The organism is Desulfotomaculum sp. 1211_IL3151, assembly GCF_036763075.1.
Lineage (GTDB): Bacteria > Bacillota > Desulfotomaculia > Desulfotomaculales > Desulfotomaculaceae > Desulfotomaculum.
The window spans coordinates 115343-173013 of sequence record NZ_JBAIYV010000041.1 but is presented as its reverse complement, the minus strand read 5'-3'; the positions used below and the strand labels follow the sequence as shown (position 1 = coordinate 173013).

Genomic DNA, 57671 nt, shown 5'->3' with positions numbered 1-57671 from the left:
ATTCTGCATAACCACCGTCTATCAGCATGCTGGCGAGGGCTAAGCCCTCATACATTGTTGAACAGGCACCATACAATCCCAGAAAGGGTATCCCTATATTTCTGGCTGTAAAATTTGCGGCAATAATTTGATTTGTTAGGTCGCCGGCCAATAAGTAATCGATCTTTTCAATTTCTAACCCGGACTTATAGATGGCCAACTCAAGGGTTTCTTGAAATATTTTTTGTTCTGCTTTCTCCCACGTACTTTCATTGTAATATAAGTCATCTATCGTTTTATCAAAGGTGTGCCCCAGTGGTCCTTGCGCTTCTTTGGGTCCTGCTATACAGGCTGAAGCAATTATGACTGGTGGGTTCTTAAAAACAACGGTCTGCAGACCAAGTTTTTTAGGCGAAGTGATCCTTTGACACCCCCGTTAAATGGAAAATAGATAGGTTATCAAACCAGCAAGCCATGAACTAAAAATGCCAAAAACAAGAACCGGTCCGGCAATGGTGAATAGCCTTGCTCCTGTGCCAAAAATCATGCCTTCACCTCGATACTCCATGGCTGGGGCAACCATTGAGTTGGCAAAACCAGTAATTGGCACAATCGTTCCTGCCCCTGCATATTTTGCTATTTCATCATAGACACCCAACCCCGTTAAAAAGGCTGCTAAAAAAACTAAGACCGCCGATGTGGCCAGCCCTGCATCCTGTACACCAAGCCCCAATCTGTTAAAGTAATCCGTCATAAGCTGTCCCAGGGTACAAATCAAACCGCCTACCCCGAAGGCCAAAATACTATTTTTAACCACGGTAGGCTTTGGCTTTACCTGCCGTACCAATTCTTTATATGTTTTTTTGTCAAATTTAAAATCTCCTGAGGAAATCATTTAAGTATCATTTCACACCACCTTTTGCTTTTTCTGTCATTTACATTAGGTATTATGTGTTTTTAAATTTCTTTTATGCTTTCAAAATGATAAGTGAAGCACAGGGACGGTTCTCCCGCTTCCTTTAAAGGAAGCGGGAGAACCGTCCCTGTGCTTCTTAGCTGCCTGTTTGCTGCATTAACTCTTTTAGTTTTCTTAAAGCCTGTCTCTCTAAACGGGAAACCTGCACTTGCGAAAGGCCAAGCCGCAGTGCCACTTCGGACTGAGTTTTGTCCTCAAAAAACCTCCATAATAAAATTTGACGATCCCTTTCCGGCAATTCAATTAAAACTTGTTTAATCGCTAATTTTTCCAACCAAGGAGCTTCCCCATCCTCTTCCCCGCTAAGCTGATCCAATATATAAATTGGATCACCATCATCCTGATGCAGCGTTTCATAAATTGATGTTGGCATTTGCGCTGCTTCAAGGGCATTAACAACTTCTTCACGATTAACGCCAAGTTCTTCCGAGATCTCATTGATCGAAGGTTCCCGGCCCAATCTCGCCGTAAGCCGGTCCCTGGTTTGCTGAATTTTGTAGGCCGTTTCCTTGAGGGAACGGCTTACCTTGACGGGACTGTCATCCCTTAGAAAACGTCTGATTTCACCTACAATCATAGGTACAGCATAGGTTGAAAATTTAACATCATAGGTTAAATCAAATTTATCAATGGCCTTCATTAACCCGATACAGCCAATTTGAAACAGATCTTCTAACTCATAACCCCTATTACTAAACCGCTGCACCAAATTAAAAACCAATTTTAAATTACAGTTGACTAATCTCTCCCTCGCTTCACTATTACCAGCCTGTGCCTTTATTAGCAAATCTCTCATTTCCTTGTCACCTAATAGAGGGAAGCGGGGAAGATTCATTTCCAGGAGCCTTGAAGAACTCATCGACATCCCGCCTTTGCTAATTGGCACGGGTCCGGGCCCGGGCACCTCGCAAACCGATTCGCTTAAACATTGTCACAGTGGTGCCTTTTTCAGGCTGGGAATCCACCTGCATACGATCACTAAATGATTGCATAAATACAAAGCCAAGACCCATTCTTTCTGGATCTGTGGAATATGCCGGCTGCATGGCAAGATGGATATCTCGAATACCAATGCCCTCATCGGCTACTTGTATCTCTAATCCTTCTTTATAGATGGTTGCTGTTACACGGACGATTTTATCTGGCTTATTTCGATAGCCATGCAGGATCGCATTGCCTACTGCTTCTGAGACAGCAACCTTTATCTCTTCAAGTTCTGGTAGAGTACAATCCAGTTGTGAAGCAAAGGCAGCAATGGCTACCCTGGCAAAGCCAACATTTTCAGGTATACTGGTAAAATCAATGGAACAGTGATTTAACATCTTCACGATATATCAACTCCTTTACACAATTTTAGCTAGGGCCACCGTTTCATCCGGGTATTCCTCCATTATTTGCACCAGACCTGAAAGCTCTAGTATTCTGTGTACCTGGGGCTGCGCACCAACCAAAATAACTTTTCCCCCACTATTTACTAAGCGCTTATAACGCCCTAGAATTACGCCTAGGCCTGAACTATCGATAAAGGTTACACGGGATAGATTAATTACTAAATTTTTTGCTCTCTTTTCAACTAATTCATTATCTAAAGCTTTACGCAATTTATCAGCCACGCCGAAATCCATTTCCCCTCCCAGACGAACTAACAAGGTGTCCTGTTTTTGTTCAATATCTACTTGCATAACGGTACCTGCCTCCTCTGCATTGGTTATATTTTCCATATTTCTACCTAAATTTAGAATTACCTTCTAATTTTTTCCAAAATGAATGTCGAAAAGCAGCCCATCAGCGGCTGCTTTTCCTATTCTAAAACTATTCCATACTATAAACACGTTCCAGCATATCATTTAAAAGCTTCAGCGGGGAGGCTTTATTAATATCCTGGGCCGCAATCAGATCAACTTTCAATACTTCTTGACCATCCTTATTTAAAACATATTGTCCAATTACCTGCCCTTTATTGATCGGTGCATCGATACTTTCTGGTAATTTAATGTTGCCCTGTATGGTTTTTTCCTGTCCCTTGGGGACTACCATACCCACTGGATCTTTGGTAATAATTTTCACCTGATCCGCTACACCCTTATCGACCTTAATTTCTTTAACAACTTGACCGGCCTCAGCCATGGTTACTGCTTTGTATTTAGCAAAACCATAGTTAAAAATTTTAATGGTTTCTTGGAAGTGGGTTCTTGGCATGGGGCAACCCAATACCACGGATACCAGTCTGAGACCATCTCGCTTAGCTGAAGCAGCTAAACAATAGCTAGCCTCATTGGTCCAACCAGTTTTTCCGGCATCTGCCCCGGCATACCATTTTAAAAGCTTGTTGGTATTCCATAATTTAAAATCGCCACCACGCAAATCGTACTCGTAAATTGCTGAAACTTCCCTAAAAAGCGGGTAACGCAAGCATTCCCTGAGCACTTGGGCCATATCGTAGGCAGAGGTATAATGGTTTTCTACCGGTAGTCCTGTGGGATTCGAAAAATGAGTATTTTTTAAACCCATTTCCTCGGCCTTTCCATTCATCATGGAAACAAATTCTTCTTCAGAGCCCCCAACATATTCAGCCATGGCTACACTGGCATCATTGGCCGAGCCAGTGGCGATCGAAATCAACATTTCCTTTACGCTAAGTTCTTCACCTGGTTCCAAGAAGATTTGTGAGCCACCCATGCTGCAAGCATGTTCGCTGGCGATTACCTTATCTGAGGTTTTAAACTTTCCTTGGGCCTCCGCTTCGCAAATAAGCAACATGGTCATTAGCTTGGTAACACTGGCCATTGGTTTGGCAACATGCATATCTTTATTATATAAAATTTGTCCGGAGCTATAATCCATTAAAACTGCAGTCTCAGCAGCGGTTTCTAGCTGTGCAGCCGGGGCCTTTTCCTTTGCACTACTAGACTCGGCTGCCTGTGGACTTGCAGGCTGAGCCAATGCCGTGCCCACTGCCAATAATAAAACTAACATTAAGGAGATGAATACTGTACCAATATTTTTCACTTTTCTTGTCATAACCTTTCCCCCTATAGTCCTAGTTATTGCTTCTATTATTGTTATCTTTAAATCTTGTAATATGCTGTAAACTATAGAGGGAGTTTATGGAAAAAGAGGTACTTTATGCACCTCCTTTTTGGCCGTGAGCCGTGACCCAGGGCTAAGCTAATCGCTATAGATCTTCTTTGGTTACCTTACCCAGTAAAATATCCTTGGCTTCAACCGGTTCCCTTTGTAAAACATAGGCCTGTCTAAGCATGTCTGCAACTTTGGTAATCTCCTTATTTTCATTAACATGCAATTCAGCGATTACCTCACCTTTGTTTACAAAATCACCAACTTTTTTTCTTAAGACCACACCCACAGCCAGGTCAATCACAGATTCCTTGGTGGCACGGCCAGCTCCCAGCCACATGGCGGCCAGGCCAACCTGTTCCGACTGGATTTCTCTAACATACCCATCGGTCAATGCGGTTACTTGGTGTATATCAGAGGCTTGGGGCAATAGATCAAAATGATCCACTACCTGGGGGTTGCCCCCCTGGGCCTGAACAAATTCTTTTAATTTATTTAAGGCTGCACCACTCTTTAACAGGTCTTCTAATTTCCTGCGGGCGGCCAACTGGTCTTTTTCAATACCTGCTAAACCAAGCATCTCACAGCCCAAACAAATACATATTTCTTTTAAATCAGCCGGACCGTTATCCCGTAGGGTTTCTATGGCCTCTTTTACTTCCAGGGCATTACCTATGGCAAAACCCAAGGGTTGATCCATATCTGTAATCAGGGCCACTGTTTGTCGCCCCAGGCGATGTCCAATTTCAACCATTGTCCTGGCTAAGCTAAAGGCATCTGAGGGGTTTTTCATAAAAGCACCACTGCCCACTTTTACATCCAAGACAATGGCATCTGCACCGGCTGCTATCTTTTTACTCATGACAGAAGCGGCTATGAGGGGAATGCTTTCCACCGTGGCAGTGACATCCCGCAAAGCATAAAGTTTTTTATCCGCCGGTGCCAACTGCCCCGTTTGGGCCACAACAGCCAATTTCAAATTTCTTACTTGTTCCAAAAAGCTTTGATTATCCATTGTTACCTTAAATCCGGGAATCGATTCCAGTTTATCGATGGTACCTCCGGTATGCCCTAAGCCACGGCCGGACATCTTGGCTACCGGTACACCAGCTGCAGCCACTAAGGGACCAACAATCAAGGTCACCTTATCACCGACGCCGCCGGTACTATGTTTGTCCACTTTTATCCCCGGAATCCCCGAAAGGTCTGCCTGGTCCCCGGAACGAGCCATAGAAATAGTTAAATCACCCGTTTCCCGGGGGGAGAAGCCTTGGAAAAATGCAGCCATCAGAAAAGCTGCGGCCTGGTAGTCTGGTATCTTGTCATGGGTATAACCCTGCACGAAGAAGTCAATTTCCTCCGAGCTAAGCTCCAGCCCCCGCCTTTTTTTCAGGATAATGTCAACCATTCTCATGCTCTAATACCTTCTTTCTATTCTCCTTACGATTGCAATATTTCGGGCGCAAAGCTTTTCCCAACATTAAAGGTAATGCCAAAAAGGTCGGCTAAGGTAGCCGCAACATCGCTAAAGGACGACCTTACGCCTAGGTTAACACCACTTTTTATCTGTTTCCCATAGACAATTAAGGGTACATATTCCCTCGTATGATCGGTGCCGGGCGTGGTGGGATCACAGCCGTGATCCGCTGTAAGGATTAATAGATCATCTGGCAGCATGGCTTCCATTATTTCCGGCAGCCTGCGGTCAAAGGCCTCCAATGCCCCGGCATAACCCACCGGGTCATTGCGGTGACCATAAAGGGAATCATATTCTACCAAATTGGCAAAAATAAGTCCTGCCTCTGTATCCTTCATAAAGTTTAAGACTTGATCAATACCATTCATATTATCCTTCGATTTAACAGAATCAGAGATGCCTACTCCTGCAAAAATGTCATATATCTTTCCTACTCCCATTGTCTTAATGCCTGCCTCTTGAAGAAGGGTTAAAATGTTGGGAACCTGAGGAGACACAGCATAATCATGACGATTGGCAGTACGTTTGAAAGAACCAGGGCTTCCCACAAAGGGACGAGCTATCACTCGACCTACTTTATGTTCCCCGTCTAACATTTGCCGGGCAATTTCACAAATTCGATATAATTCTTGTAATGGAATAATCTCCTCATGGGCAGCTATTTGAAAGACACTGTCAGCCGATGTATAAACAATCGGAAGGCCAGTTTCCATATGCTGTTTTCCTAATTCTTCAATTATTTGAGTGCCGGAGGCAACAACATTGCCTAGTATTTTTCGATTAATTCTTTTCTCAAATTCCTCAATGACTTCTCTGGGAAAGCCCTGTGGGTAAGTACGAAAGGGGGTTTCTAGGATGATACCTGCCAATTCCCAGTGTCCTGTGGTAGTATCCTTGCCCATCGATTTTTCGGCCATTTTGCCATAGGCCCCCATTGGATTGGCAATGGCCTCAACGCCCTCTATAGGATGTATGTTGCCAAGCCCCAACCTACCCAAGTTAGGTAAATGGATGCCCTTTACTGCCTTAGCCACATTCGCCAAGGTATTGCTCCCCTGATCCCCGTAATCTCCGGCATCCGGTAATTCTCCTATACCAACACTGTCTAATATAATGAGTGAAACTCTTTTAACCTTCTTTTCCGTCAACTCTATCACCTCTATAAAATTATCAAGCCCTCGGATGAGCTTTGGTATATACCTCTCTAAGTCTTAATTTCGTTAGATGGGTATATATTTGTGTGGTTGATATATCAGCATGGCCAAGCATTTCTTGAACGGCCCTAAGGTCTGCTCCGTTTTCTAATAGGTGTGTGGCAAAGGAGTGTCTTAGGGTATGGGGAGTGATCGTTTTATTTATTTTTCCTTCCTTGGCATACTTTTTGATAATCTTCCAAAAACCTTGACGGGTTAACCGGTTGCCTTGTACATTCACAAAAAGAGCCTGGTGCTCCGGTTTACCCTTTGTTAGTTTGACCCTGGATCTTGCCAGATATTCCCTGATGTAGTTTGCTGCAATTGAACCAAGGGGAATGATTCTTTCCTTAGACCCTTTACCCAAGCACTTTACATAACCCATGTCCAACTCTACATCCCTAATATTTAAAGAGACCATCTCAGATACCCTAATTCCTGTTGCATAGATTAGCTCCAGCATGGCCTTATCTCTTAAACCTGCGGCAGCAGCCAATTGCGGTTGACATAATAGATTTTCCACTTCCTCCGCGGAAAGTACATGGGGTAATCGTTGTGTTAATTTTGGTGATTCAAGATTTACCGTATGATCCTCTGAAATCAACCCCTCTGAAACTAGGAAGCGATAAAAATGTTTTAGTGCTGCTAAATGCCGTGAAATCGTAGCAGGTGCCTTACCATCCTTTTGCAGTTTATAAAGGTGGGATAAAATATGATTTCGATCAGCCTGCTCCAGTGAACGAACACCCTGATTTTTTAAATGTGTTACGTATTGACTGAGGTCTATTCGGTAGGAGGCTAAGGTATTTTGGGCTAGACCCCTTTCAACTGACAGGTAATGAATAAATTCTTCCAACCAGCGTTCCATTTTCCTCCCCCTTAACATAAAAAATAGTCCAACTTGTTTGGACTATTTCAACAGAAACCATTTAATCCCTTTTTATTTTTTACCCTGTAGATGCTTTAACAGTTGTTCTATTATATTTTCCAAACCGTGGTTTTTTTCATCCTCCCCACAAGTATTTGGAACGGGACTGATAACCTTCATCGAATTACCAGTGGGCATTTTCTCTTCAGAATAAACCCCGATCCCCTTCAACATACCTGCCAGTTGAACCAGTAATATCGCCAATATCGTTAAGACCAGAGTAAACCTCATGGCTTTTAAGATTTTTCGTTTAATACCGGCAATGAATACAATCCGCACTTTTCCCCCTCCCGTCTATCCATTGTCAGACGTCAGCCTTCAGCCTTACTTATATATCTAAAAATATGCTTAAAATTGGTTTTTTAGAATCGTTCCTCCTGTCGTCTTGGGTGACAGCCTAAGGATGACAGAACTAGCGGTTTAGACCAAACCATGTTTTCGTATAATTTTTGAAAGTGTCACAAAACTATTTCCTCAGCCATATCCTGGTATAAACACTAGGTTTGGAGGTGCCTTATGAATCAAGATCAATCCCGTTTTTTAGACGCCCAAAGTCCATATACTCTTTTTTTAATTTTAATATTATTAATTTTAGGTACAGAAAAAGACCTGGAAAATCACCTGGAAAATGCACGGAATTTTATTTTGGAAACCAAGCGATCCATCGAAAGTTTTCGGGTGGGTTATGAAACCATGCAAACCAATTTAATGTCCTTTCATGCACAGCTTATGAATTTACAAAAATAATTTAGACCTCCTCGGGGGTCTATTTTTATTTTCTTAGCATATGCAAGGATTACCACGGCATAGGATTTTTAAAGTGGATAAAAATGGTTGGCCTGGGGAGGAACACAACATGCAAAGAGCCAATGTTATTTTATTAATACTTATATTAATGGGCTTTTTTGCGGAATCTGCTCTATTGGCCACCGCCGGCTGTATCCTATTGGTATTAAGATTAAGTAAAATGAATCGATTGATGCTTACTTTAGAAAGAAGGGGCCTGGAAGTTGGTTTAATATTTTTAATGTTATCCGTTTTAGTTCCCCTGGCACACGACAATATAATATATAAAGACTTAGTTATGAAAACCCTTTCCCCCCAAGGACTACTGGCCTTAATCGGCGGTGCCTTGGCAACCCATATGAATGGGGAGGGTTTGAAGTTATTAAAGCTTGATCCCCAGCTTATTTTTGGCATGGTGATGGGATCCATTTTGGGTATCGTTTTTCTCGGTGGCATTCCCATTGGCCCATTAATGGCAGCCGGTCTCACTGCCTTATTCTTAGAGGTTTATTACTGGTTTAAATAATAAGGCCCCGCCTTCTTGTAGTTGGCTGGGGCCTTATTATTCAATAATCATTATTCTGTTATCCGATACCTATTTTTATAATGCCAGGCCAACACTGCCTCCGCAAAGGCTACCATTTTTTTGGTCATACCACCACCGACTTCACCATTGAGGCGGCTGGGTAATTCACCCTTATCTATTTTATCATAATCCGGGATACCCAACTCTGCCGCCATTTCGTTTCTAAATTCTGCTAAGGCTGGTTTTACATAGGGAACGAGTTCTTTGGGGACTAAACCTGAAAAAGCTGTACTTCTAATCAGATCATACGGCACATCTACCCGGGTCAATTCCTTCGACATGTCGTTTCCCTCCTAGAAAGTTTTGCTTTTTTCCTGTACTATCATCCTTAAAAATTTTATACTTTATGATAGTAAAAAAAAATAGCATTCCCTTTGTCATAAAATATTATGCCCCATCAAGGGCAGAGTTATGTCAAGAATATCTTTCCATAAGTTTACATTTTTAAAAAATTTGCTGCGGCCTTAATTAAATCAGGTGTTATAAACGCTTCCACAATTCCTGCAGCAGCAGAAATGCAACAGACCACCAACATCAAGACATGGTAGCCCAGGATACCCGACATCACTGGCAATTTTGAGTTGCCAAATCTCCTAATCAGTAACCAGGAAAAGGACAGTGCCGCCACACTGGCTAAAAAAACGGCTGGTATGAGTAAGATGTTCTGTGGAACAACTGAGGTTAAGGCGAGAATAACCCCTTCTCCCGCCTTTTCTTGGGTCAAAAAGGCTACCGTAAACCCTAATGAATAGCCTCGTGCAAACAAGAGTGCTAGGATAGCCGGAGTACCAATGACAGTTAGGCCAAGGATATAAATAATACCAATAAAGAATAAATTATTAAAAACAGTATTTTTCACAACCTGAGACCGATCTATCATCACATCATTGGCTTTGTTAACAAAATTATCCAGATACTGCGTTAGCTGACCCAAAGTCTCGGTCTGCAAAGCATGGACACCTAACCAACCAAAGGCAACCCCCGTGGCCAAAGCAGCAAATGCCAGCAAATAAATTGGCCAACTATTTTTTAGCGAAGACTTGCATAATTTCTCAAATGACCTAGCCATACCATCACCCCGCCATGTCCATTACTCTTGAGGATTTCTGTACATATTATGCGGGTCTGTCTGGTAAATAGTACTTACTTAAATAAGAAACCTGGCTGCTACGCCAGGGTGACAGGGTTGTTTAACCTCTATTTTGTATTACTTATTTAAAAAGCCATATTCAATAATTTTTTTCATAATATACTCTGCAGCAAGTACATCTTCCATCGAATTACCACTGGCAGCTACGATACAAATACCGGTATTGTGTTTGGCAGCCGCTTCTATGGCCCTCTGGGCCGCAGCTTCTGCCGGAGCGGCTCCTCTTTTTTTCATGGTTCTCGCCACCGTTCCAGTAATAACCTCTGGTGCCCCGGCATTTTGTGCAGCATCAAAGGCAACTCCACCGGTAGCAGTGGCAGCTACCACAACTTTATTCGTTAGACTGCAAATTTTTGCTGTTTCTGCCCCTAGATTAGGAATAATTGAAGTTACCTCAGCCCCCCCCTGGCGAACACCAGTCAGTAAGCGTGCAGCATTGTTCGCCCTCTCCTCATCGCTGCCTACCCTGGGCTCGGTTACCACAACCACACTGCTTGCAGCCTCTAAGGCCAGCCTAGCTGCTCTTCTGCCAATTGCTTCTGGGTCCAGGGGCACCGGCGGCCTCGCTGTATCCGGACTTGCTCCCAGTACTGCCAGGGCACCGGCATCAATGGCTGCTTCTAAGGTTGTAGACATATCAATAATATCCACCACCATAACCACCATCCCCTCCCGGGCAGCCTTTACCGCCCCACTGGCATTGGCACTCAGGGTGAGTAATTTCATAAATAACTCCCTTCAATTCGTCAAATATTCTTACCTGAACCGGGTACATAAAGCCGCTGCCCTTTTCATATACTGTCCCATAATGATAAGGAGGGACAAACATGTCACAACTTTATGTTTACTCGGATCGCATCTATTTTCTTTGCAAGGCCAAGGATTTATGTAAACTAATTCAGGAATATGCCAAGGAATATGGCACGGTGAAGAATTTGATTCGGGCAAAGTTGAATTGAGTGGGCCGTGTGCTAAATGGTTGGTCCTTCCGCTTTTTTGCATGTCTGCTTTAGGGGTCTCATCCCTTGTCAGCCTGGGCGGCAACGAAGGGCTGAGGGCTAACATACACTCCCGCCGCTCCAGCGGCTAGAAAAAACTCTGGATCTTGCTCCACAGAGCGTCCCATGGTCGTCACCTTAAGGCCATATTCCCGTAAAGACTCCAGGGCTGGCTGGGCATCAACAATGGCGATGTCGTGCTTCCGGCTGATATGACTGTCTTCCAGTTGTTTTAGAACCAATTCCATCTTATCTGGTGTCAGCTTCGGCAAGACAACGGTGGACCTGGTTAAAGCAATTTTCCCCAGGGCTGTACGGCTATGGTGGCTGATGCCCAGGTGCCGCTCACGTTTGTCAGCAAAGCTGATTCGGGGGATAGCAATGGGTCTGCCGCCGAGAATATTTACCGCATTAATAATTTCACCCTGTTCAACCCCGGTAAAACCATAGGGTGAGCCACTGCCTACAATTCCTGGTCCCATGGCCACAATGATTATGTCAGCCTTAGCCACTGCTTTACAAGCCAGTAAACCAGTGTAAATATTAATGGCTTCCAAATCTCCGCCAAAGGCATGGCCACAGGTAACGGTTTGATCGATAAGACCTTTGCCTTTAAGCTCTGCCACCAGCTTTGATAAATGGATGGGCAGTGCAGCACCGTCGGTCATCAAGTAGGCAACCCTTAACTTCCCCTGGGCTAGCTTCTTGATAGCTGCTGCCACTGGTGCCAACATGCTATGTAATGTACCAATAATGACAGGTGTTCCTGCCAAGGAATCTGCCTGCCTCATGACCTCAGCATAGGGGCTGTCCGGTTCTTCCACTGCAAGTACCTTGACCTGGCAGGGGCTGTAGCGCAGTTTCATGATATGGCCTTCATGAGAAATATCCCGATCGGTCTGAGACAAGTTTCCCATAACAAAATGAGCACCCCCAGTGCCCAACTTCTTATAAACAGCGGTGGTATTTAATAAAACCTCATCCCCAACCATTACCGGGCCGGTGAGGTTATCATAATTAATTGCCTTTTCCCTATTCCTCTCCACCGACACCAAAAGCTCCGTAATACCAGGTCTACGGGAAATAATATCATCAACCATACCCCTACGGACACGAATCAAAACAAATCCCCCTTCGTTTCGCCTTTCGCTATTTTCTATCGTAAGCACCTGGCCTGGACTTATTCAACAAATGGTGCCCGGTACCATTTGTTGAATAAATCCTATTGCTTTTTATCCAATTTCTTTGCAAGCTCTCGGATATTTATTTTAATCCTCTGAATATCTTGTTCCATTTTATCCAGGCGACTGTGTTCTGGATTCGCCCCGCCACTGCGCCGGACAACCTTGACGATAACTACAACCAGGACCACAAACAGTAAACTTAATACTAAAAAATTAAACAATTGAGCCAGCAGGGTTACATTATATCCCATGCCTTCCATAAAATCACTCCTATTAGCTTTCAGCCTTCGACTCAAGAGAACCGTCCCCTTGAGTCTCCCCCTAGTCTGACCATTTGCCTTTAGCTTTTGTCTTTGACTTAAGGATAACTACTAATGGCTAAAAGCTACTACCTCCTGGGCGGTTTTAATGATTTCTACGACATAGTTGGCGTTTTGGACTAAGTGTTCTTCGGTAATAAATTCTTCTGTGGTGTGTACCTTGGACATGCCAATACCAAGGTTGGCACAGGCTATACCCCGGCCGTTAAAGACGTTGGCATCACTGCCTCCGCCAGTCTGCCCCAGATGAGGTTTTATATCTGCATTTTCAGCAGCCTTGAGGGCAATCCGAACGGGTAAAGAGTCTGCAGCTAAATCGATGTGATCATATTGCTTAATAACCTCAATATCTACATGGGCTTCATAATGAGCCGCTGCTTTGGCAAACTCTTCTTTCATATGCTCAATTTGATCCTTTGCCTTAACAGGGTTTATGCTTCGGGCCTCTCCCTCAATCGTCACCTTTTCCGGTACAATATTGGTGGCCAGCCCACCGGAAATAGAACCTATGTTAGCCGTAGTTTCGTTATCAATACGGCCAAGCTTAAGCTTGGTAATGGCACTGGAGGCGACCACAATGGCATTAATCCCTTGTTCTGGGGCAATCCCCGCATGGGCAGCTTTACCCTTTACCGTTGCTTTAAAACTATACTGGGTAGGAGCCTTAACAATGATTTCTCCTGGGGCACCGCCGCTGTCCAAAACAAAGCCAAGTTTTGACTGGATCAAATCATAGTCCAACCCTTTGGCCCCTACCAACCCCATTTCTTCCGCTATGGTAAAGACTACCTCAATCCCACCATGCCTTAGCTGGTTTTCCTTGACAACCCTGAGGGCCTCTAAGATAGCTACAATCCCTGCTTTATCATCGGAGCCAAGAATGGTGTCACCCGAAGCAATAATCCTGCCATTTTCTCTTCTAGGTTGCACACCCTTGCCTGGTTTAACAGTATCCATATGGGCTGACAATAAAAGAAGTGGTCCCTTTCCCCCATTGGCCGGTAAAGTCCCGATAATATTGCCAGTGGTTTGACCAACCTCAATATAGGAACCAGCATTATCCTCCCGCACCTCAAGCCCTAGGTCTGTAAGTCTAGCCTTTAATAAATCCGCAAGCTGACGCTCTGCACCAGACTCACTATCTACCTGTACTAATTCCAAAAATTCATTAATAACCCGATCTGTATTTACCACTGAGGTCACCTCCAAATTTTACTACCACTGTCAACCAACTTAATACATCATAGAACCAAAGTCAAGAATAAGAGAGGAACAAGGAACCCCTCAACAACTCAGATTTATGATTAATTCCTCCCAAGCTGGTCTAAGAAATTTAACATTTTATTCCTCTCGATAACCTTTGTTAGGCTATACTTTTCGGTAAAAATATGAAAGGCAATGAGAAATAGTAAATAACCTATTTTAAGATTTTCAGGTAAAACCAGCACAGAGGTAATACCGATACTGGCACCCAGAGCATTCGAGCCTGTATCCCCCATCATTGCCCTTGCCTTAAGGTCACTGGGGAGATATGCCAGCAAGGCACCCGCCGTGATAACACCCCACACTAAATGATTTGCCGGCCAACTGGCTAAAAGCAGCATTCCCACTGCCAATAAATAGCCTTTGCCAGCTCTGCCCGGTCTCAGATCCAGTAAATTAATTGCATTAACAGATAGGGCAATAACCAGGGTATTGGTAATAACCTCAAGCCAATGGTTGCTGATATTTACGGCCACTACCAGGGACATGATACCCCCGGTGACCAGCTTAAGGCCACCCGTGGTTAATTCTCCCCGCAGCATTTTTTTCAAGTGACCCTTTAGTCCGCTATCAGCCCGGGAGCCAAAAATATCATCTGTCATGCCAAGTAAAGTCATGGAGCCAAGGACAAACAAATAAAGTAACCCACCAAGCTGGTAGGTATCTTCGTCAAGAAATATTAACACGCCAGTTGGTATAAGAGCACTTAAAAAAAATAAAAGTCCTACCCCAACTGGTATCTGATCCCCCCGAAAATTAGGCCGTACATATCCTGCCTCGGTAATCAATCTTAAGATACTCGTCAGGATCAGCCTGGCAATTATATATGTAATGAGCAAAGAAATAGCAAAATGGAAATATATCTCTTGAGTCATGGTACACCTCGTTTAGCTGTTAGCCATTCGCTTTTAGCTTTCGGGTGATGTCACGATGGTGACAGAGGATTTCTGCTCGAATTATGTCGACCCAAAGCCTAAAAAGTTAACCTTTTATAAGTATATCCAGGTAATGGTATTTTATTTCAGGCCATATTTAATTAGGCACCCGGTGAGAACCCTTGCTACGTGTACAAATTGCTTCCCTCGGTGCATAAAACCCTTTAAATCCCTGCCCGTTTCAGAATGGGACATTTGCGTGGGAACCTCCAAAACCCGAAAGCCGGCCCTGGCCACCTTTATGGTTAGGGCTACTTCAACGCCGTAACCCGAGGCAAAGGGAGTAACTGTTTCCAGTACCTGCCGTGTCATTGCCCTTTGACCGGATAAAGGGGCATTACTCTCCAGGCCAGTAAAGTACCGGATACCAGCGCGCGCCAAATTTTTTACCAGCCCAAACCCACCCTTCTTGCGAGCGCGGGGAAATTGGGCAATGGTCATATCTGCAGAATTATTTAATATAGGTATAATAAGGGCCCTGGCTTCACTGGAACTACTTCCCAGGTCACCATCTAAAAGGGCTACGATATCCCCGGTCACCTTGGTAATCCCTTCGTTTAGTGCACCGCCTTTACCCATATTGGGGGTTAACCTAATTACGGTGGCCCCTGACTGCTCTGCCAAATTTGCAGTTTCATCCGTGGACGCATCATCAACAACAATAATTTCCGATACCTCCGGAATTCTTTGAATCCCTTTTATGGTATCGGAAATTCTTTCACTTTCATTATGGGCTGGGATTACCACTGACACCTTGACCGGACTGGCCACTTCCTACACCTCCAGTTGACTCAAAGGGTGGTAGTAACTGTTTGGCAGTGGGCTTAACCCCGTAATGTCCCGGCTTTCCTGCGATGGCCATAACAAGGGCCAATTGACCTGGAACTGTTTCAACGTTATCCACCGTGCTGATTCTCTTTTTCTGATAAGATTTCATATAGGAAAAGCTTACATTGGTTTCTTCAACTCCAAAGACCGGGAGTTTTTGCTGTAAAAAGTAATCAATCATGGCGTAGTCTAAAATCTCTGTCTTAACCAACATTTGATCCTGACTTCCACCAATGAATATTATCCCATCGATTGGTACACCATAATCCCCGGACAATTTAAGCAAATCGACTTGTGCCAAAGTATTAAGCAAAGCCTGCTTTTCACCTGTTAAGATACCCTTGGCAGTTTCTGTCGATAGGTATTTTACAACTTTCTGATCGTCAATTTCTTTAAGATTAAATTCATTTATTAAACGGTCTTTTCTGCCAGTTAAATCAAAACCATCCATTACCGTTGTGACAGACTGTACCGTTGCGCCGGACATGGTTAGCGTGCTAATTATATCATCCAAGAAGCCATAACTATTGGTCTCAATGATAGCCAAACGCTTACCGGCTAATTTTCCAGCTACTAAGGGTGGTAATACCTGCTTCTCAAATTGTTTTTGGATATTATTATCGATCTCAAGATTATTGGCCCTGGCTTGTACAGCTTCATTTTTTTCTCTTAATTCCTCCAGTTGAACCTCTAAGCGATCCGCCAATTGTTTTTGACGTTCAACAATACCCTCATTCCCCAGTACCGCACTACCTACCAAAATGCCTATGCCCAAAGCAATAAATACAGCCACGAGGGAAGCAATATGGTAGCGATAATCAATCATCAAAGGATTTCCTGCCTCCTAAACTCCAAAGATTAAACGAACATTCAGCACCAGCAGCCTAAATAATTCCCTTGTGGGTGGGGCCATGGCAATGACCACTGTCAATGGAACGAGGCCCGCTAATAATATCTGGCCTACGTACTTCATTTTAACACGGCTTTTGTAAAGCTGACTAACCCCTTTCGCATCAACTAAAATATCTCCGACCTTTAATCGCACCAAAAAGGTACTCGACATGCCTTTACGGCCCTTCTCCAAAAAGTCTAACATATTTGAGTGGGTGCCCACTGCCACAATCAGTTCCGTACCCTTTTCATAGGCCAACATCATGGCAATATCTTCACTGGTTCCCGGAGCGGGAAAAACTTTAGCAGATAACCCAAGGTTATTTATTCTTTCCATGCCCGGTGCCCTGCCATCGGGATAGGCATGTACAACTAGCTCTGATCCACTGCAAAGTGCCTTGTCTGTGGTACTATCCATATCACCTATAATCAAGTCAGGCTTATAGCCAAACTCCAGCAATGCATCCGCCCCACCATCGACACCGATCAATAGGGGGTGAACTTCGTCAATATAGGATTTAATTGCATTTAAGTCTTGTTTATAATTGTGACCCCTAACAACAATCAGGGTGTGCCTGCCTTTAAAGGTGGTATTAACTTCAGGAATAAGTAATCCGCCACAAACAAAGTCCACTTCATTTTTAGCATAGTCCAAAGTATTATGAATAAAACGGGATAAAACCCGATCCATACGGCTTCGGGACTGTTCCATGTGCTCTTTAACTTGTTGGAGATATAAAGATACTCCTTCTGCTAAAATCTGCCCGCCTTGATAAACAATATCCCCCCGAATTTCTAATTCGTCCCCGTCTTGAACTCGTTCCATAATATCTTTCCCTACATTATCAATGATGGGAATACCAGCCTCAAGGAGTGTGATGGGACCTAAGTTAGGGTAATCATCGCTTAATGAAGGTTCGGCGTTTATAACAGCCTTCACCCTTGCAGCAATTAATGAATCCGCAGCTACCTTATCCAAATCATGGTGACAGATAACAGCTATTTCATTGGCATGAATTCTTTTAGCTAAATCCTTTGTTCGTTTATCTACTCTGGCGATTGCTTTAATATTCACTTACACAAATCACCACCTTAACACCTTCATTCTAATGTTATCAAATATTTAAGTCAAGTATATCAACTGGTATTTTATACCATTTATTTTCAATCCCATTCCCCTCTTAATTATTTACGTAAAACCATTGCCCTATCAAGGGGGTATCCATGGGACAAATAACCTATCCCCTTGTCCCACTAAAAAACACCTCTTAAGAGGTGTTTTTTAGCTTTTATCTTTTCTTAACTTACTTTACTCTCTATTCTAAGTTTATCTGCCACCATGGCAATAAACTCGGAATTCGTGGGTTTTCCACGTTCTAGGTTGATGGTGTAGCCGAAGAACTTGGTCATCATCTCAATGTTGCCGCGATCCCAGGCAAGTTCAATGGCATGACGGATGGCCCTTTCCACTCTGCTGGGGGTTGTTTGATACTTTTGGGCAATCATTGGATATAGTTCTTTTGTGACTGCCCCTAAAAGGCCAACCTCATTAATTACACATAATATGGCTTCTCTTAAATAATGATATCCCTTAATGTGAGCGGGCACTCCCATTTCATGAATAATGTTTGTAACCGCAACATCCAAATTACGAGGTTTACTAGGAGAAATATATTGTGCTACCTGCACGCCATCAGCAAGTTGGCGAATTCTAGTTGCCAACACGGCAAAATCAAAAGGTTTTAAAATATAATAATCTGCTCCTAATTCTACGGCCCGGGAAGTAACGCTTTCTTGTCCAAAGGCTGTTAACATAATTACCTTTGGTTTATGAGCAACTAAACCGGTTGATATTTTTTCTAAAACACCAATGCCATCTAAGTGGGGCATGATAATGTCCAAAACCATTACGTCTGGTGCTTGAGAATTAATTATTTCCAAGGCTTCCAGTCCATTGTTGGCAATCCCAACAAGTTCAAAATCGTCCTGCTGATTGATAAACTCCTTCAGCAATTCACAGAAATCCTTGTTATCATCAGCAATTAAAACCTTGATCGCCTTTCTCATCATAGTTTAAAACCCCGCCTCCTATTTTTTCTCTTTATTTTTCTATATATTGGAAATCTATTTCTGATGCTCTATTAGTTTCGACAGGCGGGGTATAAACTCCTTCTTAAAAAGGTAAAAATTTACTTTTTAGCTTAAATTGATTGATTTCGACAGAAATTTGGCTAAATTTTGTTATTTTGAGCATCTTAACAGGCTATAATGCTTCTCTCGTCATTTTTTTCATTTTTTCTTATACTAACATGTTTGGAAATGGCACCCGAATTATATAACATCCATTCCGCAAGGACCCCATAACCACGTGCCGGGTCGTTGACAAAAACATGCGTAACCGCACCGATTAGCTTATTGTCTTGAACGATCGGACTTCCTGACATTCCTTGGATGATCCCTCCGGTTTTCGCCAGAAGTCTGGGATCCGTAATTTTAATAATCATCCCTTTTCCCTCTGCCTTACCATTGGGAATAACTTGCTGCACTTCAATGCTAAACTTTTCAATTCTATTATTGTTAAGAACGGTATATATTTCAGCTGGGCCTTCCTGTATTTCTGCAGTCATAGCCACAGGAATGGCTCTTTTACTATAATTATTTTTAGGTTCCTGGTCCAAAATACCAAAGATACCACAGTTGGTATTCTTAATGATATTTCCTGAAATCCCCTCTTCTGCACTAAATACCCCTAACTTTTCTCCTGGTTGACCCTTTTTCCCCATTCTAATGCCCTCTATAGTGGCTCCCACTACTTTACCGCCGTTTAGGTTTATAGGCTGACAGGTATCTACATCGGTAATTATATGGCCCAGGGCACCATAGGATCGTGTTTCCGGGTGGTAGAAAGTCATTGTCCCCACCCCAGCCGTACTGTCTCTAACAAATAAACCTACTCGATAACGCTTTGTTTCATTACAGAAAATAGGGGTAATGGTTGCATTATAAGGCTTTTGGGTGTTCTTACTTTTTAGTATTAAAACCAGTGGTTTTCCTGTTTTACCCAAATTATTGATTTGATCCCGTACTTGTCCCTCCGTTTCTACTTTAACACCATTAATTTTTATTAAAATGTCCCCCAGTTTCACACCTGCTTCGGCCGCCGGATTGTGACGTTTTCCCTGCCCATCTATAATTGAAGACCTGCCAACCACCATAACACCTTCTGAATTCATCATAACTCCGATGGCTTGGCCACCCGGTATCACTTTAATCTCTGGTACAACACTGACCATCATTTCTCTAACCGGTATAAAACCAAATAACTTTACCTGTACTTTCAATTCCCCCGGTTTTGCTGCCACCGGTGCAGCTTGCCCTAAATAAAAAGCAGGCACTCCATCAATTTTAAATTCAAATTGATCGGTAAAAATTTTGGGTAGATTAAGCTGAAAATCAATCTTTTCTCCCACTGCTACCCGCTGCTGGGGCGGCAGATTTTGTACGACCTGGAACGGTAGCTGTAAACAAAGGCCCAAAAAGATAACCACCAGTAATACTGCTGGCAATTTCTGTTTCCGGTAGTCCAAGTACAGCCCCTCCTTTAATTTTCATTAGCAGGTTTTTTAAATCACCCCCGTGTATATGGCATGAATGGAAATTAAAGATATCTTGAAAAAAAGCTTAAAAATATTTGTAAGCTTAAGATAACCTCATAAAAATGCTTTTACTCATGGCTTTTTTGCCGAAAATTGCCGAATTCAATAAAATCATACCCTGAGATGCTATTTGAAAGTTTTGTTTACTTTTCCGTTTCATTAAAAAAACGGTTGCTTCTCGCAACCGTTTTCAATCATCCGCCTTCAGCCTTTTTATGTATATTATGGGTATGTTTACCAAGTAACCGAAGAAAACATTTTATATAAAAAGCTCCTTTGAGGATTGTTCGTTCTGGCTGATGGCTTTATTTCTTATAACTTGCCGACATTTTTAACATTTGTGCGGCATGATCCTTAACAGCGTCTGTTATTTCTCGTCCAGCCAGCATTCGGGATAATTCCTCCACTCTGCCTGCTTGATCAAGTTTCTCCACGGATGTTTTGGCATGCCCACCGACAACTGATTTGCTGATAAGATAGTGATTATCTGCAAAACAAGCCACCTGTGCGCCGTGGGTAACACAGATAACCTGCCTGCTTTGCCCAATTAAAGCTAGCTTTTCACCAATGGCCTGTAGTGCTTTACCACCCACTCCGGTATCTATTTCATCAAAGATCAGGGTGGGTACCTCATCCACTCCAGATAAAAGCACCTTTAGGCCTAACATGATTCGGGAGAGTTCACCGCCGGAGGCAATCTTTTGCAGAGGGCGCAAGGGTTCTCCCGGATTGGGTGCAATAAGAAACTCCACTTCTTCCAAGCCCTGAACCGTGATCCCCGTTTTTTCAGTGAAACCTACCCGAAAATCAATGCCGCTCATTTCTAAATGTTTTAATTCCTGTGCCACTTGGTGCTCTAACTGTTGGGCAGCTTCCTGCCGGAGCTTGCTAAGTTTTTTAGCATAGCTAAGCCACTGCTGCTCTAAGTTTTCAATAATATCCTTTAATTCCTCTGCCTGCTTGGTGCTGTCAGACACTTTTTCTATCTCTGTCCGTGCTGTTTCTTGATAGTCTAGTATTTCCTTTATGGAAGAACCATATTTATATTTCAATTGTTTGATTAAGGAAAGTCTGTTTTCAATTTGATCCAACCGTTCGGGGTTAAATTCCAGCTGATCACGATAGGAGGATATTTCTCTGGACACATCCTCCAACTGATAAAGAACCGCGTCTAAATTTTCTAATAGGCCGGTTAAACTATCGTCAATTTCCACCAGCTCCCTAAGGAAAACGGACGCTTTACCCACTGCATCCACCGCTGGGGTTAAAGTGGTCTCCCCACCATAAAGATAATCATAGATCTCCCCACTTAAGCGGGTAATTCTCTCAGCATTTATTAATAACCTACGTTCCGCAATCAGTTCTTCTTCTTCATCTTCCGTTAAATTGGCCTTGGCAATTTCCTTTGTTTGAAAGGATAACATATCCAACCTGCGGGCCAGTTCCCTAGCGTTTGTTGCCAGTTCCCTAGCCTCGGTGGTGGCTTTTTTCCACTGGCTATATCGGTTTTTTACTTCATCCAACTGATGAAGGGTCTTCTGGCCGCCCAGCCTGTCCAACAACCAACGGTGCTTTTCCTGGTTTAAAAGTGACTGCTGTTCATGTTGGCCTAACATATCAATTAAGCCGCTGCCTATTTCTCTATAAACCCCTAAATTAATAGGTCTGCCGTTAACTCTACAAGTATTCTTCCCATTGCGACTCAATTCCCGGGAGAGGATCAGTAAATTATCCTCCTCGTAATCGATACCCGCATCATCCAGTTTTTCTTTTAACCAGGATAGTCCTGCTAGATCAAAGGTAGCCTGAACAGTGGCCTTATCTCTGCCAGACCGGATAAAGTCCACGGATGCTCTACTACCCAGGGCAACCTGCAGGGCATCAATCAGCATTGACTTACCTGCTCCGGTTTCCCCGGTGATTACATTTAAACCACGCTCAAAATTAACCTCTACATCATCAATCAGAGCAAAATTTTTAATGTATAATGCTTGGAGCAAAGCTATCTACCCCCTTGCTAATTCAAGGAACCTCTGCACAACCTCTGGTGTTGCCTCTTTGGGTTTAACAATAATTAGGATGGTATCGTCCCCTGCCACTGTCCCAATAATTTGCGGCCAATGGGAATGATCAATGGCTGAGGCCATGCCCTGAGCTTCCCCTGGGGGTGTCTTCAGAATAATTAGGTTTTCGCTGGAGTTAATATCCGTCAGGGATAGACGAACCAACCTTTTTAACCGATCCTCGCCGCCTCTTCTAAGCACCGGTTCATCTGGCGAAGCATAATAGGAATTATTATTTTCACCAGGAATTTTCACCAGACTTAATTCTTTAATATCCCTGGATACGGTTGCTTGGGTCACTTCAAAGCCCTCCGCCCGCAATATGGCAGCCAGCTCTTCCTGGGTTTCAATCGCTCTTTCCCTTACTAATTCAAGTATTTTAGCCTGTCTTCTAGTTTTCACTTTTTTCCCCCGCCTTTTCGATAAAAATGACCCCTGGTGCTGAGGGAGGACTGTTAAATAGGGTCAATTTTAAAACCTTAAATTTTTGTGTATCCAACGTAGAGACCAGTTGTTCAATAGCCTCTTGCTCCTGTTGCCCCCCCGGGTGCCCTGGGTAGACAACAATAACGATTCTTCCCCTAGAAACAAGCAAGTTCAGTGTTTCATTCATCGCTCTCAGGGTTGTTTCTGTTTCTGTAATGATTTCATGATTGCCCCCGGGCAGATAACCTAGATTATAAATAGCTGCCTTAATGGGTTGCTTGATATATTTACCTATATTTTGGTGCCCATCCTGTATCAGCTCTATCCGCTGATCCAATACTCCGTGTGAAGCTAATCTTTCTTTGGTTCTTTGGATAGCCTGTGCTTGAATATCAAAGGCATAGACTTTACCTTGGCAGCCTACACTTTGGGCCAAGAATAAGGTATCATATCCGTTGCCCATGGTCCCATCCAGGGCTGTATCACCAGGGCCTAAGATTTCAGCTAAAAAATAGTGGCCTATTCTAGCTACCGCAAACCAATTAATCAAAACCGCTCTACCACTCCTTTAACTTTTCCCTAAGAACTTTAAAAAATCCTGTTTTTTCTATTTTTAGAAAGCGCGCTTTTATCGGAGCTTTCTTAATTAGTATCCGGTCTGATCCCTTTAAAGCTACACCATACTGCCCGTCTAAGTTTAGTCCCACATTCTCTATACAGGGCAACACCTTTATTTCAACGATGCTTTCTGGGGCTATCACCATCGGGCGGCTAGATAAGGAATGGGGGCAAATAGGCGTGATTGCGACAGCCTCCATATCCGGTGATATGATCGGTCCGCCTGCGGATAGGGAGTAGGCCGTGGAACCAGTGGGACTGGCTATAATCACGCCATCCGCTGCAAACATTCCTACAAATTCATTATTAACTAAAATATTGAGTTGAACCATGCGCGAGGAAGCACCTTTGGAGACAACCGCATCATTTAAGCAAAGAGCTTGCTCGATAACCCGGTCATCACGTATCAACCTAGTCTCTAACATCATTCTTTCTTCTATGTAATAATGTCCAGCAATTAAGGCCTGCAGCTTTTCCCTGAGGTCTGGGACATCGATTTCTGTCAAAAAACCCAAACGTCCCAAATTAACCCCAAAAATAGGGATGCCAGTGGATGCAGTTTGTCTCGCACAATTCAGCAGTGTCCCGTCGCCACCCCAAACCATAATGCAATCACAATGATTGCCCAGTTCCCGGGTTGGCATACCTTGTTCCGGACAGCCCAAAAGTGTTGCGCTTTCCTGATTGTATAAAACCTTTATCTGCTGCTCAGCCAGCCAGGAAATAACCTCCCGAACTGGTATTGACAAATCGCCCTTATTGCTGTTGACCACCAGTCCGATGGTGTTCAACTGATATTTCCCCCTTTTAACAAAATATAGGTTAAGAGTATGCCGGCACAAAAGGTAAGGAGGTATGGCATCGGCTTGATTCCCTTTGGGGAAGGAAAATCAATTTCAAATTCAAGCCGATATAGTTTTTTGTTATCCATATCCAAAACCAGAACCCCGTCAGGACGATAAATTAAAAAGTATTCCAGCAATTGCCTTCGTATCTCCGGTGAAACCGGCCTTTGAGCCGTTTCCCCCGTTTTTACATCCACCACAAAAATTTGTTTCCCTTTTTGTACAATTAGATCGGCCTTAATATAGCTTTGATGGGGCTTACCATTGACCTTTGTCACAACAGGTACCCGCTCCTGTACTGCCAGCACCGTATAGCCCTCTGCTTCTAAGTATTTCCTGGCAGCGCTCTCCGCTCTGCCTGCCTTTAACACTCTTCTTCTAGCAATATAGGATTGGCCTCGTTTAAGAAAATTATAAATGATGACAGCTCCAATAATGACGCCGATAATCAAAAAATCGCTAGGAAGCATCATAACACCTCCCATAGCTTCGGATGGTTACTCCCGTGTACCATGGGCACACTTTACAATTTCTTGGACCTTGGGTTCAATGAACTTGCCCTGTTGCCCCTTGGTAAAGTAGAGTAAGTACTCAATATTTCCTTCGGGACCGCGCACCGGGGAAAAGTCCAGACCCGCCACCTGCCAGCCTAAATCATGAACGATCCTGAGTATCTTTTCAATTACCTCCACATGGACAGCCGGGTCACGAACGACTCCCTTTTTGCCGACCCTCTCCCGGCCTGCCTCAAATTGCGGCTTAATCAAGGCAACTCCTTCTGTCATCGGTTCTGTTAGGAGGTCTACCCGGGGCAGCACCAATGCCAGTGAAATAAAAGATACATCGATGGTGGCAAAACTGGGCTTTTCCGGCAAGGCTTCCGGTTCTAGGTATCTAACATTGGTACGCTCCATACTAATTACTTTGGGGTCTGAGCGAAGCTTCCAGGCCAGTTGCCCATAGCCGACATCCACTGCATAAACCAAGCTGGCTCCATTTTGCAGGGCGCAATCAGTAAAACCCCCGGTGGATGCCCCGATATCAATGACGACTCGATCCTTTAAATCAATCTTAAACGCCTTGATCGCTTTTTCCAATTTGAGGCCGCCACGGCTAACATAGGGTAATTTATTGCCCTGTACTTGTACCTTAACCTCTGCTTTCACCGGATGACCCGGTTTATCTACCCGTTCCCCATCAACAAAAACGAGCCCGGCCATCACCGCGGCTCGGGCCTTTTCCCGACTGGGAAAAAAACCATTGTTTACGAGATAGACATCTAAACGTTCTCTGGTAACAGCCAAAGTAAAATTGCCTCCAATTTAATTTGCTAGCTTGAAAGATGGCCATGAGCCGTTGATTGCCTTGCAGCATGGCCATCTATCTTTTTTTAAGAACAGCTTTTAAAGAACGAATTTTCGTGTTTTGTACACCATTTTTTAGTACAGTATCAACAATTCCATTAGACGTCAAGTTATAATTGGCCCTTAAGATGTCTTGGGTGCCATGTTCAACAAATTCATCGGGAATGCCCATTCTTTTTATTTTGATATCCGTAAGTTCGGCTGATTCGATTAGTTCAAGAACAGCACTGCCAAAACCCCCAGCCAGAACATGTTCTTCTATGGTTACGACATTCCCAATACGTTTAACATAGTTTAAGATAAGTTCTTCATCCAGGGGCTTGGCAAACCGGGCATTGATCACCGCAGCCTCAATACCCTGGGCACTTAAAGACTCAGCAGCCTTTAATGCTTCCTGCACCATGTTGCCAATGGCCAGGAGAAGCACGTCGGTACCCTCTCTTACTACTTCACCCCTGCCAATGGGCAGACACTTTAGCGACTCCGCTAAGGAAACCCCCACACCATTGCCCCGGGGATATCTTATCGCCACAGGTCCATCATAGAACACAGCTGTTTTAAACATATGTTGTAATTCAGCTTCATCCTTCGGGGACATAATGATTAGATTCGGTACATTGCGTAAAAAGGACAAGTCAAAGACACCATGATGGGTGGGACCGTCATCCCCCACCAGACCACCTCTGTCCATGGCAAAGGTAACGGGTAAATTCTGCATGCAGACATCATGTAAGAGTTGGTCGTAAGCCCTTTGCATAAATGTTGAATAAATGGCTGTCACAGGTCGATACCCCGATGCAGCCATGCCTGCGGCCATGGTTATGGCATGCTGTTCGGCAATTCCCACATCAAAGTACCTTTTGGGAAACTCCTTGGCAAAGTAGTTTAAACCTGTACCGCTGGGCATGGCTGCTGTAATGCCAATCACTCTTTCATCCTCTTTAGCCAGCTGTACAAGAGTTTTCCCAAATACCTCGGTATAACTTGGGGGGCCCTCGCTTTTCTTTACTACGCCGGTATCCGGGTCAAAGGGACCCACCCCATGATAAGAATCCGGGTTTTGTTCTGCTGGCTGATATCCTTTGCCCTTTTTCGTAAGCACATGAACTAACACTGGACCACTTACGGTTTTAGCCTGCTGCAGCATGGTAATAACCGCTTTGATGTCATGTCCATCAACTGGCCCAAGATAGGTAAAACCAAGTTCTTCAAAAAGCATTCCGGGAACCACTAAATATTTTAGACTGTCCTTTAACCGATCTGCTAATTTTAGCAGTTTAGAACCATGGGGTAATTTTTGCAATAAATCTGAGATTTCATCTTTACCCTTAGAATATTTGGGGTCCGTTCTTAACCTGCTTAAATACCCGGACAAGGCTCCAACATTTGGTGCAATCGACATTTCATTATCATTTAAGACAACAATCATATTGGTCCTTAGATGGCCGGCGTGGTTCATCGCTTCAAAGGCCATACCGCCAGTCATAGACCCATCACCGATGACCGCAACCACAGAATTATTTTCTCCCTTGAGATCCCTGGTTAAAGCCATGCCCAGAGCGGCGGATATGGAGGTGCTGCTATGGCCGGTGGCAAAGGCATCATGGATACTCTCCCCCGGTTTAGGAAAGCCGCTGATACCGCCATATTGGCGCAAAGTTGCAAACTGCTCCAGGCGGCCGGTAAGCAATTTATGTACATAACTTTGGTGTCCAACGTCCCAAATTAAGCGGTCCTGGGGTGTCTCAAAAACCCGGTGCAAAGCAATCGTAAGCTCCACCACCCCTAAGTTTGGTGCTAGATGGCCGCCGGTTTGAGAGACGGTTTGAATGATCACATCTCTTATTTCGTGAGCTAAACCCTTCAGTTGTTTCATATTTAGGCTTTTTATATCCTTGGGACTAGAAATATTTTTTAATAAGGAATCCAATCAATGTCCACCCTCTTTTTAGACCTTTTACTTCTTTTTAACAGACTTTTTGTCCGTAATATCCCAATATGCCAAAAACCTTCCTACAAAGAATATTACATCATTTGCCCTGGTTACGGCTAGTGCTTTTCCCATCGCTTTACCGGAAACTGTTAGGGAGGCAATTAGTGCGGTCATTACTATATTGGCCCATAGGGCATCTAATTTGGGATTACTATTGATTATTTTAACCATAATTGATATACCTAAAGCACCACTTACGGTTCCTGCAATATCCCCAATCACATCATTGCATATATTGGCAACTTTATCGGCATTGCGTAATAAAAAAACACCTTCTTTTGCCCCGCGAATACGTTTGGCGGCTTTGGCATGAAAAGGTGCCTCCTGGGCAGCAGTTACTGCGGTCCCAATAATATCAGCAAAAATTCCTATTAGTATAATAAATAGCAATCCGGACAAGGATATAATAACACTTTTTACGATCCTTGTCATAGTTTCAGATAACAATGAAAAAAGAACAGCTAATGAGAATGAACCGATGAATATAAAAAACACATACCGACTAGAAACATTGGTTTTGTGGTTTCCCAAAAATTTTCACTCCATTTATGTAAATAGTAATAAGTGAGTAGCAGATCAGGTAAATGTTGTGGCTTAGGTCCAGCAGGTTTTCCCATAGCGGTACCGGCTGTCGCCAAACCGGCGGTTTCCCTTTAAACCCTATCCGAGGCGTCGCCGCTCTCAGAGCTAGATTACCACTTAGTCCACACTTTAATCCCTGATCTGCCTCGGCAGGTGCCGAACAGCCTAGGAGTTTTCCTCGACAACATTAATCCTTCTTAGACTCTTTTGCAGCAAGGGTTTCAACCCACAATCATACATACGGGCCCGTATGTATGATTGTACCAGAGGAATCCACCAATGCCACTTCAAGTCAGGCTACACTGCACGCAGCTTCCCACCACATGCAGGTTAACAACCAAGCCATAGTTCGCCGTTTCCGACTCCCCACGCACTTGGGTCTCCACGGGGACGGGGTCGATACCCACATGCCATTGCAGGTCGCCCCATCCCCTTAACTCCCAGTACCAGCCCCCAACTGGGCGTCAAAAGCCAGAACCAGGAACTTCATCGATGTGCCCTTAACGGATTTTTAGGCCCGTCTTCAGAAGGGTAATGTTGACTAGGATACTGCATCACTTACAATTAACTTATGTTTCAAGTACGTTATGAATTATAACATGTGAAAACTTCTGTCTCAAATGTCACCTGAAGTTAAACTAGACCCACGAACAGAAAGAAAGACTAAATTCTCGCTAAAAACTCTTTCTTTCAAATGGACAATCGCTCAAGCTTGGTTTTAGCACTATCAGAAAGTATAAGATTTTAAGGATGATCGTATTAAGAAAAGCGAAGGCTCGCTTGCCTGTGACCTTTAGGTTATGCCCTAAAGAGGGTGCGCTATGGGCCTGGCGCACCCTTAAGGGCATAATTTTCTAATGATCCCTATTGATAATAAAATGCATCATATCTCTTAAAAATTCCGCTTCCTGATTAAAAACTTTTAATGCATTGACTGCTTCTGCCGCGGCACTTGCGGCCATTTTTTTGGTATTAGCCAGACCATAAATAGCCGGGTAGGTGGATTTTTGATTTTTTAGATCGCTGCCCAAGGGCTTACCAATTTTTACCTCATCACCCTCAATATCCAACAAATCATCCTTTATCTGAAAAGCCAATCCCATTTGTTCAGCGTATTGGGTCAGTGACTCTAATTGACTGTCTGTGGCCCCACCTAGAATGGCACCAGCCCGGATGGCCGCCCTAAATAAAGCACCTGTTTTATGCCTATGAATATACTCTAAGGTGGCTCCATTTATTTCCTGCTTTTCGGATAGCAGATCAACCACTTGACCACCTATCAGGCCCCCTGAACCGGCTGCTCTCGCTATTTCCCAGGTTACCCGATTGACTGCTGCGGCAGGGAAATCTTCTGCGGCCTGGGCAATTAATTCAAAGGCTAAGGTTTGTAAGGCATCACCCACCAGGATGGCCATTGCTTCCCCATATACTTTATGATTTGTGGGACGTCCGCGTCTAAAGTCATCATTATCCATGGCCGGTAAATCATCATGCACCAGTGAATAGGTATGAATCAGTTCCAGGGCACAGGCCACAGGCATTACTTTCTCTTTGCTGCCCCCCACCGCCCGGGCCGCTGCCATTACCAAAATAGGCCTTAATCTTTTGCCCCCGGCAAAAACACTATAGCGCATGGCTTCATGAATTATCATGGGATAGGTCTCTGCAGACGGCAGATAATGCTCTAAAGCAAGATCAACCTCTTTTGACCACTGTTTTAATTCCTCATTAAAGGTCACGTCAATTTCCTCCTGACAGGGCAATGGATGCATCTCTAATTTCACCATCTGCCATTAGCACACTGATCTTTTGCTCCGCCTGCTCCAATAGGTTGTTGCAATACTTGGATAAGGCAATCCCTTCGGCAAATAAATCCAAAGCCTGATTTAGGGGCAGCTGGGTTGATTCCAACTCTCGCACAACTTCTTCTAATCGGGTCAAGGCCTGTTCAAAGGTTTGATTATTTTCTTCCATTGTTTTGTCCCCCAGTTTTACATTCTTTCTTGAACTGTTTTTTGGGTAACCAGACTTATTTCTATTGCTTCTGCCAAAAGAGTTGTTCTTTGACTTATCAATTCATTTGTTTTACTCGATAAATTTATATAAGGAATATTGGCATCCACTAAAAGCAAAGCTCCCTTAAGGGCCGCTTCAAGCAGGTTGGCGCCCACTCCCACGTCACTGATAGCATATTTGCTGCCAATATGGGCTAAGTCTTTGGCTGCTCGTAGTCCCCGAAGACAACAGTGGGCCATCTCCAAGGGGACCTTTGCCGCAAGGATCGCAGCCTGTTGTTTCCTTTCTCCTCGCAGAGCTTTTTCCTCAGGGGTTTTATTGGGCAGCGACAGGGCCTGTCGAAACTCCTGGTAAGCTTCCATATCCTGCTGGGTCAAAGCCTTTAAGGATGAGGAGTTTTCCCCCAGGATTACCAGAATTTCCTTTAATTTATCCGTTAGCTGCCGGTCTTTCTCTTTTTCCAAGGAGATTTTGGCCACCATGGCAAGCATGCCCAGGCCAAGGACCGCAGAAATTGCCGAGACCCCCCCGCCACCTGGCTCTGGTTCCGGTGCTGCTGCCCTGGTAAAAAGGTCGTCCACGGACCAATTAAGGTAACTTAACAACTGGGGTTCACTCCTATCTCATGTGCCATCTGAAGTTTCATTCCCTTAAGCACGTTCTTTAACATCAGGACGGTGGTTAGGCTGCCCACTCCCCCTGGTACAGGTGTGATCGCACTGGCTATTTCTTTAACCTGTGCAAAATCCACATCACCCAGGATATTGCCGGCAACCTCAGAGATACCGGCATCCACTACCACTGCGCCGGGCTTAATCATATCCGCAGTAATTAACCCCGGTTTACCCACCGCAGAAATTACAATGTCCCCCTGCCTGGTAAAGTCTCTTAGACACTTGGTTCGGCTATGACATACCGTTACGGTACTGTTTTCTGCCAATGCCATAAATATTAGCGGCTTACCCACTGTTTCACCACGACCCACAACCACCATATGCTTTCCTTCCAAGGAAATACCCGAGCGTTTCAGGATCTCCAGGCAGCTCAAAGGAGTGGCAGGACGCAAACACATACCCCCGCTAATCAAATGTCCCCGATTAAAGGGATGCAAGCCATCAACATCCTTCAACGGCGAAATTGCTTCCATCACCCTTTGTTTATTAATCTGGGAGGGTAATGGCATCATCATCAAAATGCCATGCACAGTCCTATCATCATTTAGGCCATTTATCTTGAGGATAACTTCCTCTTGGCTAGAATCCTTTGAAAGTGGATAAAGTTCAAACAAAACACCTGCATTTTGGCTGACCTTGCCCAGAAACTTGGCATAGGCCACCGAAGCAGGATCATCCCCCACCAGGATAACGGCTAATTTAGGTTCAAGACCTTTCCCTTTGACAGTGGCAATTTCCTGCTTTAATTCTTCCCTCAGGATGGCTGCAACTCTTTTTCCATCTATTATTGTGGTCATGCTGGCTCCTTCCAAAAAATAATATCAATCGAATCATCAAATTTGCTTTTCCTTAACCTGGCATGAAATTTTACCCTTCCGGAGTACTACTTCCACTCCCTGTCCCACCTCTACCTTGGTGGCATCGCTAAGGATATCCCCATTGCTTGTACTGCAGATACTATATCCCCTGGCAAGGGTGGCCAAGGGGCTTAGTACATTTAATTTTCCTGCTAAATTGGCCAACTGAGAGGTTCTCTCAGCTAGGCATATTTTGCCGTTTCGCTGCAAATTATTGGTTAGTAGATCCAGGGTTTGTTGCCTGCTGCCAGTGATCAGATAGGGTCTTTGCAGGGAAGGTGCGGCCAAGCAGTGCTTGACTCTCTGTTTAGATTTGTCCAGGTAATTAGCCATCCCTTTTACTAACCGTTTCTCCAGGGTGCCTAAATAGCGACCCATCTCTTGACAATCTGGCACCACTAATTCAGCCGCCGCAGAGGGAGTAGGGGCACGCAAGTCAGCTACCATATCTGCCACGGTAAAGTCCGTTTCATGACCCACGGCTGAAATTACCGGAATTTTAGATTTAGCAATGGCCATGGCCACTGCCTCTGTATTAAAGGCCCACAATTCTTCCAGGGAACCGCCGCCCCTGCCAACAATTAAAACGTCTACGGTCCCCAGGCCGTTCATTTGTTCAATCCCTCTGCTAATGGATGCCGGTGCCCCTTCACCCTGCACTAAAACCGGTGCTAAAAGGATCTGCACCTTCGGCCAGCGGCGTCTCATGATATTAAGCATATCTTGCAGGGCAGCCCCGGTGGGAGAGGTAACGATGCCGATCACTTTAGGTATCCTGGGAATTGGCTTTTTTCTTTCCTTATCAAAAAGCCCCTGGGCGGCGAGCTTTTGTTTTAATTGTTCTAAGGCGATATAAAGAGCGCCAACACCATCTGGTTCCATGGACTCGGCATAGAGCTGATAGGTGCCATCCCTTTCATAGATCGAAATGTAGCCTTGAATAATTACTGACATGCCGTTTTCCGGACGGAAGAGCAGTCTCCTGGCCCGGGAGCGAAACATGACTATTTTTATACTGCAGTCCTTATCCTTGAGGGTTAGGTAGGCATGTCCGGAACTATGCAGCTTAAGATTTGATATTTCTCCCTTTACCCATAGGTTTGACAAAAAGAAATCATTTTCAAACTTATCCTTTATGTATTTGGTTAGTTCTGAAACCGAAAGGATTTTCATGGAGTATCCCTTTCACTGTTTTTTATTTAACACAAAAGTTTGAGGTTTTTTTACAAAATTGTCAAGAAGAACTTTAAATCCTTCGTAATATTGCATCAGCGGGGGGTGCTATCGTTATCCCCATTTGCTCCGCCAAAAGTCGCTCAGGGGGATAACGATAGCACCTGGTAATTTGATGGGTTTCACTTATCTAAATATGAAACCTAAAAGTGTATCGCCCCCGTAGAAGCGATACACTTTTGTCCTAGCGGAATTAGTTTTTCTTGGGTCCCTTAGACATTAAATACTCGTGAATACTATTGGCTGAAGTGCGGCCAGCACCCATGGCCTTGATTACTGTGGCGGCACCAGTGACAACGTCGCCACCGGCGTAAACCCCATCCTTGGAGGTTTTACCGGATTCATCCGCTACGATGTTACCCCGTTTATTGGTTTCTAAATCCGGGGTTGTACTGGTGAGCAGGGGGTTAGGCCCTTGGCCGATAGCTACGATAACTACATCTACTGGTAAAACATATTCAGACCCGTCGATGGGAACTGGCTTCCGGCGGCCGGAGGCATCTGGTTCACCTAGTTCCATTTTGAGGCACTCCAAACCCGTTAACCAACCTTCTTCATTGCCTACATATTTGGTTGGATTGGTCAAGAAGAGGAACTTTACTCCTTCTTCCTCGGCGTGCTCCACTTCTTCTAAACGAGCAGGCAGTTCCGCCCGGGAACGACGATAAACAATGTAGACCTCTTCGGCACCCAAGCGCAGAGCCGTCCGAGCTGCGTCCATCGCTACGTTGCCGCCACCCAAAACAGCTACCTTTTTGCCAACCTTAACGGGTGTATCACACGCTGGGAAACAATAGGCTTTCATTAGGTTCGAACGGGTTAAAAATTCGTTAGCAGAATAAACACCGTTTAGGTTTTCTCCCGGCAGGTTCATAAAGTAGGGTGTACCTGCTCCGGTGCCCAGAAAAGCTGCATCAAAACCTTCCTCTTGGAATAGTTCATCCAGAGAGGTGATTTGACCAACAATGGCGTTTGTTTCAATTTCAACGCCCATTTTCTTTAAGTTTTCGATTTCCTTCTGCACAATGTGTTTGGGCAGACGGAATTCGGGAATACCATACATTAACACACCACCAGGGGTATGCAAGGCTTCAAACATGGTCACAGCATGTCCTAACCGAGCTAGGTCAGCAGCACAGGCTAAGCCCGCGGGACCAGAACCAACAATGGCCACTTTGTAGCCAGTGGGATCAGCCTTTTCAATGGCGGCTTCTTTATTTACGATATAATCGCCCACAAAACGTTCCAAACGGCCAATGGCCACTGGTTCATTCTTTTTACCAACAATACAGAACTTCTCACATTGGCTTTCCTGGGGACAAACCCGTCCGCAAACCGCTGGTAAAGCATTGGTACGTTTGATGACCTTGGCGGCTTCATCAAAATTACGTTCCTTAACTAAGGAAATAAACTCAGGAATATCTACGCTTACGGGACAACCCTGCTTACACAGTGGTTTTTTACAATTAAGGCAGCGTTCAGCCTCTGCCAAAGCTAGCTCTTCTGTATAGCCAAGGGCCACCTCTTGAAAGTTCTTGGCCCTTACCTGGGGGTCCTGATGAGGCATTGCATGTTTTTTAGGAATAATTTTAGCCATGGCACTTACCTCCTCCACCACAACCACAGGTGGTTTTCTGCAGGGCTTGCTGCTCTTCGGACTTATATTGACGGGAACGGATCATCTGTTCTTCAAAGTCCACCAGGTGGCCATCAAATTCAGGTCCATCCACACAGACAAATTTGGTCTCGCCACCGATGGTCACACGACAGGCACCACACATACCTGTGCCATCTACCATAATTGAGTTCAAGCTAACCATGGTTTTAATATCATATTCCTTCGTTACATTAACCACAGCCCGCATCATCGGCAGTGGCCCAATGGCCATAACCATAGCAGGTTTGCCTTCTTTTTCAATATATTCGCGCAGGACATCCGTGACAAAGCCTTTGCGTACATAAGAGCCGTCATCTGTGGTGACAAGCAGTTCATTACAGGCCTCTTGCATGGGTTCTTCCCAGAAAATCAAATCTTTGTTTCGGGCACCCATGATACCCACCACATGATTTCCCGCTGCTTTCATTTCCCTAGCGATGGGGAATACAGGGGCAACACCTACCCCACCAGCTACCATCACCACGGTGCCAAACTTGTCCACATGGGAAGGAACACCCAAGGGACCTACAAAGTCCTGGACGGCATCCCCAGCATTTAATTGACCAAGTTTTTTGGTAGAATACCCTGCTTCAGCAAAAACAATTGTGACAGTACCAGCTTCCCGGTTGAAATCGGCAATGGTTAGAGGTATTCTTTCACCATTTTCATCGACTTTTACAATAATAAATTGTCCTGCCCGGGCTTTTTTGGCCACTTTAGGTGCCAGAATCTCGTACTCATGAATAGCTGGTGCCAGGGTTCTCTTTGCTACGATTTGATACAACCTGATCTCCTCCTCTCCGAAGCATATAAAATTAGGTCTTTGGGCATCAAGGTTTTATATTTATTTATTCTTGATTGCCTAAGGCTGCTATTGCTTCGTCCTTGTTGTTATCTAATAACTTGCCTAAGATCCCGTTCACAAAACGGGCGGAATCCGGGCTGCCAAAAACCTTGGCCAACTCCAATGCCTCGTTTACTGACACACTTTCCGGAATATCAGATCGATACTTTATTTCATAAAGAGCTAACCGCATGATATTGCGGTCAACGTTGGCCATACGGTTTAATTGCCACTCCTTACTCACACCGGTAATCATCGCATCAATGTCCTCTAGATGTTCCAGGGTACCCCAAACTAATTGTCGGGCAAATTCAATCTCCTGGGGACCAGCCCCAAACTCCTCTGCAGTATTCGTGAGGGCAAGGTTTGGTTCGGTTTTGCCTAAGTCGATTTGAAATAATACTTGCAGTGCAGTTTCTCTGGCCTGCCTTCTGCCCAAGTTAGGACCTCCTCAAAATCAAATATTTATAATTAGTTTTCCCAATTAACTGTACTTACATAGATATTTCCTTGGTTCACCAACGATCCCGAAAAAGCCAATCCATGGCCCTTCGAAAATCAAATCTTTCATCGATACCTCTGCCAATAAAATAACCAATGATGATACAGAAGGCCACAAATAAAGCTTTAAAAAAACCGTAAGTGATGGCAAACCAGCCAAAGGCCAGCCCAAGAAAAATCCCTATCGCTTTCCCCTTATGGTTTTCGACAATTTTTTCAAAAATTTTTGCTAGCATTTTCACCCTCCTTTGGCTGGTTTTACTCTACCCTAGGACGGGTGTTGGATATGTTATCTACGATGACCTTGATGTCATTTACAGTTATCCCGGTGGTTTGTGAGAGATATTCCTGAACACGTTGCTGTATTTCCCGGCTTACCTCTGGAATGCTGATATCCGGAGCTACAATCGCCCGAATATGCAAGGCCAGGCCCCGTGAGGTTTGCACTACCCTAGGCTTGACCTCTTTAACACCGTGTATTTGGTGTACCACCTTCTTAACCAGATTCTCAATGGTTAGGACTGATATTCTTACTTGTCCTAATATATAGTCATGCACCACTGCTTTACCGGTTTGGCGTCGGCTTAGAGCTACCCACAACAATCGCAAACCCAGTAATAAGAGTATGGCTATAAAAATTGCAAGATAAATCTGCATCTCATAAACGTTGGGCCTTTGCCATAAAAGATGCAAAGGTTGCTGCCACCAACCAGAGACAATGGCTAAGGACAGCAGGCACCCAACCGATATTACCAGGCTGTAAATAATGAGTAAAATACGGTCAAAGGGGCTCATAACATCCCCTCCCTTTTTTATATTACTATGAACTGTTGCAAAATAAAAGCAATTTATACTAGCATACTATTACCAGCTTAAATTAAAAATGCTAGTTTTACTGGTACTTTCTAAGGAAAAACCAGGAACCCGTGTTGCCAAAAATCTTTGTCATCCCGGGCGACAGCGAAGGATCTTCTAACATTTGGAAAGCTAAACCTTAGATCCTTCGCTATCGCTCAGGCTGACACAAAGTTTTCATAGCTGCATTCAGTTATTCCCGAAAGTACAAAGGTAAAATTTTCGAGATAAAATATAAAATGCGGAACCAATGTTGCTATTGGTTCCGATCTTTTTCGCTGCTTTTAAGTTTTACCTAACTCGGTTAGACTCATCTTCTTTTGTATCTGTGTTAGGGAAAGTAACTCCCTGCACATGAATATTAACCTCAACCACCGATAGACCTGTCATTCCTTCAATGGCACGTTTAACATTCATTTGAATTTGGGTAGCCACATCGGGAATACGCACGCCAAACTCCACAATAACAAATAGGTCAACGGCAGCTTCCTTTTCCCCGACTTCAACCTTTACCCCTTTGGACAGGTTTTTTCTGCCCAGCATTTCTGCAATGCCGCCACCGATACCACCACTCATACCGGCAACACCAGCAACCTCCGTTGCTGCCATACCTGCGATTACACCTACTACATCATCAGCAATGCGGATACCACCCAAACCATCCTGGGGCGTCATAACCACAATATCACGCTTATTATCTGACATGGCTACACCTCCAAAATTATCCAATCCTTCATAGTGATTATAGCATATTGGGACTAGTCACAGCAACTGCAGCACTAGTCGGGCAGCATACGCCGCTGGATAAAGTTTGTATAGACCTCACCACGACGGAAAAAGGCGTTATTCAGGACCTTTTTATGGAAAGAAATGGTGGTTGGCACCCCTTCGATGACAAATTCATCCAAGGCCCTTTGCATTCTAGCAATGGCTTCATCCCTGTCCCTGCCCCAGACAATAAGCTTGCCTATCATCGAGTCATAAAAGGGCGGGATGGCATAGCCGGCAAAAGCAGCACTATCCAGACGAACCCCTGGACCACCTGGCGGATGATATAAAGTAATGGTACCAGGGTGAGGCATGAAGTTTTTATCCGGATTCTCAGCATTTATGCGGCACTCAATGGCCCAACCATCAATCCGAATATCATCTTGACCATAGCCCAAAGATTCTCCGGCAGCAATACGGATTTGTTCCTTAATTAAATCAATGCCGGTAATTAATTCCGTTACAGGATGTTCAACTTGAATCCTGGTATTCATTTCAATAAAGTAGAAATTGTTATTAATGTCTAAGAGAAATTCCACCGTTCCCGCATTATAGTAATTGACCGCCTGGGCAGCCTTAACCGCAGTTTCACCCATTTTCCGGCGCAATTCAGGGGTCAGGGCAACCGATGGGGCCTCCTCAATTACCTTTTGGTTCCTTCGCTGAACAGAGCAATCCCTTTCCCCAAGGTAAACCACATTGCCTTCGTTGTCCCCGAGGATTTGAAATTCAATATGTCTGGGTTGCTCCACATATTTCTCTAAATAGACATCCCCATTGCCAAAGGCTGCCTGGGCTTCGTTCCTGGCAGTATTGATAGCTTTCATCAGATCTACTTCACTGTGTGCTACCCTCATGCCGCGTCCCCCGCCACCAGCGGAAGCCTTGATCAATACCGGATAACCAATTTCCTTGGCGGTGGCCATAATTTCATCCTCATTGCTGACGGCCCCCTCAGAGCCAGGCACCACTGGTACGCCAGCTTTGATCATGGTGCTGCGGGCCAAAGCTTTATTGCCCATATATTCAATGGCATGACGGGAAGGCCCAATAAAGGTTATCCCACAGTCTTCACATATTTCTGCAAAACCTGCATTTTCGGCCAGAAAACCGTACCCGGGGTGGATCGCATCCACCCCTGATACTTCAGCGGCACTAATGATATTGGTAATGTTTAAGTAGCTTTTGCCAGAAGGAGCCGGCCCGATACAATACGCTTCATCAGCCAATCTAACAGCTAAACTATCACGGTCAGCTTCAGAATAAACCATCACTGTTTTAATGTTTAACTCCCGACAAGCCCGAATAATACGTAGGGCAATCTCACCCCGGTTAGCAATTAATATCTTTTTAAACATGTGTTCTCCCTACTTTTTTCTTATCAAGAACAATTGTTGTCCATATTCAATCGGCTGGCCATTTTCAACAAGAACTTGCATAACTTCACCAGCATGTTCTGCTTCGATTTCATTCATCAATTTCATCGCTTCAACGATGCAAAGGGTCTGGCCCTTCTCTACAACATCCCCTACCTTAACAAAGGGAGCGGCATCCGGTGATGGTGCTTTGTAAAAGGTACCCACCATGGGTGCGGTAACAGCAATTAAATCATCTGAAGGCTGGGCTGCAGCCGCCGGGGCTTCTGCCGCAGGGGTTGCTTCAGCCTGTGGTGCTTCACTGACCGGAGCTTCCGCTGTTTGCTTAGCAGGGGCAGTTGTCACACTGGCTGTTACCTTGCCGCCCTTACGAATTGATACTTTAACGCCGTCGCTCTCCAGATCTATTTCGGTAATATCCGTTTGATCCAATACTTTAATTAGCTCTCTTAATTCACTAAGGTTCATATTACTGGCCTCCTTGGTTCTCTTGGTACTGCTGAAATCGGCGGGTGCCCCAGGTTTAATGGATGCTTCCTTCCGATGCGGGCCCGTTTCTCCCCTTTTGCGCGCTTCAAAAAACTTACGTGCCACCTGGGGAAACAATGCATAACTTAAGACATCTTCCTGACTGATGGCTAAATCCTTAATCTCATTTCTTAGTTTATCCAGTTTTGGCTCCAGCAAGTCGGCAGGGCGACAAGTAATGGCTTCCTTTTCACCTAATACCTTGCGGCTAATGGCAGGATCAATGGTGGCAGGAGGTTTGCCGTAGTAGCCTTCCACATAGAGTTTTACTTCACCGGGAATCAATTTATACCGTTGCCCGGTTAATACGTTTAGGACAGCCTGGGTGCCAACAATTTGGCTGGTTGGGGTAACCAGAGGCGGATAACCCAGTTCTTCCCTTACTCTGGGTATCTCTTCTAACACCTCTTCTATCCGGTGCAAGGCCTTTTGTTCTTCCAATTGGGATACAAGGTTGGAAATCATGCCCCCTGGGACCTGGTGTTCAAATACTCTCATATCCGTAATCCGTGTTACACCCCGCTGCTGGCCCAGTGATCTTCTCACATCTTCAAAATACTGAGCCACTTCAAACAGGGATTTAATACTCAGTCCGGTATCATAGGGGGTACCCTTCAGTGCCCGTACCACAGTCTCTACCGGTGGCTGTGAGGCACCGAAAGCCATGGGCACCGAAGCAGTATCTACGATATCCACGCCGGCTTCAGCAGCCTTTAGGTAGGCACCCACTGCCATACCACCGATATAGTGGCAGTGTAATTGTATCGGCACACTGAGATGCGCCTTAAATAACTTAACCAGTTCATAGGATTTATACGGTGCTAAAAGACCCGCCATATCTTTAATACAGATGGAATCAGCACCCAGTTCCTCTAAGCGCAGGGCAGTTTCCAAATAGTGTTCAGTGGTATGCACCGGGCTTACGGTATAGACCACCGTTGCCTGGGCATGGGCACCGGCCTTTTTGGTAACCTCGATGGCCTTTTCCATATTTCGAATATCATTCAGAGCATCAAAGATCCGAATAATATCCATACCACTTTCTACGGTTTTATGAATAAACGCTTCTAAAATATCGTCAGGGTAGTGCATATATCCCACTAAAGACTGTCCCCGTAGTAGCATTTGCAGGGGGGTATTTTTAACATGCCTTTTAATCAAACGGAGACGTTCCCAGGGATCTTCATTTAAAAAGCGTAAGCAAACATCAAAGGTTGCGCCACCCCAAACCTCCAAAGAGTGGTAGCCCATTTGATCCAACTTCTCCACTATGGGCAGCATATCATCAGTAGCCATCCGGGTTGCCCACAGGCTCTGGTGTCCGTCACGCAGGGTTGTATCAGTAATTTTTAAATGGTTACTCATTCGTTCCTCCTCCCCCAGCAATAAGTAACAGAAAGCTCAGGTTATTGTATTTGTGCAACAACCTGAGCTTTGTCAGTTGCCGTAAAAAAAATTATCCTATAGTTGATTATATATAAGTACTGGAGGATTGGCTACTAAAGAAGCACAAGTATACAATATTCTATGGTTTTACCAAAAAGCCCTTCTTTTTGACAAGATTTTTTTAGCCGTCAGCTAAAAACAACCGCTGGATGGACCCGAGGCCATGGGCCTCCATCGCCCGCCATAACCCTTCAGCAATACCTGCAAAAAAGCGGCTGACAGACGGCGGCTGGCGTTAACTCTTCGGTATAATCACGATATTCTGCGGTTGGGCCTGGGTGCTGCGGGATACCAAGTCCGTGATTTTAATGGCGTCCTCTTGGGTTAAATCCCTCGCTTGGATAACAACGGTCACTGTTTTTCCTTCTAAGAATACCACAGAATCTTGATAACCCTTAGCCCGAATCAGACTTTCTACCTCCAATTCCTTTTGTAAATTATTGCTGATAACATACATTTGCTCCTGCGCCTTTTTCCTGACCTCCGGGTCCGAATGGGTGTTATTAATAATTTCCCTGGCTATCTCAATTTGATGCCCCCGGCTTCTTTCCCGTTCCAAACGATACTCCACAAAGAAGCCGCCGTTATCATTGAGGACATCATTGACCTCTGCCGGGGATTTTTCTTGCTGCACCTCTACGGCATTGCCTGAGGGGGTACTATCGGGTTTAACAAAAACCTTCCCATCAACCTCCAAGGGGGCAGCCTCCTGCACCGGTGGTCTGTTGGTAAGATTCGTCGTTTCCTTAATCTCATGAATACCTCCTTGCCAGCCCACGGCTAATAAGGCAAGGCCCGCCACCGTTAATAACCCGAGAAACATGAAGCGCTTGGACATATTAGGCACCTGCCTTTCTGGCCATAACAATAACCTTGTGTGGTTCAATTCCCAGAGCCACCTGAGTAGCTCTAAACAACTGTGCCTTAACCCGAGGATTATCTGCTCCATCTGCCACAACCAGTACCCCTGCCACTGTGGGGGCAATTTCTCTGCTCATGACGGGAGTTTCCTCACCACCACGGGTCACCAATACCAATTGACCTGTATCGGTATCTTCCGTAAGGGTTCTGGTGCCACCGGACTGGTCCTTTTCCTGGGTGGTTTTCTTACCGGTGGATGTATTGATGGCATATTCTGTCAGGGTCGAATTTTCCAGCCGAATGGTTACCTTTACTTCCCCGGCACCATTCACTTGTTCCAGCATTTCACATAGCTTTTGGGCCAGAAAATCCTCTTCCGAGGCCATCGCTGTATTTACCCTTTGGTTTTCCTTGGCCTTTACTTCGACCTTGTCTGGGGTTGAGGGAAGTGATTGGACTTGTTTTTCCTGCCCTAAACTACCCATAACCAATAGTCCTATGCCAATGACAGCACCTACAATCATCATTTTGACCTTTTTAAGTTGTTCTTTTTTGGGCCCCTCCTCTTCTCCATCGCCAACGAGTTTTTTCCACCAGCTCATCGAACAACCTCCTTTTTGGGTATTTCACAAATCCTTTATTCTTTTCGCTCCACAACCCTAACTTGCTCCAGGGGAATATTATAAAAATTTGCTACATTCCGTGCCACTTGCTGGGCTTCCTTATTATTGATTGGTGAAGTATCCTGGTTGTCTGGCAAGCCTCCAACGGCTATATCCACCGTCTCTATTTTTGTTATTTGCCGATCATCCGCTGGTTCCTTGGCAATCTCCAGTACCACACCGGTTAATCTGCCATAATTGGGGTCCTGGGGATCATCCGTTGTCGTAACCTTAACCCCAGCTATATTTACATTGCTTTGAAGCCTGGCTAAAGCCAGCACCTGTTTCTCAATGCCCTGCTGATATTCTTTCATGGCTTCCTGTTTTTGCAGCCCGGCCAACCTTTGTCCATCATGAATAAGGCTCTCCAGTGGCGGTTCCTGGGTTCTGGCGGTTAGGGCCGGTAAATCAAATTTAAAATCCTGGTGGATTAAATTGGCCCCAGCCTCTAGAACAACCACAATAACCACCAAACCCATGACCATCTTCACATAACCCTGCATTTGGCTGTTAGGAAGCAGCATTTCCAGAAATAAAGCCATAACGATGAGGATGACCAGAACCTGTACCAGTTCTTTAATGCTTTCCAAAAACACCAACCCCTCTTTAACGTAACATGGTCATTAAATCACCCATGCCCACAACGATCGTTATAGCAAAGAAAAACAATAAGCCAACGGTGGCCACAGCTGCAAAAATACCTAGCAAGCTTTTTCCCAGACTCGTCAAACAATCCGCCATTTGTTTATCCCCCACTGGCTGAATCAAAGCCCCTGCTAACTTATAGACAAAGGCCACAGCAAAAATTTTGAGCATTGGCAGGATGGTTAGGATAAAAATGATCACAACTCCCACAATACCCACGGCATTTTTGATTAATAGGGACGAACCAATCACCGCATCCAGAGCGTCGGAGAACATCCCCCCCACCACCGGGATAAAGGCATCAGTGGCAAATTTCGCAGTCCGTATGGCAACACCATCCGTAACGGAACCAGCTACACCTTTAATGGAAAAAACACCAAGAAATATGGTTGTACACAAACCTAACACACTCATGGCTACTGTTTTTAGCAGATCTGCTAACCGGGACACTTGAAACTTTTCTGAAAGGTTGCTTAGGATGTTTAAGACCGCGGAGAAAAAAATCAAGGGAAAAACGATAACTTTTATGACTGTACCAATGGTGGTTATGGACCCAAAAATAATCGGATGAAAGATCGCCGTGGAGGCCACTCCCCCCATGGCAACCAAGAGGGTTAATAAAAGGGGCATTAATGCCTGCATAAAAAGAACCATGTTGTCAATGGCTTCCATGCCAATATTAACGGCCAGGGTAAAGGAGCCAATGGCCAGTGAAACAAGGGCCAGATAACTAACCGAGTAGGCTAATTTACCCGTGGTTCCCTTTTCAAAGGCGGACATTAAATTTTGTAAGACCGCACAAATAACCGCCAAGACCACCAGCTTGCCCAACAAGGAGGCGTTGGCTACTACTTCCTTAAAGAAAAACTTAAAGAGACCCGTAAATATATCCGAAACCTGCCAATCTAAGTCCCCTTTTATTACTTGGGTCACCAGTTCTTTAAAATTAAGCGTGGGAACAGCTCCCTCAATTTCTGAGTTAAGATGTTCCATAAACTCTTCCAGTTTGTTCATTTCCAGCTCAGCCAGTTGCCCCCCGGTGCTTAAACTTGGTTGTTCAGGTGCCGCCTGCACTGGTACCGGAGCCAGGAGCAAACATATCAATATCCAGGTATAAATGATCTTTTTGGGCAACCTTCTCCCCACCTTAAGGCACCAATTTTATTAGGGATTGCAGCACCGCCACAATAATAGGTACTGCCATCACCAGCACAATAATCTTGGCTGCAAATTCTATTTTAGAAGCCAGAGTACTTTCCCCGGCATCCCGGCAAATCTGGGAACCAAAATCCGCGATGTAGGCTATTCCTACAATTTTTAAAATGGTACCCATGTAAGCCATGCTTACATTGGCTTGGCTTGCGAGATCCCGTAGAACATTAAATACTGCTGCGATTTGCGGCATCATGATAAAAAATATGATAATGCCTGCTGTCATGGTCAATAATGTAGCCATGGGTGGCTTCTGCTGGCGCAGGATGATAGCGAGAATGCAAACAACTAAACCCAGCCCAACAATTTGTAATATATCCATAGCCCTGACCCCTTTTCTCTAAAACAACTTAAAGACCGATTTTACTTGATCAAACAAGCCCCCCAGAAGTTGCACCACCCAAAAAAGGACTACGGTTAAGCCCCCTAAAGTTGCCAAAACAGCGTAGTCGTCCTTTTTGTACTCTTTCAAAAGTGTTGTCAACACGGCTGTCAACAGACCAACCCCGGCAATTTTAAAAATCAGATCAATATTGCCCATCCATCCTATCCCCTCTCTTAAATAAGGATTAGTACAACTGTCAGTCCCCCTAGGAATCCCAAATAGTTATAGACCTTGGCGTTTTTTTGGGAAGCATCTTCGGCTTTAGCATGTTCTAATTTTAATTGTTCTTTGGCCAGTACGAGATGCTTTACTTGGTCCTCCCGATCGGATACACCCAGACTGGTCCCCAATTCCATTAAAATGGCTCGGTCTGTTTTATTTAAAGCCGACTTCGGATAATACTCACCTAAGGCAATTTCCCAGGCTTCTCTGGCTGTGGCTCCCCTCATACTCATTAGTTCCGCACTGGCCCGGCTAAACAGCAGGGCTACCCTTTGGTCACAACGTGACGCAACACTGGCCAGGGCATCTGGCAGGGGCGTCGCCCCATAGGAAATCTCTGTTTCCAGGATTTGCAGGCCATTCAACAGTGATCGTATCTCGCCGGGCCTACGGCTATAGCTGCTGGCTACGGTCATGCCGATCAAGGTACAAAACACCACTACCACCATGGCACCAATTATTTTTAACACCTTTTCACCCCCAACGACCTCATGGTCCGGCCGTCAATGATGTCTTCTATCGTTCCTACTCCCCTTGACCTACTTAGTAAAACAAACCTTTGAATGGCTTTAATTTTAAAGAGGTATTGTAAGGCTGGACGATCGGCTAATTCCTCCAGAGAAGAACCGTGAACGGTGGTAAGTACCTTTACTCCGGCATTAAGAACCTCTTCCAGTGCCGCCACATCTTCCTGCCGTCCAATCTCATCGGTGGCAATGATTGCTGGTCCCATGGAGCGAAGCAGCATCATCATGCCAGCAGCCTTAGGACAAGCGTCTAAAACATCTGTTCTTGGTCCAATATCCCGCTGGGGGATACCCCTAAAGCAACCGGCAATTTCCGAACGCTCGTCCACCACACCAACGGTTACACCGGAAAAACCTAACTCTGGAATACCCTCACTGAGTCTTCGAATTAAATCCCTTAGCATCGTGGTTTTGCCACAGCGAGGTGCCGATACCAATACCGTGTGATAAAACCGCCCCTCCGGGGAAATAAGATAGGGTAAAAGATTATCCGCAGCCCCCAATACCGCCCTGGAAATACGAAAATTAAAACCGGAAATATATTTGATGTTTTTTATACCACCTTGATCCGTCAGGACTTTCCCTGTGATACCCACCCGATGCCCACCGGGCAGGGTAATAAAACCATTCCTTAGTTCTTCCTCCAGCGCATAAAGGGAACTTCTGCTGACCAGTTGAGTTGCTCTTTCTACATCCTGCTGATTAACAACATAGGCCTCAGCCAGCGAACCAGTTACTGTGCCCCTCTCGCTGACAAAACAGTCCCCCTGGGCCAACCCCAGCAGCAAAGGCCGTCCCTGCCTAAGCCGAATCTCCTCCACCTCTTCTTTAATGGACGGAGGAAGCTCAGCCAATAATTGACGCAGGTTGGGGGGAAGTAAATTAAGCACTTCATCCAAGGGTAGTTTATTGGTATCAAGAACTTGTAATTGCCTCAAAACAGACATAGTTTGTCCCCTCCCTATCCTATACATATTGTGGAAACAACCATTTTATGCCAAAAAAAAGAGTGCCAGTTGGCACTCTTTTTAGCCGTCAGCCCTCAGCCTTCAGCTTTTAGCTGTTTAGTTTTAGTTCTTATTCGAAGGTGCCAGGCAACAATCAACACCCACTAATAACCAGTAATATACACCACATCTCCCTCTGCTTTCACCTGATAGCCAAGATCCTCGACAATTAAGCGGAGGGGCACCAGGATTTGGCCGTTTTTCGCAAAGGCTGGTACATCTAGTATTTTATCCTTACCGTTAACCGTGTATTTTATTTCCCCCAGCCTGAGCATGACATAGTTATTTTCCTTGGCCAGGTACAGTTCGTGATCATTGATCATATTTAACTTGCACCCCAATGCCTCGGCAAGGTTTTTCAGAGGCACCATGGTGCGACCTTCCTTAATAACTGGTTTTACCTCAGCATGAAGGGGTTTGCCATTGATCACCACATGCACTGACTTTTCCAGACCGGGAAGCAGCTTTGCTTGCACAGTCTCTTCTTCTTCATTGGTTAACTGTTCTAAATTAAAGCTATTTTCCGGTGTTAATACTGGTACCGAAGTCTCAACATTCTTATCAACCTTGGCTTGGGAGAGGATGTCCAGTCCCAGATTCAACATTTTCATGGAGCCCTGGTCAACACGAATGGTCAAGGCCGTATTTGATGTGGCATTGGTTTTGGTTTGGTCATAATCCCCTACCAGCTTAAGGCTAAAACGAATGTTTTGCTCCTTTACCACGCCACTAATCTCCATATTCATGTCGCCTGTAACTTTATCCCCATTTTTTACTTGATCAACTTTAAAATCCATTTCACCGAGGGACTCAGAGGTGGTTGGATTTTTGATACCCATATTTAATGAGAAACTTCCGGGGCCATTTTTACCCCTGGGTACGACATAGGTCAAGTTTCTAAACTCCAGGCCCGCTTCAGCCATTGATTTGACGATATCATCAGCACTGGTAACTTTATTATTATCTTCTTTAAGACCCGCCAGGATTTCTGACCTTAGCTCATCATCGCTCTGGTTGGGATCCAGGGTTGTGATGTACTTTGCCATCAGGTCGGCAAAACGTTCCGGCTCTTTTTGAACTTTTTCCATGATGCCTGCTAAACAAGCGGCAAACTGTTGTTGGTTTATGGAAATCTTTAACTCGCTGCCGTTACTGCTAATCGTGTTGTTTGGTATGGCTTCTAAAAAGAATGTAAGCAATTCGTTTTGTAGTGGCAGTATCCGGTTTATTTGGGAACCAAGCCACGGGCTGCTCCACATCTGAGCAAATTCCGGTTGATCCACATAAAGATATTGGGGCATTGTATTTAAGTCCGGTATCTTTGTGGCAGGGCTGATCTCCTTGATCATGACCAGAAAATCTTTGGTAAAGATAATTCTTGATCCATCAAGATAAAGGTCACCCTGGTAGGTTTTCCCTTGATAATTCATTTTCCACTGCATGCCCATCTGTCCAGCAGGTGCATTTAAATTATAGTCAAAGGATATCTTAGCACCCTGCATATTGGCTAACTGAGGTACCATCAGCAATGCCCCGCCAGTTAGTTCATTTAATTTGTATTCCGAAAAACCGGTGGCAGTGGATGATAGGTCCATATTCATTTCGCTGATACTGGTATTGATCTTCTCCAATAAAGCCCTCTTATCCCCGGACAACTCCCCGGCCCCCGCCGGCAGGATAAAAGAAAAACAAACCATCAGGGATAGCAACAAAATAAGATACTTTTTCATTTTAACCTCCTTTGTAATATAAAATGATTCTTCTTCTAATTTAAATTTTCTTGATCCCTTTGCAAAAACCCTTTTAATCGGACCAAAAAGAGGACTATAATCCCAATTTAGCTATGCACCGTTCGCTTTTGGCTAATGGCGCATAACTAAATTGGGCCTGTGCAAATTGCACAGGCCCTCACGTTTTCTTATAAATCGTCCAGATCAAAGATCCAGCCTTCCATGCCGGCTTCCATAAATTTCACATTATTAAATCCTGCACCCTCCAGGATACGGGCACCTTCGTAGGCCCGGGACCCCATGACGCATACGGTAACAATTTCCTTATCCCTTGGTACTTGATCCAGTTTATCTCGGAGTTCACTCAAGGTAAGTTGTTGGGTACGTTTGTCCTTAATATTGCGCATATTGAACTGATGAGGTGGACGAACATCCAGCAGGACAAAGTCTTCATCCTTCTCTATTTTAGCTTGCACTTCTTCCGGGGTATAGGTCTTAGCAATGCCATCCAACTTATTCTTTAGTGCATTACCCGCATGAACCATGGGATCAATGGGTGTATTATAAGGAGGCGCATAGCCAAGGTCTAAGTTTAACAGATCGTCCAGGGTTCCACCGTAATTGATCATGGTGGCTGCTACGTCCGCCCTCTTAGCCACTTCACCTTTACCAATACCCTGCATACCTAACACCCTTTGGCTGCCTTTTTCGGCAATCATCTTAATGATGATCTTATTGCTTGCGGGGTGATAGTGCGTCATATCAAAGGTAGACACTGTGATGGTTTCAATATCATAGCCCAGGGCTTTGGCTTGGACTTCACCCAAACCGGTGCGAGCCACGTTCATATCCATGCAGTGCAGTACGCCCGTTCCCAGGATACCTTTGAAGGTCGATTTGCCACCAAGTACATTGTCACCTACCACACGTCCCTGACGGTTGGCATAGGTAGCCATGGGAGCAAAGGCCTTTTTGCCGGTTATTATATTGGTGTTTTCGGCACAGTCACCCAAGGCATAAACATCTGGGTCACTGGTTTGCAAATATTCATTGACGGCAATTGCTCCGGTTTCACCAATGGTGAGCCCAGCCTCTTGGGCTAATTTAACATTGGGGCGTACACCCACAGCTAAAATAACTGCATCGGCATCAATGGCTCCTTTATCGGTGATTACCTTGGTTACCCGACCGTCTTCACCCTCTAACTTAAGCACCTTTTCACCAAAGCGTCCTTCTAAACCTTGTTCATATAAACTCTTATACAGCAGTTTGCCCATATCGGGATCAAGGATGCCAGGTAATAAAGTTTCTTTGAACTCTACCATGGTTACAGCACGTCTGGGGCTGAAAATGGCATCCAGGGCTTCCATTCCTATAAACCCGGTACCAATAATCACCACATCGTTCACTTCACCGGCATCCAGGGCTTTTTTAATGGCTTCCGCATCCGTGAGGTGGTTTAGACGATAGACACCTGCTAAATCAAGGTTTTCAATGGGAGGTGTAATGGGATTGGAACCTGTCCCCAACACTAATTTATCATACTCAAAAACCTTTTCTTCGCCGGTTGCCACATCTTTAGCCACAACCTTCTTGTTGGCACGGTCAATGGAAATGGCTTCTGTGCCGGTAAATACATCTACACCACGTTCCGATTTAAAGAACTCTGGGTCACGTTTTACACCATAGGAGGTAGAATACAGTTCTTCAAATTGATGAATTTTGCCAGAGAGATAAAAAGGCATGCCGCAGCCGGCATAGGATATGTACTGACCCTTTTCCAGGATTGTTATTTGAGCTTCGGGATCTAACCTACGAACGCGGGCTGCTGTTTTGGGGCCAGCGGCCACACCACCAATAATCAGTATTTTTTTGCTAGCCAAGTATCGCTCCCCCATTTCTACATTATTTAAACAATATTATTATAACTCTAATTCTAGAGAAGATTCAATAGCTCTGCTTAGTTCCTTTAGCCACCAGCCCTTAGCCCTCCGCTTTTTAATTGGCCATAGCCCACGGCCAGTATCGTCTCCTGGCCTAAGACATGCCAATAACTAAAGGCGGATAATAAAAACCGGGACAAATAACCTGTCCCACACTGTCCCAATGGCTTAGAAAAGCTTGGCTCACGCCAGCCTATAGCGTGAGCCTTAGCTTTTCTTATGCTATCATCCTTAAAATCGTATACTTTCTGATAGTATAAAAAAAACAGGGTCTGCGACCCTGTCCTGCTTGTTGCGTGATTATAAATTTCTGCCGCCCTCTTTGTTTTCCAGTGAATCCGCTTCATCGTCATTTACAAAAACCACTTCATCACAATTGGGGCAGGTAACTTCTATAACGTCATCGTCCTCCAGTATATCTGACTCAAACATCACGGTTTCACCACAGCCGGGGCATTCGACCTCTACATAGTCTTCCCCTTCGCATTCGCAGCCACCCAGATCTTCCTCTAAGGTATAAAGGTCTTCATCAATGGTTTCCACGTAATCTTCCAGTTGTTCCTGGGCTTCCTCTAGACCTTCTAATTCTTCGGCTACATCCTGTAAAACACTAATAATTCCATTTAGTAAGCGCCCTTCCTTGTTTTCCACTGGCAGATCCATTCCGTCGGCCAAGCCCTGCAGGTACGCTACCTTTGATTTTAAACTATCCATGCAAAAACCCCCTTTACATTGGTACCGTAGTAACTCTACAGTATTATTCCTCAAGCAAGGGGGTTTTAAACATATTAGGATATTATACCCGTTTTACATAGTTACCCGTACGGGTATCTACTTGCAGCACATCTCCCACGTTGACAAAGAAGGGAACGTTGATTACTGCACCGGTTTCCAGAGTGGCAGGCTTGCCACCACCGGAAGCTGTGTCCCCTTTAATGCCAGGGGCAGTTTCTACCACTTCCAATTCAACCGTATTGGGAAGATCAACAGCAATAATACTTCCATTGTAGCTGGCAATGTTAAGGGTCATATTTTCTTTTAGCCACTTGATGGCATCTCCCATATCTCCCTTGGAAACCGTAAACTGATCATAGGTTTCCATATTCATCATGTTGTAGCTTTCACCATCATTGTACAGGTACTGCACTTCCTGACGCTCAATTCTAGCCGGCGTCAGTTTTTCGTTGGGGTTAAAGGTTCTTTCAATCACTGCCCCGGTACGCATGTTTCTCATTTTGGTACGTACAAAAGCAGCCCCTTTACCGGGTTTAACGTGCTGGAACTCTACAATTTGACAAACATCATTGTCAATTTCGACCGTTAAGCCGGTCCTAAAATCACTGGTAGAAATCAACGTAATCACCCTCCTAAAACTAAATTTACAGACTAATCAACTCATTTTTAGGTGAAGAAGTGAGTATCTCACACCCATTTTCAGTTACTAACACACTATCCTCTATACGCACCCCGCCCCATTGAGGCAGGTAAATGCCTGGTTCAATCGTAACAACCATACCCGGCTGCAACATCGTTTCATCCTTTGTGTTCAATCTGGGATTTTCGTGAATGGCAATGCCCACACCGTGACCGGTACCATGGCCAAAAAATTCCCCATACCCATGACTTGTGATCACCTTACGAGCCGCAGCATCCACTTCCTTCGCGGGAATGCCTGCCTTTACCGCTGCCAATCCAGCCATTTGAGCTTCCAAAACGATATGATATATTTCTAGCTGCTTAGAATCGGGTTGCCCCAATACCACTGTACGGGTCATATCCGAATTATAACCTTGATATAGGGCACCGAAATCCATGGTTAAAAAATCACCCATTTGTAATTGACGCTGGCTGGCAACACCATGGGGCAATGCGGATCTTGGACCAGAGGCCATGATGGTATCAAAGGCAGTCCCCGAAGCTCCCAGTTGGCGCATAAAAAATTCCAGTTCCAGGGTTAATGCTAACTCTGAAATACCAGGCCGGATGTATTGTAAAATGTGAGAAAAGGCTTTATCGCCAATTTCCATGGCTTGACGAATGACCTTTATTTCCGTTTCATCCTTGATCAGCCGCAGTTCTTCCACCAATCCCTCACAGGGAACGAGTTCAATGTCCGACAGATGATGCTTGAGTTCCTGATATTTCTTATAAGATAGATCCTCCGCCTCAAAGGCTAGTTTCTCACCTTTATAATTTCTCAATCTTTCAGAAAGTAATCCAAAGGGTGATATTTGCTCAACCTTAACCACATTGAAATGAGGGCTTTGTATTTTAACTTGTTCGATGTATCGAAAATCAGTAAAAAAATCAGCCGTCGCTTGGCCAATTAGCAAAACCCCAGTGGTACCGGTAAAACCACTGAGGTAATAACGATTTTCCGGTTTGGTAATAAACAAATGGGAAATTCCCTTTTCAGACATTTTCTGACGTAGTCTGACTAGACGTTGTATCATTTTTTAACCTCCTGGATTGCGCAAGGGATACGGCTGCCCGAAGACCAAGCAAATAGCTGTCCAAACCCAAACCACTGATTTGACCGGCAGCCACTTCAGCAATCACCGATTTTCGGCGAAATTCTTCCCGGGCATGTATGTTCGATAAATGCACCTCAATCACAGGAATGTCAAGGGAAGCTACGGCATCCCGCAGCGCTATGCTATAATGCGTGAATGCTCCTGGATTAAACACCACAGCATCCATCCTTGCAGATGCTGCCTGGATCTTATCAATTAAGTCCCCTTCGTGGTTGGATTGATAGGTTTCTACCACTGCTGCCAGTTCCTTGGCCAACCCGAGGATTTGAGTATTTATTTGATCCAAGGTGATAAAACCATAGACCTTTGGTTCCCTTTTACCCAATTGATTTAAATTGGGTCCATGCAATACAAGAATATTCATATTTTCATTCTCCCCACATTACCGACACACATTTTACCATATTACATATACCCTTGCAAAGATAGTAACAAAATAAAAAAGTTTGTATTTCTTAATATAGAAATAAAAGAATGGGCACCGGAAAGTGCCCATGGGGAATTAGCTGCCGCTAAGGGACATTGAGGCAACACGCAGGCTCGGTGCCCCTTTGCCACCAAAAAACTCAAGATCATTACCCACAGCATCCACTGAACCTAGCAGTTCCATAATATTCCCTGCAATGGCTACCCCTCTCACAGGCCTGGTCAACTGACCATTTTCGATCCAGATTCCTGAGGCACCCAGCGAAAAATCACCGGAAATGGGATTTGCCGTGTGCATCCCCATAACCTCGGTTACGTATAAGCCGTTATTAACCTCTTTAATCATTTGCTCCGCACTAACTTGGCCCGGACGAATAAAGAAGTTGGTGGTTCCTACCTCCGGTGTGCCCTTAAAGGAACCCCGGATGCCATTACCGGTGGATTGAATGCCCTCCTTGGCTGCGGTATAGGTATTATGTAAAAATCCCTTTAATTGTCCCTGTTCAATTAAAATCGTCTCTGAGGTAGGTACTCCTTCACCATCAAAGGGAGCAGAGGCGATCCCCCCTTTACGTCTGCCATCATCCACCACCGTAATCAATTTGTTGGCCACTTCTTGGCCTACTTTGCCACCAAAAAGAGACCGGCCCTTTTGCACTGCTTCACCGGATAAAGCCGGAGCCAATAATCCTAAAAAATTGGTGGCAATGTAGGGGTCTAAAACAACCGCCGCCCGCTGGGATTTTACCGGCTTGGCCCCCAGCATGCGTACAGCCCGTGCCGCCGCAGTTTTACCTATGAATACTGGGTCCAGATCTGAGTATTTCAAACCATATGTCATGGCGAAACCAGTCTGGCTATCCTCACCCTCGCCTGCCACCAGCGACAAATAAATACCACAGTAGGCCCCTTGATAATGGGCCTGCAGCCCCAGGGAATTTACAATGCTTACTTCCATTTCGCCATCCTGATAGGAGGAGCTTTCAATAATCTTAATCCGGCTGTCTTGTTGCTTGGCGACATTCTCCATCTCCACCGCCATTTTTATTTTTTCCTCCACCGAAGCAGCATGAATGGCAGGATCATAAATATCCAATGTCGGATATTGTTCATTTATTTGTGGTAGAGTATAGTAGGTATCCGGCTCCGTATTGGCACCATTGGCCAGGGCCTGCTGAACAACTTGGTCCAAACCTAAAGTACCAAAGTCCGTTGTAAAGGCAAAGCCCACCCGACCATCTGTAATAACCCGGATACCCAAGCCACGATCTTCTGCCAATTTCATCGTCTCTACTTCAGCATTCCGGGTTTCAATGGATAACTCCTTGCCACTCAGCAGGAAAGCCTCCGCCATTGTTGCACCACCTGCCGTTGCCCTTTGGACAGCATTTTGTGCGATGGTAATATATTTATCACTCAAGGAAAATACCCAGCTCCTTTCTCTCAACATAAGTATTGTTACCGTAGAACTTTAAATTATTAGAATCCATTTTATAAACACCGCATAACTATGCGAAGTGCTTTGGTTAACAACTGGAAATGATTACCCCGTGGATAAGTTGTTCTATGAGACAGATGTGAATATTTTAAAGTTTCCAGTAAAAAAGTTACCCAGTGTTAATTATACCCAAAAAAACAAGTAACTGTGTACAATATGTTACTTTGCAGGAAAAAAAATACTCTTTATTGAATAAGAACGTGACTTACCCTTCGCTAGATAACGTGGGCACTGTTATTGTTAAGAAAGGAGAAAAAAATGGGAAGTGGAATTGGAGGACTTATCGCTAACTTATTAACCTATCCTGTTCTTCTGGTAAGTATATCAATTGCGATATTTTCCGCTATTCTACTTCTCATTAAAGGCAAGCAGTTGAATAAAAAGAATAAAATACTTGTTATTGTGCTGCTAATAATTGCCTTGTCTGTTATTTTGTTTCTAGTAATTATGGCAATAGCCTTTGGCAGTGCACACCCGCCAGCTTCTCCTGTACGGATAAGGTAAAAGCTTGATAAATATAATCTTACACGAACAAGGTTGATATACGTTTTATCATTGTTTTAGATTCCTTATCTATCATTAATGACAGTAAGAATACCGTCATGCAAGGCTTTAGCCGTCTGCTGATTAAAATCTTTATCCATGAGCATCTCCCTGTCTGACGCATTGGTCATATAAGCCACGTTTACAATTAAAGCCGGTATTTTCAGATTGCTGTATTTTATGCTTTCAGGCATAGCTCTAACGCCTGCATCCTGTGTCTTAAGTCCATTAAGAACTGCCTCCTGAATCAACAATGCTGCCTTTTGTCCATTGAGCGTACCGTCTTCATCCCCCGAAGTATTATAAAATGTCAAGGTACCTTTATCTGCCCGATCAGGACTATTGTTAAAATGTATACTTACAAATAAAGAGGCATTTAAATCATCCGCTAATGCCATCCTGCTTTCCAATTTAGTCATTTGATCTCCTTGGCGGGTTAATTCTGCTTTTACCCCGGATTCTTTAAGCATGTCCCGTAACAGAAGTGCGATTGCAAGATTCAAATCTTTCTCGTTCATACTGGTTTTATCTTCGTTATAGACAGCCCCCCTGTCTTCCCCTCCATGACCGGGATCAATTAGAACGGTTTTTCCTTCAATAGGAATCAGTTTATGTGCTTGCTCTTGCGCCAGCTTCTGTTCAACCGCCCCATTCGGGACTGTAACATTTTGCTTTCCAATCGTTAATCCATTTTCATCCTTTGAATTTGAGTACGCCCCCAGTGCTATTGCCAGGGAGCCTAGTAAAACGATTATTACAGTGGATAAAACGATGGTTCTTTTGGATTTTACTCGATCTGACATGATATTACCCAACCTTTCTTTTAAATCCTTTTTCCCCTCATTTAGCGTCATGGAGAAAACATTCCCTTTGTATGCAGTATCTAAGGATACGACACTAAGAATGGTATTGCAGTATGCCGCTCTTTTTGAAATATCGAATCCCCGAGACACTGCTTCGTCACAGGACAACTCACACAATCTATTTATCTGTCGATTCATCCGATACATTAGGGGATTGAACCAGTGGATGCATACCGTAAGTTGTAAAATCCATTTGTACCAGATGTCAAGACGTTTGAGGTGGATCAGCTCATGCCTAAAAACATAATTTAGTTCATCAAATGTCAACTGATTTTCCGGTATAATAACTACCGGTTTAAATAATCCAATGAGCATAGGAGTTTTTAATATCCTGTTTTGGTAAAGGGGAATTTTTCTTTTTATGCCAAGTTCATTTTTCACCTTATTGAACAAATCGAATAAATTTTTGTCGATTGTAGTCGTTGAGCCTGCTTGTACGTGATCCATAAAACGTTTGTATTGAAAGACCCTGAGACTAAAAAGGAAAAGTGCGCCAACGGCCCATAAAATCCATATATTTCCTAGGTAATCATAAAAACTTTCTTTGGTTTGATGAGCGATCGGTGCTTCCGGTTGGTTATGAACCTTTCGTTGGTCTTTTGGGTATGGTTTTATTTCTGTAGCATGCATAACAGATGCCGCATCCTGCCGTTGCTCAGTTAAGGCAATTTTATCCCGGTTAACCGACTCAATCTTATCAAACAGGTTTCCCACCATACTGATATCCGGGGAAAAAGGAATGAGCATTCGCAGAATAACGATCAGCCAAATATAATACTGCCAGGTTTTAGATAAATATTTCTTTGTCAACGGTCTCATGGCAAAAAGAATAAAAGCTATAACTGAACCGGATAAGGAAAGCGACAAAACCAGCTTGAAAAAATCATTCATGTCGCTCACCTTCCGATTTTATAAATGCCTTAAGTTCCTCAATATCTTCCTGGGTAAGATCGTAATTTTGAACCAGAGAAGTCACCAGATTTTTTACGCTGCCTCCATACAAGTTCTTAATAAAGTTTTTGGTCTGCCTATCTAAATATTCTACTTCGGATATGGCTGGCAAATAGCAGTATACATCCAACTTTTCTTGTATAACTGCGTTTTTTTCATAGAGCCTTTTAATAAGAGTCCGAACAGTTGAACGGTCCCATCCCATCCGATCCTTGAGCTGCTGATAGATATAATTAGTAGATAAGGGCTTATCTGCGCCCCATAATATTTTCATCACCTCAAGCTCTGCTTCTGAAATTTTATGCGTTTTATTCATAAGAAACCTCCCCGCGTTACAATCGTCACCAATAATAGTATGTTACACCCGTCACCAGTTATTGTCAATCGTTTACAACCTTTTCGTTCGTCCAAATACTCCGATAAAAAACGAAACCGCCCCATTGGGCGGCATTTCTAGTGCACAAAATTCTGGGTCAAGGCAAAGAGTTTTCTAGCCGAGACCGGATTAAGTTCCTGTACGGAAGCCTCTACAATCAGATTGGGGTCCAACAGGGCCAGAATGGCTACCTTTTCACCTGTCCTCTGATTGGTATAAAAGCCTAAAACACAAAATTGCATATCCTCGCCGTAAATCTTTCTTGTTACAATGTCACCAATTTTCACCACCCACTACCCCCTAGCTATAGAAAAGGTCAATAAAATACCTGCCATTATTCTTACATTAACATATGACTTCGGGTAGGAAGGTGTGTCTGGACACTTTTTTCACTTTTGGCTGACATTCGATT

General features: G+C 44.4%; 65 protein-coding genes (1 of these 65 cut by a window edge). 4 read left to right on the top strand and 61 right to left on the bottom strand.

What is annotated here, in order from left to right:
- From spoVAD to V6C11_RS11695, 10 genes are all read right to left on the bottom strand, one after another.
- Positions 1-400, bottom strand: the beginning of a protein-coding gene (spoVAD, locus tag V6C11_RS11740; RefSeq protein ID WP_333531374.1) for a stage V sporulation protein AD. 611 nt of this gene lie to the left of the window's left edge; only the first 400 of its 1011 coding nucleotides appear in the window; its start codon is at positions 398-400; its stop codon lies off the left edge, out of view.
- A gap of 15 nt (positions 401-415) precedes the next feature.
- The gene (spoVAC, locus tag V6C11_RS11735; protein ID WP_333531349.1) at positions 416-874 is read right to left on the bottom strand and encodes a stage V sporulation protein AC; all 459 of its coding nucleotides are present in this window, start codon (positions 872-874) and stop codon (positions 416-418) included.
- A 157-nt stretch (positions 875-1031) separates the two neighbouring features.
- Positions 1032-1814, bottom strand: a complete 783-nt coding sequence (sigF, locus tag V6C11_RS11730) for an RNA polymerase sporulation sigma factor SigF (RefSeq protein WP_333531348.1) — start codon at positions 1812-1814, stop codon at positions 1032-1034.
- Between the two features lie 16 nt (positions 1815-1830).
- Positions 1831-2277, bottom strand: coding sequence for an anti-sigma F factor (gene spoIIAB / locus V6C11_RS11725; protein ID WP_442886069.1), 447 nt, complete (start codon positions 2275-2277; stop codon positions 1831-1833).
- A 21-nt stretch (positions 2278-2298) separates the two neighbouring features.
- Positions 2299-2637, bottom strand: a complete 339-nt coding sequence (gene spoIIAA, locus V6C11_RS11720) for an anti-sigma F factor antagonist (RefSeq protein ID WP_333531373.1) — start codon at positions 2635-2637, stop codon at positions 2299-2301.
- A gap of 130 nt (positions 2638-2767) precedes the next feature.
- Positions 2768-3976 (bottom strand): D-alanyl-D-alanine carboxypeptidase family protein, encoded by a 1209-nt coding sequence (locus V6C11_RS11715; protein ID WP_333531346.1) that lies wholly within the window; start codon positions 3974-3976, stop codon positions 2768-2770.
- Positions 3977-4130: 154 nt separating this feature from the next.
- Positions 4131-5447 carry a pyrimidine-nucleoside phosphorylase gene (locus V6C11_RS11710; RefSeq protein WP_333531345.1) on the bottom strand — a complete coding sequence of 439 codons (1317 nt, stop codon included), beginning with the start codon at positions 5445-5447 and terminating at the stop codon, positions 4131-4133.
- A 26-nt stretch (positions 5448-5473) separates the two neighbouring features.
- Positions 5474-6658 (bottom strand): phosphopentomutase, encoded by a 1185-nt coding sequence (locus V6C11_RS11705; protein ID WP_333531344.1) that lies wholly within the window; start codon positions 6656-6658, stop codon positions 5474-5476.
- A 22-nt stretch (positions 6659-6680) separates the two neighbouring features.
- The gene (gene xerD / locus V6C11_RS11700; RefSeq protein WP_333531343.1) at positions 6681-7571 is read right to left on the bottom strand and encodes a site-specific tyrosine recombinase XerD; all 891 of its coding nucleotides are present in this window, start codon (positions 7569-7571) and stop codon (positions 6681-6683) included.
- A 72-nt stretch (positions 7572-7643) separates the two neighbouring features.
- Positions 7644-7910, bottom strand: a complete 267-nt coding sequence (locus V6C11_RS11695) for a hypothetical protein (RefSeq protein WP_333531342.1) — start codon at positions 7908-7910, stop codon at positions 7644-7646.
- Positions 7911-8147: 237 nt separating this feature from the next.
- Here V6C11_RS11695 and V6C11_RS11690 point away from each other — a divergent pair, with 237 nt between their 5' ends.
- Together V6C11_RS11690 and V6C11_RS11685 are read left to right on the top strand one after the other, a co-directional pair.
- Positions 8148-8378: a hypothetical protein gene (locus V6C11_RS11690; protein WP_333531341.1), complete on the top strand. Its 231-nt coding sequence runs from the start codon at positions 8148-8150 to the stop codon at positions 8376-8378.
- A gap of 109 nt (positions 8379-8487) precedes the next feature.
- Positions 8488-8943, top strand: coding sequence for a DUF441 domain-containing protein (locus tag V6C11_RS11685; protein WP_333531340.1), 456 nt, complete (start codon positions 8488-8490; stop codon positions 8941-8943).
- Positions 8944-8993: 50 nt separating this feature from the next.
- Here the strand turns inward: V6C11_RS11685 and V6C11_RS11680 are convergent, their stop codons facing one another.
- The 3 genes from V6C11_RS11680 to V6C11_RS11670 all read right to left on the bottom strand — a co-directional run bounded on the left by V6C11_RS11680 (position 8994) and on the right by V6C11_RS11670 (position 10879).
- Positions 8994-9284, bottom strand: coding sequence for an alpha/beta-type small acid-soluble spore protein (locus V6C11_RS11680; protein WP_333531339.1), 291 nt, complete (start codon positions 9282-9284; stop codon positions 8994-8996).
- Between the two features lie 155 nt (positions 9285-9439).
- On the bottom strand, positions 9440-10072 hold the full coding sequence (gene spoIIM / locus V6C11_RS11675; RefSeq protein ID WP_333531338.1) for a stage II sporulation protein M: 633 nt from the start codon (positions 10070-10072) through the stop codon (positions 9440-9442).
- 138 nt (positions 10073-10210) lie between these two features.
- Positions 10211-10879: a hypothetical protein gene (locus V6C11_RS11670; RefSeq protein WP_333531337.1), complete on the bottom strand. Its 669-nt coding sequence runs from the start codon at positions 10877-10879 to the stop codon at positions 10211-10213.
- A gap of 101 nt (positions 10880-10980) precedes the next feature.
- Here V6C11_RS11670 and V6C11_RS11665 point away from each other — a divergent pair, with 101 nt between their 5' ends.
- Positions 10981-11112 carry a hypothetical protein gene (locus V6C11_RS11665; protein WP_333531336.1) on the top strand — a complete coding sequence of 44 codons (132 nt, stop codon included), beginning with the start codon at positions 10981-10983 and terminating at the stop codon, positions 11110-11112.
- 59 nt (positions 11113-11171) lie between these two features.
- Here V6C11_RS11665 and V6C11_RS11660 read toward each other — a convergent pair whose 3' ends face one another.
- From V6C11_RS11660 to V6C11_RS11440, 45 genes are all read right to left on the bottom strand, one after another.
- Positions 11172-12272, bottom strand: coding sequence for a DUF3866 family protein (locus tag V6C11_RS11660; protein ID WP_333531335.1), 1101 nt, complete (start codon positions 12270-12272; stop codon positions 11172-11174).
- A gap of 101 nt (positions 12273-12373) precedes the next feature.
- Entirely contained in the window at positions 12374-12595 is a 222-nt protein-coding gene (locus tag V6C11_RS11655; RefSeq protein ID WP_333531334.1) for a hypothetical protein, read from the bottom strand.
- A 111-nt stretch (positions 12596-12706) separates the two neighbouring features.
- Entirely contained in the window at positions 12707-13849 is a 1143-nt protein-coding gene (locus V6C11_RS11650; RefSeq protein ID WP_333531333.1) for a M20/M25/M40 family metallo-hydrolase, read from the bottom strand.
- A gap of 110 nt (positions 13850-13959) precedes the next feature.
- Positions 13960-14793, bottom strand: coding sequence for a hypothetical protein (locus tag V6C11_RS11645; RefSeq protein ID WP_333531332.1), 834 nt, complete (start codon positions 14791-14793; stop codon positions 13960-13962).
- A gap of 141 nt (positions 14794-14934) precedes the next feature.
- Entirely contained in the window at positions 14935-15624 is a 690-nt protein-coding gene (locus V6C11_RS11640) for a glycosyltransferase family 2 protein (protein WP_333531331.1), read from the bottom strand.
- A complete protein-coding gene (locus V6C11_RS11635; RefSeq protein ID WP_333531372.1) occupies positions 15581-16507 on the bottom strand; it encodes a copper transporter in 927 nt (308 codons plus the stop codon). The genes V6C11_RS11640 and V6C11_RS11635 overlap by 44 nt, the downstream gene beginning before the upstream one ends.
- Before the next feature lie 18 nt (positions 16508-16525).
- Positions 16526-17647: a putative cytokinetic ring protein SteA gene (gene steA, locus V6C11_RS11630; RefSeq protein ID WP_333531330.1), complete on the bottom strand. Its 1122-nt coding sequence runs from the start codon at positions 17645-17647 to the stop codon at positions 16526-16528.
- A gap of 224 nt (positions 17648-17871) precedes the next feature.
- Complete coding sequence (gene spo0A, locus V6C11_RS11625) at positions 17872-18642, bottom strand: sporulation transcription factor Spo0A (protein WP_333531329.1); 771 nt, start codon at positions 18640-18642, stop codon at positions 17872-17874.
- Positions 18643-18827: 185 nt separating this feature from the next.
- Positions 18828-20159 carry a SpoIVB peptidase gene (gene spoIVB, locus V6C11_RS11620; RefSeq protein ID WP_333531328.1) on the bottom strand — a complete coding sequence of 444 codons (1332 nt, stop codon included), beginning with the start codon at positions 20157-20159 and terminating at the stop codon, positions 18828-18830.
- A 374-nt stretch (positions 20160-20533) separates the two neighbouring features.
- A complete protein-coding gene (gene recN / locus V6C11_RS11615) occupies positions 20534-22228 on the bottom strand; it encodes a DNA repair protein RecN (protein ID WP_333531327.1) in 1695 nt (564 codons plus the stop codon).
- A gap of 6 nt (positions 22229-22234) precedes the next feature.
- Positions 22235-22693 (bottom strand): arginine repressor, encoded by a 459-nt coding sequence (gene argR, locus V6C11_RS11610; protein ID WP_333531326.1) that lies wholly within the window; start codon positions 22691-22693, stop codon positions 22235-22237.
- Entirely contained in the window at positions 22683-23267 is a 585-nt protein-coding gene (locus tag V6C11_RS11605; RefSeq protein WP_333531325.1) for a class I SAM-dependent methyltransferase, read from the bottom strand. Before V6C11_RS11605 ends, argR begins: the two co-directional genes overlap by 11 nt.
- Before the next feature lie 7 nt (positions 23268-23274).
- The gene (locus V6C11_RS11600; RefSeq protein WP_333531324.1) at positions 23275-24126 is read right to left on the bottom strand and encodes an NAD(+)/NADH kinase; all 852 of its coding nucleotides are present in this window, start codon (positions 24124-24126) and stop codon (positions 23275-23277) included.
- On the bottom strand, positions 24123-24650 hold the full coding sequence (locus V6C11_RS11595) for a hypothetical protein (protein WP_333531323.1): 528 nt from the start codon (positions 24648-24650) through the stop codon (positions 24123-24125). Before V6C11_RS11595 ends, V6C11_RS11600 begins: the two co-directional genes overlap by 4 nt.
- Positions 24651-24677: 27 nt before the next feature.
- Positions 24678-25484, bottom strand: a complete 807-nt coding sequence (locus V6C11_RS11590; RefSeq protein WP_333531322.1) for a TlyA family RNA methyltransferase — start codon at positions 25482-25484, stop codon at positions 24678-24680.
- A gap of 76 nt (positions 25485-25560) precedes the next feature.
- Positions 25561-27474, bottom strand: coding sequence for a 1-deoxy-D-xylulose-5-phosphate synthase (gene dxs, locus V6C11_RS11585; RefSeq protein ID WP_333531321.1), 1914 nt, complete (start codon positions 27472-27474; stop codon positions 25561-25563).
- A gap of 27 nt (positions 27475-27501) precedes the next feature.
- Positions 27502-28068, bottom strand: coding sequence for a hypothetical protein (locus V6C11_RS11580; RefSeq protein WP_333531320.1), 567 nt, complete (start codon positions 28066-28068; stop codon positions 27502-27504).
- Positions 28069-28973: 905 nt separating this feature from the next.
- A complete protein-coding gene (locus V6C11_RS11575; protein WP_333531319.1) occupies positions 28974-29858 on the bottom strand; it encodes a polyprenyl synthetase family protein in 885 nt (294 codons plus the stop codon).
- A 1-nt stretch (position 29859) separates the two neighbouring features.
- Complete coding sequence (gene xseB, locus V6C11_RS11570) at positions 29860-30093, bottom strand: exodeoxyribonuclease VII small subunit (RefSeq protein ID WP_333531318.1); 234 nt, start codon at positions 30091-30093, stop codon at positions 29860-29862.
- 17 nt (positions 30094-30110) lie between these two features.
- Positions 30111-30740 carry a cyclodeaminase/cyclohydrolase family protein gene (locus tag V6C11_RS11565; RefSeq protein ID WP_333531317.1) on the bottom strand — a complete coding sequence of 210 codons (630 nt, stop codon included), beginning with the start codon at positions 30738-30740 and terminating at the stop codon, positions 30111-30113.
- Positions 30734-31606 (bottom strand): bifunctional 5,10-methylenetetrahydrofolate dehydrogenase/5,10-methenyltetrahydrofolate cyclohydrolase, encoded by an 873-nt coding sequence (locus V6C11_RS11560; RefSeq protein WP_333531316.1) that lies wholly within the window; start codon positions 31604-31606, stop codon positions 30734-30736. The genes V6C11_RS11565 and V6C11_RS11560 overlap by 7 nt, the downstream gene beginning before the upstream one ends.
- A gap of 36 nt (positions 31607-31642) precedes the next feature.
- Positions 31643-32839, bottom strand: coding sequence for an exodeoxyribonuclease VII large subunit (xseA, locus tag V6C11_RS11555; protein WP_333531315.1), 1197 nt, complete (start codon positions 32837-32839; stop codon positions 31643-31645).
- 253 nt (positions 32840-33092) lie between these two features.
- Positions 33093-34496, bottom strand: a complete 1404-nt coding sequence (gltA, locus tag V6C11_RS11550; protein ID WP_333531314.1) for an NADPH-dependent glutamate synthase — start codon at positions 34494-34496, stop codon at positions 33093-33095.
- Positions 34489-35340: a sulfide/dihydroorotate dehydrogenase-like FAD/NAD-binding protein gene (locus V6C11_RS11545; RefSeq protein WP_333531313.1), complete on the bottom strand. Its 852-nt coding sequence runs from the start codon at positions 35338-35340 to the stop codon at positions 34489-34491. The genes gltA and V6C11_RS11545 overlap by 8 nt, the downstream gene beginning before the upstream one ends.
- Before the next feature lie 64 nt (positions 35341-35404).
- Complete coding sequence (nusB, locus tag V6C11_RS11540) at positions 35405-35839, bottom strand: transcription antitermination factor NusB (RefSeq protein ID WP_333531312.1); 435 nt, start codon at positions 35837-35839, stop codon at positions 35405-35407.
- Positions 35840-35915: 76 nt separating this feature from the next.
- Entirely contained in the window at positions 35916-36137 is a 222-nt protein-coding gene (locus V6C11_RS11535) for a DUF2273 domain-containing protein (protein WP_333531311.1), read from the bottom strand.
- 22 nt (positions 36138-36159) lie between these two features.
- Positions 36160-36696, bottom strand: coding sequence for an alkaline shock response membrane anchor protein AmaP (gene amaP / locus V6C11_RS11530; protein WP_333531310.1), 537 nt, complete (start codon positions 36694-36696; stop codon positions 36160-36162).
- Between the two features lie 351 nt (positions 36697-37047).
- Positions 37048-37461 carry an Asp23/Gls24 family envelope stress response protein gene (locus V6C11_RS11525; RefSeq protein ID WP_333531309.1) on the bottom strand — a complete coding sequence of 138 codons (414 nt, stop codon included), beginning with the start codon at positions 37459-37461 and terminating at the stop codon, positions 37048-37050.
- Between the two features lie 74 nt (positions 37462-37535).
- Positions 37536-38882: an acetyl-CoA carboxylase biotin carboxylase subunit gene (gene accC, locus V6C11_RS11520; protein WP_333531308.1), complete on the bottom strand. Its 1347-nt coding sequence runs from the start codon at positions 38880-38882 to the stop codon at positions 37536-37538.
- Positions 38883-38891: 9 nt separating this feature from the next.
- Complete coding sequence (gene accB / locus V6C11_RS11515) at positions 38892-40793, bottom strand: acetyl-CoA carboxylase biotin carboxyl carrier protein (protein ID WP_333531307.1); 1902 nt, start codon at positions 40791-40793, stop codon at positions 38892-38894.
- Positions 40794-41109: 316 nt separating this feature from the next.
- On the bottom strand, positions 41110-41712 hold the full coding sequence (locus tag V6C11_RS11510; RefSeq protein ID WP_333531306.1) for a SpoIIIAH-like family protein: 603 nt from the start codon (positions 41710-41712) through the stop codon (positions 41110-41112).
- A 1-nt stretch (position 41713) separates the two neighbouring features.
- The gene (locus V6C11_RS11505) at positions 41714-42337 is read right to left on the bottom strand and encodes a hypothetical protein (RefSeq protein WP_333531305.1); all 624 of its coding nucleotides are present in this window, start codon (positions 42335-42337) and stop codon (positions 41714-41716) included.
- Between the two features lie 35 nt (positions 42338-42372).
- Positions 42373-42993 carry a stage III sporulation protein AF gene (gene spoIIIAF, locus V6C11_RS11500; RefSeq protein WP_333531304.1) on the bottom strand — a complete coding sequence of 207 codons (621 nt, stop codon included), beginning with the start codon at positions 42991-42993 and terminating at the stop codon, positions 42373-42375.
- 10 nt (positions 42994-43003) lie between these two features.
- Positions 43004-44176 carry a stage III sporulation protein AE gene (gene spoIIIAE, locus V6C11_RS11495; protein WP_333531303.1) on the bottom strand — a complete coding sequence of 391 codons (1173 nt, stop codon included), beginning with the start codon at positions 44174-44176 and terminating at the stop codon, positions 43004-43006.
- Between the two features lie 13 nt (positions 44177-44189).
- Positions 44190-44576: a stage III sporulation protein AD gene (gene spoIIIAD / locus V6C11_RS11490; RefSeq protein WP_333531302.1), complete on the bottom strand. Its 387-nt coding sequence runs from the start codon at positions 44574-44576 to the stop codon at positions 44190-44192.
- Between the two features lie 18 nt (positions 44577-44594).
- A complete protein-coding gene (spoIIIAC, locus tag V6C11_RS11485) occupies positions 44595-44795 on the bottom strand; it encodes a stage III sporulation protein AC (protein WP_011877419.1) in 201 nt (66 codons plus the stop codon).
- A gap of 17 nt (positions 44796-44812) precedes the next feature.
- Positions 44813-45331, bottom strand: coding sequence for a stage III sporulation protein SpoIIIAB (spoIIIAB, locus tag V6C11_RS11480; RefSeq protein ID WP_333531301.1), 519 nt, complete (start codon positions 45329-45331; stop codon positions 44813-44815).
- On the bottom strand, positions 45325-46335 hold the full coding sequence (spoIIIAA, locus tag V6C11_RS11475; protein WP_333531300.1) for a stage III sporulation protein AA: 1011 nt from the start codon (positions 46333-46335) through the stop codon (positions 45325-45327). Before spoIIIAA ends, spoIIIAB begins: the two co-directional genes overlap by 7 nt.
- Positions 46336-46499: 164 nt before the next feature.
- Complete coding sequence (locus V6C11_RS11470) at positions 46500-48125, bottom strand: stalk domain-containing protein (RefSeq protein ID WP_333531299.1); 1626 nt, start codon at positions 48123-48125, stop codon at positions 46500-46502.
- 188 nt (positions 48126-48313) lie between these two features.
- Entirely contained in the window at positions 48314-50023 is a 1710-nt protein-coding gene (locus tag V6C11_RS11465; protein WP_442886067.1) for an FAD-dependent oxidoreductase, read from the bottom strand.
- A 345-nt stretch (positions 50024-50368) separates the two neighbouring features.
- Positions 50369-50782 carry a CD1247 N-terminal domain-containing protein gene (locus V6C11_RS11460; RefSeq protein ID WP_333531297.1) on the bottom strand — a complete coding sequence of 138 codons (414 nt, stop codon included), beginning with the start codon at positions 50780-50782 and terminating at the stop codon, positions 50369-50371.
- 82 nt (positions 50783-50864) lie between these two features.
- Positions 50865-51422, bottom strand: a complete 558-nt coding sequence (efp, locus tag V6C11_RS11455) for an elongation factor P (protein WP_333531296.1) — start codon at positions 51420-51422, stop codon at positions 50865-50867.
- Between the two features lie 25 nt (positions 51423-51447).
- On the bottom strand, positions 51448-52521 hold the full coding sequence (locus V6C11_RS11450) for a M24 family metallopeptidase (RefSeq protein ID WP_333531295.1): 1074 nt from the start codon (positions 52519-52521) through the stop codon (positions 51448-51450).
- Positions 52481-52966 carry a type II 3-dehydroquinate dehydratase gene (gene aroQ, locus V6C11_RS11445; RefSeq protein WP_333531294.1) on the bottom strand — a complete coding sequence of 162 codons (486 nt, stop codon included), beginning with the start codon at positions 52964-52966 and terminating at the stop codon, positions 52481-52483. Before aroQ ends, V6C11_RS11450 begins: the two co-directional genes overlap by 41 nt.
- 138 nt (positions 52967-53104) lie before the next feature.
- On the bottom strand, positions 53105-54478 hold the full coding sequence (locus tag V6C11_RS11440; RefSeq protein WP_333531293.1) for a TldD/PmbA family protein: 1374 nt from the start codon (positions 54476-54478) through the stop codon (positions 53105-53107).
- Between the two features lie 306 nt (positions 54479-54784).
- Between V6C11_RS11440 and V6C11_RS11435 the strand changes: the two genes are divergently transcribed.
- Complete coding sequence (locus tag V6C11_RS11435) at positions 54785-55030, top strand: hypothetical protein (protein WP_333531292.1); 246 nt, start codon at positions 54785-54787, stop codon at positions 55028-55030.
- Between the two features lie 65 nt (positions 55031-55095).
- Here the strand turns inward: V6C11_RS11435 and V6C11_RS11430 are convergent, their stop codons facing one another.
- The 3 genes from V6C11_RS11430 to V6C11_RS11420 all read right to left on the bottom strand — a co-directional run bounded on the left by V6C11_RS11430 (position 55096) and on the right by V6C11_RS11420 (position 57549).
- Complete coding sequence (locus V6C11_RS11430) at positions 55096-56823, bottom strand: M56 family metallopeptidase (protein ID WP_333531291.1); 1728 nt, start codon at positions 56821-56823, stop codon at positions 55096-55098.
- A complete protein-coding gene (locus V6C11_RS11425) occupies positions 56816-57199 on the bottom strand; it encodes a BlaI/MecI/CopY family transcriptional regulator (protein WP_333531290.1) in 384 nt (127 codons plus the stop codon). The genes V6C11_RS11430 and V6C11_RS11425 overlap by 8 nt, the downstream gene beginning before the upstream one ends.
- Before the next feature lie 137 nt (positions 57200-57336).
- Complete coding sequence (locus tag V6C11_RS11420; RefSeq protein ID WP_011877409.1) at positions 57337-57549, bottom strand: sporulation peptidase YabG; 213 nt, start codon at positions 57547-57549, stop codon at positions 57337-57339.
- Positions 57550-57671 lie beyond the last annotated feature (122 nt).

Bases quoted from the DNA above. Each gene is read 5' to 3' on its own strand.
- spoVAC (WP_333531349.1), bottom strand. From the start codon at position 874: ATGATTTCCTCAGGAGATTTTAAATTTGACAAAAAAACATATAAAGAA.
- sigF (WP_333531348.1), bottom strand. From the start codon at position 1,814: ATGAGTTCTTCAAGGCTCCTGGAAATGAATCTTCCCCGCTTCCCTCTA.
- spoIIAB (WP_442886069.1), bottom strand. From the start codon at position 2,277: ATGTTAAATCACTGTTCCATTGATTTTACCAGTATACCTGAAAATGTT.
- spoIIAA (WP_333531373.1), bottom strand. From the start codon at position 2,637: ATGCAAGTAGATATTGAACAAAAACAGGACACCTTGTTAGTTCGTCTG.
- V6C11_RS11715 (WP_333531346.1), bottom strand. From the start codon at position 3,976: ATGACAAGAAAAGTGAAAAATATTGGTACAGTATTCATCTCCTTAATG.
- V6C11_RS11710 (WP_333531345.1), bottom strand. From the start codon at position 5,447: ATGAGAATGGTTGACATTATCCTGAAAAAAAGGCGGGGGCTGGAGCTT.
- xerD (WP_333531343.1), bottom strand. From the start codon at position 7,571: ATGGAACGCTGGTTGGAAGAATTTATTCATTACCTGTCAGTTGAAAGG.
- V6C11_RS11690 (WP_333531341.1), top strand. From the start codon at position 8,148: ATGAATCAAGATCAATCCCGTTTTTTAGACGCCCAAAGTCCATATACT.
- V6C11_RS11685 (WP_333531340.1), top strand. From the start codon at position 8,488: ATGCAAAGAGCCAATGTTATTTTATTAATACTTATATTAATGGGCTTT.
- V6C11_RS11680 (WP_333531339.1), bottom strand. From the start codon at position 9,284: ATGTCGAAGGAATTGACCCGGGTAGATGTGCCGTATGATCTGATTAGA.
- spoIIM (WP_333531338.1), bottom strand. From the start codon at position 10,072: ATGGCTAGGTCATTTGAGAAATTATGCAAGTCTTCGCTAAAAAATAGT.
- V6C11_RS11670 (WP_333531337.1), bottom strand. From the start codon at position 10,879: ATGAAATTACTCACCCTGAGTGCCAATGCCAGTGGGGCGGTAAAGGCT.
- V6C11_RS11665 (WP_333531336.1), top strand. From the start codon at position 10,981: ATGTCACAACTTTATGTTTACTCGGATCGCATCTATTTTCTTTGCAAG.
- V6C11_RS11655 (WP_333531334.1), bottom strand. From the start codon at position 12,595: ATGGAAGGCATGGGATATAATGTAACCCTGCTGGCTCAATTGTTTAAT.
- V6C11_RS11645 (WP_333531332.1), bottom strand. From the start codon at position 14,793: ATGACTCAAGAGATATATTTCCATTTTGCTATTTCTTTGCTCATTACA.
- V6C11_RS11635 (WP_333531372.1), bottom strand. From the start codon at position 16,507: ATGATTGATTATCGCTACCATATTGCTTCCCTCGTGGCTGTATTTATT.
- spo0A (WP_333531329.1), bottom strand. From the start codon at position 18,642: ATGATGAGAAAGGCGATCAAGGTTTTAATTGCTGATGATAACAAGGAT.
- V6C11_RS11595 (WP_333531323.1), bottom strand. From the start codon at position 24,650: ATGCTTCCTAGCGATTTTTTGATTATCGGCGTCATTATTGGAGCTGTC.
- xseB (WP_333531318.1), bottom strand. From the start codon at position 30,093: ATGGAAGAAAATAATCAAACCTTTGAACAGGCCTTGACCCGATTAGAA.
- V6C11_RS11560 (WP_333531316.1), bottom strand. From the start codon at position 31,606: ATGACCACAATAATAGATGGAAAAAGAGTTGCAGCCATCCTGAGGGAA.
- xseA (WP_333531315.1), bottom strand. From the start codon at position 32,839: ATGAAAATCCTTTCGGTTTCAGAACTAACCAAATACATAAAGGATAAG.
- gltA (WP_333531314.1), bottom strand. From the start codon at position 34,496: ATGGCTAAAATTATTCCTAAAAAACATGCAATGCCTCATCAGGACCCC.
- V6C11_RS11535 (WP_333531311.1), bottom strand. From the start codon at position 36,137: ATGCTAGCAAAAATTTTTGAAAAAATTGTCGAAAACCATAAGGGGAAA.
- amaP (WP_333531310.1), bottom strand. From the start codon at position 36,696: ATGAGCCCCTTTGACCGTATTTTACTCATTATTTACAGCCTGGTAATA.
- V6C11_RS11525 (WP_333531309.1), bottom strand. From the start codon at position 37,461: ATGTCAGATAATAAGCGTGATATTGTGGTTATGACGCCCCAGGATGGT.
- accC (WP_333531308.1), bottom strand. From the start codon at position 38,882: ATGTTTAAAAAGATATTAATTGCTAACCGGGGTGAGATTGCCCTACGT.
- accB (WP_333531307.1), bottom strand. From the start codon at position 40,793: ATGAGTAACCATTTAAAAATTACTGATACAACCCTGCGTGACGGACAC.
- V6C11_RS11510 (WP_333531306.1), bottom strand. From the start codon at position 41,712: ATGTCCAAGCGCTTCATGTTTCTCGGGTTATTAACGGTGGCGGGCCTT.
- V6C11_RS11505 (WP_333531305.1), bottom strand. From the start codon at position 42,337: ATGAGCTGGTGGAAAAAACTCGTTGGCGATGGAGAAGAGGAGGGGCCC.
- spoIIIAD (WP_333531302.1), bottom strand. From the start codon at position 44,576: ATGGATATATTACAAATTGTTGGGCTGGGTTTAGTTGTTTGCATTCTC.
- spoIIIAC (WP_011877419.1), bottom strand. From the start codon at position 44,795: ATGGGCAATATTGATCTGATTTTTAAAATTGCCGGGGTTGGTCTGTTG.
- spoIIIAA (WP_333531300.1), bottom strand. From the start codon at position 46,335: ATGTCTGTTTTGAGGCAATTACAAGTTCTTGATACCAATAAACTACCC.
- V6C11_RS11470 (WP_333531299.1), bottom strand. From the start codon at position 48,125: ATGAAAAAGTATCTTATTTTGTTGCTATCCCTGATGGTTTGTTTTTCT.
- V6C11_RS11465 (WP_442886067.1), bottom strand. From the start codon at position 50,023: ATGGGGGAGCGATACTTGGCTAGCAAAAAAATACTGATTATTGGTGGT.
- V6C11_RS11460 (WP_333531297.1), bottom strand. From the start codon at position 50,782: ATGGATAGTTTAAAATCAAAGGTAGCGTACCTGCAGGGCTTGGCCGAC.
- V6C11_RS11450 (WP_333531295.1), bottom strand. From the start codon at position 52,521: ATGATACAACGTCTAGTCAGACTACGTCAGAAAATGTCTGAAAAGGGA.
- aroQ (WP_333531294.1), bottom strand. From the start codon at position 52,966: ATGAATATTCTTGTATTGCATGGACCCAATTTAAATCAATTGGGTAAA.
- V6C11_RS11440 (WP_333531293.1), bottom strand. From the start codon at position 54,478: ATGTTGAGAGAAAGGAGCTGGGTATTTTCCTTGAGTGATAAATATATT.
- V6C11_RS11435 (WP_333531292.1), top strand. From the start codon at position 54,785: ATGGGAAGTGGAATTGGAGGACTTATCGCTAACTTATTAACCTATCCT.
- V6C11_RS11430 (WP_333531291.1), bottom strand. From the start codon at position 56,823: ATGAATGATTTTTTCAAGCTGGTTTTGTCGCTTTCCTTATCCGGTTCA.
- V6C11_RS11425 (WP_333531290.1), bottom strand. From the start codon at position 57,199: ATGAATAAAACGCATAAAATTTCAGAAGCAGAGCTTGAGGTGATGAAA.